48 protein-coding genes and 2 pseudogenes (1 of these 50 only partly in view) are annotated in these 57,671 nt (G+C 69.2%); 35 read left to right on the top strand and 15 right to left on the bottom strand.

The features are described from left to right. The 4 genes in view from hypF to hypE are tightly spaced (at most 31 nt apart) and all read left to right on the top strand, a layout consistent with a single transcriptional unit that may run on beyond the window. A protein-coding gene (hypF, locus tag ACZ4WS_RS29540; RefSeq protein WP_467985152.1) for a carbamoyltransferase HypF crosses the window boundary here: on the top strand, positions 1-2,006 show its 3' portion. 379 nt of this gene lie to the left of the window's left edge; only the last 2,006 of its 2,385 coding nucleotides appear in the window; the start codon falls outside the window, past its left edge; the stop codon is at positions 2,004-2,006. A 31-nt stretch (positions 2,007-2,037) separates the two neighbouring features. Beyond that, positions 2,038-2,340, top strand: coding sequence for a HypC/HybG/HupF family hydrogenase formation chaperone (locus tag ACZ4WS_RS29535; RefSeq protein ID WP_078940167.1), 303 nt, complete (start codon positions 2,038-2,040; stop codon positions 2,338-2,340). Continuing rightward, positions 2,340-3,467: a hydrogenase formation protein HypD gene (gene hypD / locus ACZ4WS_RS29530; protein WP_467985149.1), complete on the top strand. Its 1,128-nt coding sequence runs from the start codon at positions 2,340-2,342 to the stop codon at positions 3,465-3,467. Before ACZ4WS_RS29535 ends, hypD begins: the two co-directional genes overlap by 1 nt. Next, entirely contained in the window at positions 3,460-4,539 is a 1,080-nt protein-coding gene (gene hypE / locus ACZ4WS_RS29525; protein WP_467985147.1) for a hydrogenase expression/formation protein HypE, read from the top strand. The genes hypD and hypE overlap by 8 nt, the downstream gene beginning before the upstream one ends. A gap of 243 nt (positions 4,540-4,782) precedes the next feature. On the opposite strand, the gene ACZ4WS_RS29520 is transcribed toward hypE, so the two are convergent. Together ACZ4WS_RS29520 and ACZ4WS_RS29515 are read right to left on the bottom strand one after the other, a co-directional pair. Further along, positions 4,783-5,685, bottom strand: coding sequence for an SMP-30/gluconolactonase/LRE family protein (locus ACZ4WS_RS29520; RefSeq protein ID WP_467985145.1), 903 nt, complete (start codon positions 5,683-5,685; stop codon positions 4,783-4,785). Beyond that, the gene (locus ACZ4WS_RS29515) at positions 5,682-6,668 is read right to left on the bottom strand and encodes a 3-hydroxyacyl-CoA dehydrogenase NAD-binding domain-containing protein (RefSeq protein ID WP_467985143.1); all 987 of its coding nucleotides are present in this window, start codon (positions 6,666-6,668) and stop codon (positions 5,682-5,684) included. The genes ACZ4WS_RS29520 and ACZ4WS_RS29515 overlap by 4 nt, the downstream gene beginning before the upstream one ends. Positions 6,669-7,401: 733 nt before the next feature. On the opposite strand from ACZ4WS_RS29515, the gene ACZ4WS_RS29510 reads away from it, so the two are divergent. Both ACZ4WS_RS29510 and ACZ4WS_RS29505 read left to right on the top strand, forming a co-directional pair. Then, positions 7,402-7,608 (top strand): hypothetical protein, encoded by a 207-nt coding sequence (locus ACZ4WS_RS29510; RefSeq protein WP_467985141.1) that lies wholly within the window; start codon positions 7,402-7,404, stop codon positions 7,606-7,608. Between the two features lie 222 nt (positions 7,609-7,830). Further along, the gene (locus ACZ4WS_RS29505; RefSeq protein WP_467985139.1) at positions 7,831-9,060 is read left to right on the top strand and encodes a SpoIIE family protein phosphatase; all 1,230 of its coding nucleotides are present in this window, start codon (positions 7,831-7,833) and stop codon (positions 9,058-9,060) included. Between the two features lie 225 nt (positions 9,061-9,285). Here ACZ4WS_RS29505 and ACZ4WS_RS29500 read toward each other — a convergent pair whose 3' ends face one another. Then, positions 9,286-10,713, bottom strand: a complete 1,428-nt coding sequence (locus tag ACZ4WS_RS29500; RefSeq protein WP_467985137.1) for a cytochrome P450 family protein — start codon at positions 10,711-10,713, stop codon at positions 9,286-9,288. 225 nt (positions 10,714-10,938) lie between these two features. Here ACZ4WS_RS29500 and ACZ4WS_RS29495 point away from each other — a divergent pair, with 225 nt between their 5' ends. From ACZ4WS_RS29495 to mdlC, 4 genes are all read left to right on the top strand, one after another. Then, positions 10,939-12,228 (top strand): acyl-CoA dehydrogenase family protein, encoded by a 1,290-nt coding sequence (locus tag ACZ4WS_RS29495; protein WP_467985135.1) that lies wholly within the window; start codon positions 10,939-10,941, stop codon positions 12,226-12,228. Positions 12,229-12,310: 82 nt separating this feature from the next. Beyond that, entirely contained in the window at positions 12,311-13,528 is a 1,218-nt protein-coding gene (locus ACZ4WS_RS29490; protein WP_467985133.1) for a CaiB/BaiF CoA transferase family protein, read from the top strand. A 42-nt stretch (positions 13,529-13,570) separates the two neighbouring features. Then, entirely contained in the window at positions 13,571-14,350 is a 780-nt protein-coding gene (locus ACZ4WS_RS29485) for a crotonase/enoyl-CoA hydratase family protein (RefSeq protein WP_467985132.1), read from the top strand. A gap of 107 nt (positions 14,351-14,457) precedes the next feature. Beyond that, the gene (mdlC, locus tag ACZ4WS_RS29480; RefSeq protein WP_467985130.1) at positions 14,458-16,041 is read left to right on the top strand and encodes a benzoylformate decarboxylase; all 1,584 of its coding nucleotides are present in this window, start codon (positions 14,458-14,460) and stop codon (positions 16,039-16,041) included. A gap of 282 nt (positions 16,042-16,323) precedes the next feature. Here the strand turns inward: mdlC and ACZ4WS_RS29475 are convergent, their stop codons facing one another. After that, the gene (locus tag ACZ4WS_RS29475; RefSeq protein ID WP_467985128.1) at positions 16,324-17,586 is read right to left on the bottom strand and encodes a PucR family transcriptional regulator; all 1,263 of its coding nucleotides are present in this window, start codon (positions 17,584-17,586) and stop codon (positions 16,324-16,326) included. Positions 17,587-17,877: 291 nt separating this feature from the next. On the opposite strand from ACZ4WS_RS29475, the gene ACZ4WS_RS29470 reads away from it, so the two are divergent. The 5 genes from ACZ4WS_RS29470 (at position 17,878) to ACZ4WS_RS29450 (ending at position 25,388) form a co-directional block, all read left to right on the top strand. Next, positions 17,878-20,361 carry a SpoIIE family protein phosphatase gene (locus tag ACZ4WS_RS29470; protein ID WP_467985125.1) on the top strand — a complete coding sequence of 828 codons (2,484 nt, stop codon included), beginning with the start codon at positions 17,878-17,880 and terminating at the stop codon, positions 20,359-20,361. Beyond that, complete coding sequence (locus tag ACZ4WS_RS29465) at positions 20,358-21,854, top strand: long-chain-fatty-acid--CoA ligase (RefSeq protein WP_467985122.1); 1,497 nt, start codon at positions 20,358-20,360, stop codon at positions 21,852-21,854. The genes ACZ4WS_RS29470 and ACZ4WS_RS29465 overlap by 4 nt, the downstream gene beginning before the upstream one ends. 213 nt (positions 21,855-22,067) lie before the next feature. Beyond that, a complete protein-coding gene (locus ACZ4WS_RS29460) occupies positions 22,068-22,703 on the top strand; it encodes a DUF6629 family protein (RefSeq protein ID WP_467985119.1) in 636 nt (211 codons plus the stop codon). A gap of 145 nt (positions 22,704-22,848) precedes the next feature. Then, positions 22,849-23,547: a response regulator gene (locus tag ACZ4WS_RS29455; protein ID WP_467985117.1), complete on the top strand. Its 699-nt coding sequence runs from the start codon at positions 22,849-22,851 to the stop codon at positions 23,545-23,547. Next, positions 23,544-25,388: a sensor histidine kinase gene (locus tag ACZ4WS_RS29450; RefSeq protein WP_467985115.1), complete on the top strand. Its 1,845-nt coding sequence runs from the start codon at positions 23,544-23,546 to the stop codon at positions 25,386-25,388. Before ACZ4WS_RS29455 ends, ACZ4WS_RS29450 begins: the two co-directional genes overlap by 4 nt. Before the next feature lie 211 nt (positions 25,389-25,599). Here the strand turns inward: ACZ4WS_RS29450 and ACZ4WS_RS29445 are convergent, their stop codons facing one another. The 5 genes and pseudogenes from ACZ4WS_RS29445 to ACZ4WS_RS29425 form a co-directional block, all read right to left on the bottom strand. Continuing rightward, positions 25,600-27,501, bottom strand: a complete 1,902-nt coding sequence (locus ACZ4WS_RS29445) for an AMP-dependent synthetase/ligase (RefSeq protein ID WP_467985112.1) — start codon at positions 27,499-27,501, stop codon at positions 25,600-25,602. A 246-nt stretch (positions 27,502-27,747) separates the two neighbouring features. Next, the gene (locus ACZ4WS_RS29440; protein ID WP_467985109.1) at positions 27,748-28,167 is read right to left on the bottom strand and encodes a hypothetical protein; all 420 of its coding nucleotides are present in this window, start codon (positions 28,165-28,167) and stop codon (positions 27,748-27,750) included. Positions 28,168-28,227: 60 nt separating this feature from the next. Then, on the bottom strand, positions 28,228-28,929 hold the full coding sequence (locus ACZ4WS_RS29435) for an alpha/beta fold hydrolase (RefSeq protein ID WP_467985107.1): 702 nt from the start codon (positions 28,927-28,929) through the stop codon (positions 28,228-28,230). Positions 28,930-28,987: 58 nt separating this feature from the next. Beyond that, positions 28,988-29,290 (bottom strand): MerR family transcriptional regulator, encoded by a 303-nt coding sequence (locus ACZ4WS_RS29430; RefSeq protein WP_467985105.1) that lies wholly within the window; start codon positions 29,288-29,290, stop codon positions 28,988-28,990. 171 nt (positions 29,291-29,461) lie between these two features. Continuing rightward, positions 29,462-29,545, bottom strand: a pseudogene (locus ACZ4WS_RS29425) (hypothetical protein); the annotation flags it as partial. Between ACZ4WS_RS29425 and ACZ4WS_RS29420 the strand changes: the two are divergent. The 5 genes from ACZ4WS_RS29420 (at position 29,545) to ACZ4WS_RS29400 (ending at position 34,066) form a co-directional block, all read left to right on the top strand. Beyond that, positions 29,545-30,009 carry an Hsp20/alpha crystallin family protein gene (locus ACZ4WS_RS29420; RefSeq protein ID WP_467985103.1) on the top strand — a complete coding sequence of 155 codons (465 nt, stop codon included), beginning with the start codon at positions 29,545-29,547 and terminating at the stop codon, positions 30,007-30,009. The pseudogene ACZ4WS_RS29425 and the gene ACZ4WS_RS29420 overlap by 1 nt on opposite strands. 323 nt (positions 30,010-30,332) lie before the next feature. Next, entirely contained in the window at positions 30,333-31,736 is a 1,404-nt protein-coding gene (gene sthA / locus ACZ4WS_RS29415) for a Si-specific NAD(P)(+) transhydrogenase (protein ID WP_467985101.1), read from the top strand. A gap of 112 nt (positions 31,737-31,848) precedes the next feature. Beyond that, positions 31,849-32,703 carry a proteasome subunit beta gene (gene prcB / locus ACZ4WS_RS29410; RefSeq protein WP_467985099.1) on the top strand — a complete coding sequence of 285 codons (855 nt, stop codon included), beginning with the start codon at positions 31,849-31,851 and terminating at the stop codon, positions 32,701-32,703. Positions 32,704-32,854: 151 nt separating this feature from the next. Continuing rightward, positions 32,855-33,046: a hypothetical protein gene (locus tag ACZ4WS_RS29405; protein ID WP_467985097.1), complete on the top strand. Its 192-nt coding sequence runs from the start codon at positions 32,855-32,857 to the stop codon at positions 33,044-33,046. 204 nt (positions 33,047-33,250) lie between these two features. Next, positions 33,251-34,066 carry a DUF427 domain-containing protein gene (locus ACZ4WS_RS29400; RefSeq protein ID WP_467985095.1) on the top strand — a complete coding sequence of 272 codons (816 nt, stop codon included), beginning with the start codon at positions 33,251-33,253 and terminating at the stop codon, positions 34,064-34,066. 254 nt (positions 34,067-34,320) lie between these two features. On the opposite strand, the gene ACZ4WS_RS29395 is transcribed toward ACZ4WS_RS29400, so the two are convergent. Beyond that, a complete protein-coding gene (locus ACZ4WS_RS29395; RefSeq protein ID WP_467985093.1) occupies positions 34,321-35,817 on the bottom strand; it encodes a metallophosphoesterase family protein in 1,497 nt (498 codons plus the stop codon). A gap of 224 nt (positions 35,818-36,041) precedes the next feature. Next, positions 36,042-38,087: a SpoIIE family protein phosphatase gene (locus ACZ4WS_RS29390; protein ID WP_467985091.1), complete on the bottom strand. Its 2,046-nt coding sequence runs from the start codon at positions 38,085-38,087 to the stop codon at positions 36,042-36,044. Between the two features lie 272 nt (positions 38,088-38,359). Here ACZ4WS_RS29390 and ACZ4WS_RS29385 point away from each other — a divergent pair, with 272 nt between their 5' ends. Then, positions 38,360-39,340: a TIGR01777 family oxidoreductase gene (locus tag ACZ4WS_RS29385; RefSeq protein WP_467985089.1), complete on the top strand. Its 981-nt coding sequence runs from the start codon at positions 38,360-38,362 to the stop codon at positions 39,338-39,340. Between the two features lie 76 nt (positions 39,341-39,416). Here the strand turns inward: ACZ4WS_RS29385 and ACZ4WS_RS29380 are convergent, their stop codons facing one another. Further along, positions 39,417-39,926: an aldo/keto reductase gene (locus ACZ4WS_RS29380; RefSeq protein ID WP_467985087.1), complete on the bottom strand. Its 510-nt coding sequence runs from the start codon at positions 39,924-39,926 to the stop codon at positions 39,417-39,419. Positions 39,927-39,951: 25 nt separating this feature from the next. Here ACZ4WS_RS29380 and ACZ4WS_RS29375 point away from each other — a divergent pair, with 25 nt between their 5' ends. The 3 genes from ACZ4WS_RS29375 to ACZ4WS_RS29365 all read left to right on the top strand — a co-directional run bounded on the left by ACZ4WS_RS29375 (position 39,952) and on the right by ACZ4WS_RS29365 (position 42,552). Further along, positions 39,952-40,530: a TetR/AcrR family transcriptional regulator gene (locus ACZ4WS_RS29375; protein ID WP_467985085.1), complete on the top strand. Its 579-nt coding sequence runs from the start codon at positions 39,952-39,954 to the stop codon at positions 40,528-40,530. An 84-nt stretch (positions 40,531-40,614) separates the two neighbouring features. After that, positions 40,615-41,472: a DMT family transporter gene (locus ACZ4WS_RS29370; RefSeq protein ID WP_467985083.1), complete on the top strand. Its 858-nt coding sequence runs from the start codon at positions 40,615-40,617 to the stop codon at positions 41,470-41,472. Positions 41,473-41,586: 114 nt separating this feature from the next. Then, positions 41,587-42,552, top strand: coding sequence for an aldo/keto reductase (locus tag ACZ4WS_RS29365; RefSeq protein WP_467985081.1), 966 nt, complete (start codon positions 41,587-41,589; stop codon positions 42,550-42,552). Between the two features lie 151 nt (positions 42,553-42,703). Here ACZ4WS_RS29365 and ACZ4WS_RS29360 read toward each other — a convergent pair whose 3' ends face one another. After that, complete coding sequence (locus ACZ4WS_RS29360) at positions 42,704-45,487, bottom strand: alpha/beta hydrolase (protein ID WP_467985079.1); 2,784 nt, start codon at positions 45,485-45,487, stop codon at positions 42,704-42,706. A 505-nt stretch (positions 45,488-45,992) separates the two neighbouring features. On the opposite strand from ACZ4WS_RS29360, the gene fusA reads away from it, so the two are divergent. The 5 genes and pseudogenes from fusA to ACZ4WS_RS29335 all read left to right on the top strand — a co-directional run bounded on the left by fusA (position 45,993) and on the right by ACZ4WS_RS29335 (position 52,752). After that, positions 45,993-48,092, top strand: coding sequence for an elongation factor G (fusA, locus tag ACZ4WS_RS29355; RefSeq protein WP_467985076.1), 2,100 nt, complete (start codon positions 45,993-45,995; stop codon positions 48,090-48,092). A 14-nt stretch (positions 48,093-48,106) separates the two neighbouring features. Beyond that, positions 48,107-48,451 (top strand): annotated as a pseudogene (locus ACZ4WS_RS29350) (choice-of-anchor P family protein); the annotation flags it as partial. Between the two features lie 443 nt (positions 48,452-48,894). Continuing rightward, a complete protein-coding gene (locus tag ACZ4WS_RS29345; RefSeq protein WP_467985074.1) occupies positions 48,895-49,182 on the top strand; it encodes a hypothetical protein in 288 nt (95 codons plus the stop codon). 104 nt (positions 49,183-49,286) lie between these two features. Then, the gene (locus ACZ4WS_RS29340) at positions 49,287-51,521 is read left to right on the top strand and encodes a tetratricopeptide repeat protein (RefSeq protein WP_467985073.1); all 2,235 of its coding nucleotides are present in this window, start codon (positions 49,287-49,289) and stop codon (positions 51,519-51,521) included. A 208-nt stretch (positions 51,522-51,729) separates the two neighbouring features. Beyond that, on the top strand, positions 51,730-52,752 hold the full coding sequence (locus ACZ4WS_RS29335; protein ID WP_467985071.1) for a threonine aldolase family protein: 1,023 nt from the start codon (positions 51,730-51,732) through the stop codon (positions 52,750-52,752). Between the two features lie 107 nt (positions 52,753-52,859). Here the strand turns inward: ACZ4WS_RS29335 and ACZ4WS_RS29330 are convergent, their stop codons facing one another. Further along, positions 52,860-53,057: a hypothetical protein gene (locus ACZ4WS_RS29330; RefSeq protein ID WP_467985069.1), complete on the bottom strand. Its 198-nt coding sequence runs from the start codon at positions 53,055-53,057 to the stop codon at positions 52,860-52,862. Between the two features lie 523 nt (positions 53,058-53,580). On the opposite strand from ACZ4WS_RS29330, the gene ACZ4WS_RS29325 reads away from it, so the two are divergent. The 4 genes from ACZ4WS_RS29325 to ACZ4WS_RS29310 all read left to right on the top strand — a co-directional run bounded on the left by ACZ4WS_RS29325 (position 53,581) and on the right by ACZ4WS_RS29310 (position 55,480). Further along, complete coding sequence (locus ACZ4WS_RS29325; RefSeq protein WP_467985067.1) at positions 53,581-54,378, top strand: DUF1963 domain-containing protein; 798 nt, start codon at positions 53,581-53,583, stop codon at positions 54,376-54,378. Positions 54,379-54,686: 308 nt separating this feature from the next. Next, positions 54,687-54,968, top strand: a complete 282-nt coding sequence (locus tag ACZ4WS_RS29320) for a hypothetical protein (protein ID WP_467985065.1) — start codon at positions 54,687-54,689, stop codon at positions 54,966-54,968. Positions 54,969-54,982: 14 nt separating this feature from the next. Further along, a complete protein-coding gene (locus tag ACZ4WS_RS29315) occupies positions 54,983-55,246 on the top strand; it encodes a hypothetical protein (protein ID WP_467985064.1) in 264 nt (87 codons plus the stop codon). A gap of 87 nt (positions 55,247-55,333) precedes the next feature. After that, the gene (locus ACZ4WS_RS29310; protein WP_467985062.1) at positions 55,334-55,480 is read left to right on the top strand and encodes a hypothetical protein; all 147 of its coding nucleotides are present in this window, start codon (positions 55,334-55,336) and stop codon (positions 55,478-55,480) included. A 103-nt stretch (positions 55,481-55,583) separates the two neighbouring features. Here the strand turns inward: ACZ4WS_RS29310 and ACZ4WS_RS29305 are convergent, their stop codons facing one another. Continuing rightward, on the bottom strand, positions 55,584-56,018 hold the full coding sequence (locus ACZ4WS_RS29305) for a tautomerase family protein (protein ID WP_467985060.1): 435 nt from the start codon (positions 56,016-56,018) through the stop codon (positions 55,584-55,586). 118 nt (positions 56,019-56,136) lie between these two features. Here ACZ4WS_RS29305 and ACZ4WS_RS29300 point away from each other — a divergent pair, with 118 nt between their 5' ends. Further along, a complete protein-coding gene (locus ACZ4WS_RS29300; RefSeq protein ID WP_467985058.1) occupies positions 56,137-57,018 on the top strand; it encodes a LysR family transcriptional regulator in 882 nt (293 codons plus the stop codon). Between the two features lie 110 nt (positions 57,019-57,128). After that, positions 57,129-57,671 (top strand): AMP-binding protein (locus tag ACZ4WS_RS29295; RefSeq protein WP_467985057.1); only part of this gene is annotated, 543 nt, incomplete at its 3' end.

Genomic DNA, 57,671 nt, shown 5'->3' with positions numbered 1-57,671 from the left:
AGTTGGCCGACCCGGCCGACCGGCGGTACCGCCACCCGTTCGTCAACTGCACACACTGCGGCCCGCGCTTCACGATCGTCACCGGCGTGCCGTACGACCGGGCCAACACCACCATGGCCGGCTTCGCGATGTGCCCCGACTGCGCCCGGGAGTACGCGGATCCGGCCGACCGCCGATTCCACGCGCAGCCGGTCGCCTGCCCGGCCTGCGGGCCGCGTCTGCGGCTGCTCGTCGCCCAGCAGTCAGGGGCCAGGAGTGTCGATGGGGCGGACCCGGTCACGGAGGCGCGCACACTGCTGACGCGGGGCTCGATCCTCGCCGTGAAGGGTCTGGGCGGCTACCACCTGGCCTGCGATGCCACGAACCAGGCGGCGGTCGCCCTCCTGCGCCGCCGGAAGGCGCGCGGGGACAAGCCGTTCGCCGTCATGGCCAGGACCGCGGACGACGTCCGTCATCTCGTCCGGCTGAGCCCCGAGGAGCGGGGCCTGCTCGAAGGCCGGGCCCGGCCGGTCGTACTCGTGAGACGGCGTCCGCACCCGTCTTACGCAGCCGGGGACCCGCTGCCCGCCGAGGCCGTCGCGCCCGGCAGCCCCGACCTCGGCGTGATGCTGCCGTACACGCCCCTGCACCATCTGCTGCTCGGCCTGCCCGGCGACGCGGACGGCCCCCGGCTGCTCGTCATGACCAGCGGCAACGCGTCCGGTGAGCCGATCGTCACCGACGACACCGAGGCGCTGGAGCGGCTCGCGCACCTGGCCGACGCCTGGCTCACGCACGACCGGCCGATCCACGTCCCGTGCGACGACTCCGTGGTCCGCGTCTGCGACGGGGAGCCGCTGGTGATCCGCCGCTCCCGTGGCTACGCCCCGTTGCCGGTATCCCTCCCGCTGCCCGTGCGGCCGGCCCTCGCCGTCGGCGGAGACCTGAAGAACGCCTTCTGTCTGGGGGCGGGCCGTCGCGCCTGGCTGTCGGCGCACATCGGCGACATGGACGACATCGGTACGCAGCGGGCCTTCGAGCGCGCGGCGGCGCAGTTGGAGTCCATCACGGGGGTGCGGCCCGAGACCCTGGTGTCCGACCGGCATCCCGGCTACCGCTCCGTCCGGTGGGCCGACCGGAACGCGGCGTGCCGGCCCGTCGTGCGCGTCCAGCACCATCACGCGCACGTCGCCGCCGCGATGGCCGAGCACGGGCTGGACGGCACCCGGGCGGTGATCGGCGTCGCTTTCGACGGTACGGGCCACGGCGACGACGGCGCCGTGTGGGGCGGGGAGTTCCTGCTCGCCGACTATGACCGCTTCACCCGGTTCGGGCACCTCGCGTACGTCCCGCTGCCCGGTGGCGACGCCGCGGTGCGCCGGCCGTACCGCATGGCGCTGGCCCATCTGCGGGCGGCCGGGATCGGCTGGTCCGACGACCTCGCCTGTACGGCTGCCTGCCCGCCCGACGAACTCCGCCTACTGGAACGGCAGTTGGAGCGCGGCCTGAACTGCGTCCCCACGTCCAGCATGGGCCGGCTCTTCGACGCCGTGTCCTCCCTCGCCGGGGTGTGCCACCGAGCCGGATACGAGGCACAGGCCGCCGTCGAGCTGGAGGGCGCCGCTCTGCACGCACCCGCCGAGGACACCACCGCGTACGCCTTCGCCCTGCACGCGGCGCAGGAGAACGGAGGCGGCGCCGTACGGGCCGATCCGGCACCCGTGCTCGCGGCGATCGTCGGAGACCTGCGCGCGGGCGTCGAGCCGGCCCTCGTCGCGGCTCGCTTCCACCGGAGCGTGACCGGTCTGGTGCACCGGTTCTGCGCGCGGGCGCGAGAGCGGCACGGGCTGGACACGGTCGCCCTGACGGGAGGCGTGTTCGCCAACACGCTGCTCTCCTCGGCCTGTGCCGCAACTCTGCGCGAGGACGGCTTCACGGTCCTGCGGCACCACCTGGTGCCGCCCAACGACGGCGGCCTGGCGCTGGGCCAGCTGATGGTGGCCGCCCGGGCCACTCCCACCGACTGAGCAACGCGCGACCCACAGCGAGGAGAGGCTCATGTGCCTGGCGGTACCCGGCAGAGTGCTGGACATCGAGGAACGGGACGGCACCCGGATGGCCACCGTCGACTTCGGCGGCGTGGTCAAGGAGGTGTGCCTGGAGTATCTGCCCGACCTCGAGGTCGGCGAGTACGCCATCGTCCACGTCGGGTTCGCCCTGCAACGGCTGGACGAGGAGTCGGCGCGGCAGACGCTCGAACTCTTCGCCGAACTCGGCATGTTGCAGGAGGAGTTCGGCGACCCCTGGGAGACGGCGGCGGCGGAGGCGGGCGTGGACCCGGTGGAAGAGGTGCGCAAGTAGTGAAGTACATCGACGAGTTCCAGGACCCGGAGCTGGCGCGTTGGCTCCTCGACGACATCCACGCCACGGTGACCAGGCCGTGGGCCCTGATGGAGGTGTGTGGAGGGCAGACGCACAGCATCATTCGCCACGGCATCGACCAACTCCTGCCGGCGGAGGTCGAACTGATCCACGGGCCGGGCTGCCCTGTGTGCGTGACCCCGCTGGAGGTCATCGACAAGGCTCTGGAGATCGCCTCCCGGCCGGAGGTGATCTTCTGCTCCTTCGGCGACATGCTGCGCGTGCCGGGCACCGGACGGGACCTGTTCCAGGTCCGCGCGGAAGGCGGTGACGTGCGCGTCGTCTACTCGCCGCTCGACGCGCTGCGGATCGCGCGGCAGAACCCGGACCGCGAGGTGGTGTTCTTCGGCATCGGCTTCGAGACGACGGCACCCCCCAACGCCATGACGGTCCATCAGGCCCGGAAGCTGCGCATCCCGAACTTCAGCATGCTGGTGTCCCATGTCCGCGTACCGCCGGCCATCGAGGCGATCATGTCGTCGCCGAGCTGCCGTGTGCAGGGCTTCCTCGCGGCCGGGCACGTCTGCAGCGTGATGGGCGTGGAGGAGTACCCGGAACTGGCGGAACGCTTCCGCGTTCCGATCGTCGTGACGGGCTTCGAGCCACTGGACATCCTCGAAGGTGTGCGCCGGGCCGTCCGTCAGCTGGAACGCGGTGAGCACACCGTCGACAACGCCTACGCCCGGGCCGTTCGCCCGGAGGGCAACCCGGCCGCCCGGGCCATGCTGGAGGACGTCTTCGAGGTCACCGACCGTGCCTGGCGCGGCATCGGGGTGATCCCCGACAGTGGCTGGCGGCTGTCGTCGAAGTACCGCGACCACGACGCCGAGTACCGCTTCGCGGTCAGCGGAATTCAGACGGCCGAACCCGCCGAGTGCCGCAGCGGAGAGGTCCTGCAGGGGCTGCTCAAGCCGCACGAGTGCGAGGCCTTCGGCACCCTGTGCACCCCTCGCACCCCCCTGGGAGCCACCATGGTCTCCAGCGAGGGCGCCTGCGCGGCGTACTACCTCTACCGGCGTCTGGACGTGCCCACCACCACGGCCCGGGAGGCGAGCCCCGTTGTCTGACATCACCGATCTCCCCGTCCCCGCCCTGGACCTCGAAGCGTGGACGTGCCCGGCACCGGTACGCGATCTGCCCCGCGTCGTCATGGGCCACGGCGGCGGTGGAGCCCTTTCCGCCGAGCTGGTCCAGCAGATCTTCGCACCCGCCTTCGGGGGCGAGGTGCTCGCCCAGATGGGTGATGCCGCCGTCCTCTCCCTGGGCGGTGCCCGGCTGGCGTTCTCCACCGACTCCTACGTGGTGCGGCCGCTGTTCTTCCCCGGCGGCAGCATCGGTGACCTGGCGGTCAACGGCACCGTCAACGACCTCGCCATGAGCGGCGCCCGCGCCGCTTACCTCTCCTGCGGATTCATCCTGGAGGAAGGCGTCGAGCTGGACGTGGTCAGGCGGGTGTCCGAGGCGCTGGGTGCGGCCGCGCGTACCGCCGGTGTGGAGGTGGCCACCGGGGACACCAAGGTGGTGGAGGCCGGCCACGGTGACGGGATCTTCATCAACACGGCGGGCATCGGTCTCGTTCCGGCGGGCGTCGATCTGCGTCCGCAGCGGGTCGTCCCCGGCGACGTCGTGATCGTCAGCGGCGCCATCGGTGTCCACGGGGTGGCGGTCATGAGCGTGCGCGAGGGCCTGGAATTCGGAGTGGAGATCAAGAGCGACTGCGCGGCGCTGGGTGGCCTGGTCGACGCCATGCTGGCCGTCACCCCGGATCTGCACGTGCTGCGCGATCCCACCCGAGGTGGCCTGGCGGCCGCGCTCAACGAGATCGCGGAGGCCTCCGGCACCGGGGTGGTCATCCGGGAACGCGACGTCCCGGTCCCGCCGGCCGTGGCCAACGCCTGCGCCATTCTCGGACTGGACCCCATGTACATCGCCAACGAGGGCAAGCTGGTGGCCTTCGTCCCGCGCGAGCACGCCGACGCCGTCCTCGAGGCGATGCGAGCCCATCCTCTGGGCGCGGACTCCGTGATCATCGGTGAGGCCGTCGAGGCGCATCCCGGCATGGTCGTGGCACGGACCGGCCTGGGGGGAACGCGGGTGGTCGATCTGCCGATCGGGGAGCAACTGCCGCGGATCTGCTGACAGGGGCGTCGCTCGTCGAGGAGCGGCCGTCCAGGCGCCGATCTGTCCGCGTCGCCGTACTCCCCGCTTGCCCCGCGAAGGCTGTCTCATGATCCATCCGCATGTGCCGTCATTCAGTGAGGGCCCGAAGGGCCCGTGCATGGGCGGGCAAATATGCGAGAACGGCTCGATATGCCATCGCCGCCCGGTCACGCTGTCCGGCGTGCTGGAGCGCATGCCCCCAGTTGCAGAGGATGACTGCAGCTAGACCCTCGCTCCGGTCAGCACGGCGCGGGCGATGCCGGTGAGGTTGCCCTGCGCGACGAGGATCTCTCTCCGGTTCGATCCGTCGAGACCGGCCGCGTAGACGTTCCCGGCCAGGTCGGTCACGTACATGCTGCCGCCGTCCGGATCGAGGGTGATGCCGATGCCTTCCATCAGGTGGGTCACGAGGATCTCGGGCGTCCGCTGCCCGTCCGGCGGGTGCATCGGCGAGCGGTTCACGCTGTTGCCCCGCGGCGGGTCCCCGCGATCCGTCCAGTACAGCATGCCCTCCACGAGGTCGAGCTCCAGGTCGATCGGCTCCGGCAGCCCCTCGAACAGCACCTCGATGTCGCCGCGTTCGGCCGCTCCCTCCCCGGCGGGCGGGTTGATTCCGGCCCGCAGGATCTTCCCGAGTCCAGCGTCGCTGGGGCCCTTCTGTGACCAGTAGAGGTGTCCGCCGACCGAGTCGACGGCGACTCCCACGCACCACCTGGTCTCGTCGCGGCGGTCGTTCTCTCCCTGTCCCGTCTGCACGAGGGTCTCGACGTGCGAGCCGTCCAGGTCGCAGCGCATCACGCGCATGCCCTCGCGATCGCCCCAGTACAGCTTCCGGCCGGCGGCCTCGAGATACAGCTGCTTCGGCGTGTGCGTGACGCCGCTCGGGACGATCGTCGTTCGGTTGCCTCCGTCCAGGTCCACGCGTTCGATCGAGCCGTCGTTCTCCGGCGGAAGGCCCATGTTCGTCCAGTAGATGTGCCCGGCCACGACATCGACGGCGACCCCGTCAGGGAGCCTGCACCCGGTGACGACGACCTTCTTGTCGGAGCCGTCGGGGTTCACGGAGAACAGGCGACCGCCACTGCTGGCCTCGAGCACGAACAGTCTTTCCTGGCGCTGCGTCACGATCCCTCCTTCGTCTCGGGACCGGCTGCGGCGCTCGGGCCGGACGGGTCGTGCTGGGAGCGCACAGCCAGCAGGGCCGAGAGCATCGCGTCGCGCCGGGCGGCCAGCTCGTCGACCGAGTGGCCGTTCGCCTCTTTCAGGACACCGTTGACGATCGTCTCCTCGAGCTCGGGCGTGAACTCAGGGGTGCCCAGTTCCTGCCAGGACGCCACCATCCGGGGCATGAGGGTGTCCATGAAGTGCTGGATGCCGCCCTCTCCACCGCCGAGATGCCACAGCAGATGGGGGCCCATGACACCCCATCTGAGCCCCGGCCCCCAGGACACCGCGTCGTCGGAGTCCGCCACGTCGAGCACTCCCTCTTGGACCAGGTACACGACCTCGCGGTACAGCGCGGCCTGGATACGGTTGGCGACATGCCCGGGAAGTTCCTTTTTGAGGTGAACCGGCTTCTTGCCGATCGCGGCGTAGAACGACATGACGTCCTGGATCGTCTCCGGAGCGGTCCTCGTCCCGCCGACGACCTCGACCAGCGGGACGATGTGCGGTGGGTTGAAGGGATGACCGATGACGGTCTGTTCCGGACGCCGGCACTCGGCCTGGATGACGCTCATCGTGATGCCCGACGAACTCGACGCGATGATCGCGTCGGGAGGTGAGGCGTCGTCGATGTCGGCGAACAGCTTGACCTTGAGCTCCGGGCGCTCAGGTGCGTTCTCCTGTACGAAATCGGCGTCCGCGACGGCCTGACGCAGGTCCGCGGTGAAGCTCAGGCGCTCGGGCGAGGCTTCGGGCGCGAGCCCGATCGAGGCAGCCGCGTCCCATGCCGCCTCCACGTACGACCGCAGGGCCGTCTCCGCGGTGGGGGAGGGGTCGGTCGCCGTGACGTCGAAGCCGCGGACGAGATAGTGCGTCGCCCAGCTCGCACCGATGGTGCCGGTGCCGACGATCGCCACGTGGTGGACGGGCCTGTGCGATTTCATGGCTGGTCACTGCTCCTGAAACTTTGACAAGGGTTGTGGGGGAGGGGGGCGACTGACGTGACCGGCATCAGCGGCCGTGCCACACGGGGCGCCCTTCTCGGCGAACGCCCGCGCGCCTTCCCGCGCGTCCTCGCTCGCCATCAGCCCGCTCGTGAGCGCTGGTGGACGTCGATGCGTGCGAGGGGTTGTGCGGTGTTCATGGGGCAACCCTCGGCCAGCGGGAATGCCGGCGCATCGGGCTGCGCGCCCAGGATTCGAGCGTTTCCTTGGTATCGCGGTACAGGGCACTTGATCAGCGCTGTTCCCGGTGGAGCACGGCAGCACCGTCGTAGTGGGCCGGCGGCAGCGGATCTGGATCTGGCGTTCGTCCAGCGGGTGGGGGAGCAGGGTCTCGATGCGGCATGGACGTGCCGGCGACTACCGGCTGTGGGGCGTCAACCGCCACCGCAAAGGCACCGCCCGCGGTCTGGCCGCGGCACTGTGCTCCCCTCGGTGACCAATGTTGGGTCCCGGATACGAATGGTGCTGCCTTTCTCGTGTTCTGCGTCTGATGGATCGCCTCACGTCCGCCCATAGCGTGGTGGACAGCACGGAGGATGTGCCCACGGATCTGTGGCACCGGCTACGTGAACACCCGTACTCGCGGAAGCAATGGACGCGTAGCTGGACGCGTTATCGACAAAGAATGTCGCCCCCGTGTCGGCTAGTTGCTCAGTTCTGAAAGGGGAACGTTATGAGTGCACATGTGTCCCGCATCGGTCGTCTGGCAGCCGTCACCTCCGCCGCAGTTGTCCTCGCATGCACCGGTATTGGGGTCGGCACGGCGTCGGCGTCGGAGCAGAGCCACGAAGTCGGCTACTCGGCTCACGGCGGCGGTCACGGCGACGGCGGCGGCTGGGGCCACGGCGACGACGGCGACGGTTGGGGTGACGGCGGCTAATAAGACCAGGGCAGGCGTTCCCGGCCGGGGTTTCCCGGCCGGGAACGCCTGCTGTGTTGCAGGCCGTTGAGGGCCAAGACGACGAAGTGAAGGTCGATTGGCTCGTTAGTACAAACCTCAATCGAGAGGTGGTGTTCTGCGCCCAGTGGCTTTCGTGCCCTGCACGCCTAGCGTCGGGTTCACGGATCCGATCCGATCCCGCAAACTCACAAGGAGCAGGACATGAACGCGACTATGTCCGCGGAAACGCCACAAACGTCATCCCTCGAGATGCCCCACGCCTCCCGGAGCCCGATCGCCCAGCACGCTGTCGACGTGGCAGTCCGCTATCGGCCTGCACGATCGGAGACATCGGGCGACTGGATCGAGCTCATTGCGCTGCCCGAGAATCGCGTGGCCATGGCCGTGGGCAGTGTTGTGGGCTACGGCCCGCGTGCCCGCGCCTGGATCGGCCGGCTGCGCGGCGCAGTCCGCAACCTCTCCTCGAGCGGCCTGCCGCCCGACGAACTCCTGGGCCGCCTCGATCATCTCGCGACCCGGTGGGGCCAGCGCCCTGACGAATGGGCGGGGTCTTTCAGGGGAGCGACATGTCTCTATGCGGTCTACGATCCGGTCTCCCGGCACTGCGCGGTGTCCCGGGCCGGGCATCGGCCGCCCGCCGTGATAAGCACCGATGGCCGGGTGGACTTCCCCGACGTGCCCGCCGGGCCGCCCCTCGGCCTGGGCAGCGGCTCCTTCACCACTGCGGAGTGGGAGGTGCCCGAGGGCAGCCAACTTGTGCTCTACGGCCACGGCCTGATCCAACGCCGAGGAAAGGGCGCCGACGCCGGTTTCGCACTGCTGCGGAGGGTTCTGAGCCGAGCTGCCACCCGGAACGGCGTTGTGGGCCCGGAGGAGACCTGCGCGGCCGTACTCGACGCACTGCTCCCAGTCCGCCCCGGCGGCGCCGTCGCGCTGATGGTCGCCCGCACCCGTGGCATGCGACCTGATCAGGTCGCCGACTGGGATGTGCCCGCCGAGTCGGCGGCGGTGGCGGACCTGCGTGCTGCTGTCACGCGCCAGCTTGCGCATTGGGGTCTGAGTGACCTTGTCTTCACGACCGAACTGATCCTCAGCGAGCTGGTGGGCAACGCTATTCGCTACACCACTGGACCGATCCACCTTCGGCTGCTCTGTGACCACGCCCTTACGTGTGAGGTGTTTGACTCCAGCCCCGCGTTCCCCCGTCTGCGTCAGGCGGCCACCACGGACGAGAGCGGACGCGGTCTGCTTCTTGTCGCCCAGATCGCCGAGCGTTGGGGGACGCGGCATACGCAGGCCGGCAAGGTGATTTGGACCGAGCAGACCCTGCCTCAGACGCCGCCGGCCGGGATGGATGAGCGGCCAGTTGCTACGACGGGGCACCCCTCACAAGGCAGTCGGGCAGGTCATTACGACCCCTGCCCGGTTTGAGGAGGGGGCAAAGAGGGGGACAGCAACCCGCGCGGGGGCTGCGACGGCCTTGTGGTCGGCCCGGCCCCCGTTCGTTTGCCATGCTGCCGACCAGACGCCCCCGGCAACACGACGGGATCGCCCGTTGGTTGGTTGTGCCGGCGCGGACAGTCCCCCTGCTCTTCTCACAGGTGCGCGGATACGCCGTTGCAGACTCCGGCGTATCCGCGTCTCAAGCTGTGGTTCTCACGGACCCTGTCGGAAGCCGATGTTGTCGTGGATGACTGTGCGCGGTGAAACGGGCACTTTCTCCGGATGGTCAAGGTCGAGCGTGGTGAATTCGATCCCGCGACTCCACACCGTTCGCAGGAACTCCTTGACGAACTCCGTGGTCAGTTGCTCTCCGCCGCAGCGCCGGTAGCCGAATCCGAACGGCGCATAACCGGCCGTGTCGCAGACCGGGTACGCGGTGCCGTCGACGACTCCGTACACGGCTCCGAAAGCGCTGTTGGTCATCTCTGCCCGGCGGCCGTCCTTGACGGTGAACGGTGCGGGTGGGAAGGGACATCGCGCAAGCCCGGCTTGGCGGCTTCTCGTCTCGGCGTCGTCGGCGGTCGTCGGCGCTGCCCGGTACCTGTCGGGGTCGAACTCCTCCGGGTTGCGCCAGTGCCGGAGGTCTCGGCTCGCCGAGGGGTGCAGGGTGAGAACACTGCCCGAGCGAGGCTCGGCACCTCGCTCGGTGCTCACGGTCGACAGGCTGCCCCCGTTCGGTGAAACCGTGCGGAAGAGCTCCATCACGTAGCGGTCGAGCGGGGTGAACGCGCCACCGTCCGCCGTGTCCGGGCTGTTCGTCATCGTCCGCTCGAACCACGACCTGACGGCCGGGTCGCCGTGGCCGGCCTCCAGCAGGGCCATGGTCTGGTACAGCGTGTTGCCCCACTGACTGAACGCCAGGAAGTTGTGGAAGCACTCGAAGACGATGTCCTCGCGGCGGAAGTGCTCGCCGCCCTGGCCGTTCTTGAGCCAGTAGTGGACGAAGGTGCCCTCCGAGTCCTGAACGTCGCCGTCGATCACTGCCTGCACCCGGCGGTCGATCCACTCCTTGAGCCGCGGGCGCAGTTCGCGCACCCGCATGATGTTCTCCCGCACGATGTCCTCGGTGGGATACCAGTGGCCGAGGACGGCGGTGAAGCTGGTGCCGATCGTCCGCACCTCGGGTGGGACGGCCTCGCCGGTGACGCCGAGATGGAGGTCCCAGTAGAGGTCGAAGTAGTTCTGGTAGTACTCGTGCATCAGCGGCTTGCCGGCGTTGGTCTCGGCGTAGAGCCGGGCGAGGAAGCCGTGGACCTTGGGGGCGTACTTGGCTGCGTAGAGGTCGGGTGTGGTCGCCGAAGCGTAGATCTTCTTCCGCTCGTTGTCCGGACCTCGCTGGTCGTAGCCCGTGATGAAGACTGTGGTGCCCTCCTTGGCGTCGGGCGCCCACCCGTCGTAGAGCATGCCCCAAAAGTGGGGCGGAGCCGCGTTCTCCTTGCTCAGGGCAAGATCAATCATGGGCAGTGCGGGTCGTTCGCCCACGTACTCGCTGCTCGAGAGGTAGGGCACGACGGCGCGCTCGATGTAGTCCGGGTCGAAGCTCGGGGGAAGCAGTCCGACCCATGCGTCGGGTGTGGTCATGTTCGTTTCCTCTGATCGTGGTGTCGGCTCGGGCAGCCAAGACGGCGCCGCGGCTCTCCCCGAGCCGTGGTGCAAGGCTGACGCGCAGGCACTATCGGGCGAATTGGGTTAGAGGTACCAATTTGTAACCAGATGTTGTGTTCCGCGCCCAATGGCCGTGCCGCTGCTCGCTCCTAGCGTCGTTCTCACCGACGCAATCGGATCCCCGATCGGAAGGAGCGGAACATGAAGGCGACACGCGGCACAGCAGTCGACCCGGGCCAGACCATCCCGAACGACGCTTTCCCGAGCGGCAACGGAAAGTCGTCCGGGGTGGAGCCGCCGGTACTGGGCGGACCGGAGCACTCCGACTACTACCTGCTGGACAACCTGCTCACCGACGAGCAGCGGGACCTTCGGAAGAAGGTCCGCGAGTTCATGGACCGGGAGGTCAGCCCGGTCATCAACCCGTATTGGGAGCGGGCGGAGTTCCCCTTCGAGCTGGTGCCCAAGCTGGCGCAGCTGGACATCGCGGGCTTTCAGATTTCCGGTTACGGCTGCCCGGGGATGAGCAATGTGACGGCCGGCCTGGTGATCCTCGAACTGGCCCGCGGCGATCTGAGCATCTCGACGTTCGCCGGGGTCCACTCCGCCCTGGCCATGATGTCGATCGCACTGCTCGGCTCCGAGGAGCAGAAGCAGCGCTTCCTGCCGCCGATGGCGCGCCTGGAGAAGATCGGAGCCTTCGGTCTGACCGAGCCCGCGCACGGCACGGACGTGGTCAAGCTGGAGACGACCGCGCGCCGGGACGGTGATTCCTACGTCCTCAACGGCTACAAGAGGTGGATCGGCAACGCGACCTTCGCCGACTACGTGATCATCTGGGCCCGTGGGGAGGACGGGCACGTGGGCGGCTACGTGGTGGAAAAGGGCACGCCCGGGTTCGACGCCCAGGTCATCAAGGGTAAGACGGCTCTGCGCTGTGTGCAGAACGCGCAGATCTCCCTCACCGACGTCCGGGTGCCTGCCGAGAACCGGCTGGCGAACGTGAACACCTTCCGCGACACCGAAAAGGTCCTGCTGGCCTCGCGCTTCTGCGTCGCCTGGGAGTCGATCGGCGCCGCTATCGCGGGCTACGAGACGGCTCTGGCCTACGCCAAGCAGCGCAAGCAGTTCGGGATGCCGCTGGCCGCCTTCCAGCTCATCCAGTACCGGCTCTCCCGCATGCTGGCGGACATCACCGACATGCTGTGCATGCAGTTCCGGCTCAGCCAGCTCCTGGACGAGGGCGAGTACTCGATGCCCCGGGTCGCGCTGGCCAAGATGCACCACAGCGAACGCGCACGGGCCATCCTCGCCGACGCCCGCGACATGCTCGGCGGCAACGGGATCCTGCTCGACTACCACGTGGCCCGGCACCTGTGCGACATCGAGGCCATCTCCACCTACGAGGGCACCGACACCGTGCAGGCGCTGATCGTCGGCCGCGACATCACCGGCTACAACGCCTTCGTGCCTGTGGCGCCGAGCCACTGACCCCGGCGTGTATCGCGGCGCCGCGTGACAGCGGGTCAACCCCGGGCGCCGCGTGCGACCCCACTGAGGAAAAGGAGTAGTCATGAGCAACACGCCCCTCCTGGAGGGACTGCACGTCGTCGATCTCGCGAGCTTCATCGCCGGGCCCGCCGCGGCCACCGTCCTCGGTGACTTCGGCGCCGACGTCGTCAAGGTGGAACCCCCGCACGTGGGCGACGCATACCGTTCGCTCAGCCGCATCCCTCCCAACCCCCAAGTCGAAGGGGTCAACTACCCCTGGCAGCTGGACAACCGCAACAAGCGCAGCATCGCGCTCAACCTCAAGTCGCCCGGCGCCCGGCCCGTGCTCGAGAGTCTGGTGCGGTGGGCCGATGTGCTGGTGACCAACTTCCCGCCGCGGACGCGCGAGAAGCTGGGCCTGGAGTACGACGCTCTGGCCTCCCTCAATCCCCGGCTGATCTACGCCGATGTCACCGGCTTCGGCGAGGAAGGTCCGGATGCGCATCTGCCCGGCTTCGACGTGACGGCGTACTGGGCGCGCAGCGGCCTGATGGACCTCACACGCCAAAGGGACGTGCCGCCGGCCATGAACGCGTTCGGATCGGGCGATCACTGCACGGCGATCACGCTGTTCGCCGGCATCATGACCGCGCTGTACCGGCGGGAGAAGACCGGCCAGGGCTCACGCGTCACAGCCTCGCTGCTCGCCGAAGGCGCCTGGGCGGCGAGCATGTGGCTGCAAGCCGTACTGGTCGGGGCGAAGCCTCCCCGCCCCATCGACCGGTCCGACCCGCCCAACGCGCTCGGGAACATGTACCGCACGGCAGACGACCGCTGGATCGTCCTCGTCTTCGTCAACGAGGACAAGCAGGTCCCGCCCTTCCTCAGGGCCATCGGGCATCCCGAGGCAGCGGAGAACCCGCGCTACGCCGACACCCCGAGCCGCCGCGCTCACGCCGCCGAGATCGTCGCCCTGCTGGACACGACGTTCGCGACTCGCTCCCTGGCCGAGTGGCGCGAGGTGCTCGACACCGCGGGCCTCACGTACGGCGTCGTCCAGACGCTCGAAGAGTGCGCCCAGGACCCTCAGCTCCTCGCCAACCGGGTGTTCGTACCGATCGACGACGGCAGCGACGAGCCGCACCTGACCATCGACAGTCCCGTCCGGCTGGACCAGGAACAGAAGGTCCGTCCGGGCCCGGCCCCCGACCTGGGCGAACACACCGAGTCCGTGCTCCGCGACCTCGGCTTCGACGCCGCCGGAATCAAGGAGCTGCGCAAGGTCGAAGCCATCGACTGAAGCCACAGCTCAGCAGCGCGACAGAAGAAGGGAAACACCATCATGACCACGGCCACGGACACGCCGACCGTACGGACTGAGGAAATCGACGGCATTTTCGTGATCACGATCGACCGGCCGGAGGCCCGCAACGCCATCGACGGGGCCACCGCCCGGGCCCTTGCCGCCGCCGTCGACCGCCTCGAGTCCCGCGACGACCTCAGGGTCGGCATCATCAGCGGGGCCAACGGTGTCTTCAGCGCGGGCATGGACCTCAAGGCCTTCGCCGCCGGAGACAGGCCCATCGTCGACGGACGGGGCTTCGCCGGCATCACACGCGCCCAGATCAAGACCCCGCTCATCGCCGCCGTCGAGGGTTATGCGCTGGGCGGTGGAACCGAGATGGCGCTCGCCTGCGACATGATCGTGGCCGCGCGGAACGCCACCTTCGGCCAGACCGAGGTCCACTACGGCATCGTGCCGCCCGAAGGAGGCATGGTGCGCCTGCCCGAGCGCATCCCGCGCAACATCGCCCTGGAGCTTCTGCTCACCGGCGAGCCTCTGCCCGCCGAGCGCGCCGAGCGATTCGGCCTGGTCAACTACCTCACGGAACCGGGCCAGGCCCTGAAGCGGGCCCTGGAACTGGCCACCAGCATCGCGCACAACGCGCCCCTGGCCGTGGCAGCCGTCAAACGCGTTGTCAACGAGCGGCGAGCGTTCAGCGACCAGGACGCCTTCGCCGAGCAGGACCGGATCGTCGCACCGGTTCTAGCGTCCCACGACGCGCAGGAGGGCGCCCACGCCTTCGCGGAAATGCGCCCACCGCACTGGCAGGGCCGCTGACACCAGCCCCGCCCGACAGATGCCGGCGGGCCCCCGCCCAGGCACAGCCACCTCCGCACCGCAAGAAAGGGCGCCCAACGATGACTGAGCAATCCACCGTCCGTAGCGTGACCTACGATCTGCTGCGGACCCTGAAACTCACCACGGTCTTCGGTAATCCCGGCTCCACCGAGCAGCCGTTTCTGCAGGATTTCCCCGAGGACTTCACCTATGTCCTGGCGCTGCAGGAGGCGTCCGTCATTGCGATGGCCGACACCTTCGCCCAGGTCACCCGCCGTCCCGCACTGGTCAACGTGCACTCTTCGGCCGGGCTGGGCAACGCGGTGGGCAACCTGGTGGCGGCCTACCACGGAAACACGCCCCTGATCATCACCTCGGGACAGCAGTATCGGGCACTGGTGATCGGGGAGCCGTATCTCGGCAACCGGGAGGCCACCACACTGCCGAAGCCGTGGGTGAAATGGTCCTACGAGCCGGCCCGCGCCGAAGACGTACCAGAAGCCTTCATGCGGGCCTACGCGGAGGCGCTGCAGCCGCCGGCGGGACCGGTCTACCTGTCGATTCCCATGGACGACTGGAAGCGGCCCCTGTCCGGATTCACCCGGATCCGGACCGTCAGCGACCGCGTCGCCCCCGACGCCCAGCGCCTGCGGCTGTTCGCCGATCGCATCTCCGCCAGCCGTCGTCCCGCGCTGGTCTTCGGGCCGGAGGTCGACCGCAGCGGCGGCTGGGACGCGGCCGTCGCCCTGGCGGAAAAGCTGCGCGCGGCCGTCTACGGCGCCCCGCTCCTGGACCGCGCCTCCTTCCCCGAGGACCACCCCTTCTTCCGCGGCCCACTCGGCATGTCGGTGAAGACCATCAGCGACCGGCTGAGCGGGCACGACCTGGTGGTCGTGATCGGCGCGGAGGTGTTCCGCTACTACCCCTACGTGCCCGGCGACTACCTGCCCGACGGCACCGAACTGCTGCAGATCACCGGTAATCCGGGGGTTGCTGCGGCGGCGCGTGTGGGCGACAGCCTCCTGGGCGATCCCAAGTTGGCGATCGAGCTGCTCCTGGACATGGTCGCTGAGGGATCCGCACGCGCCATGCCCGAGCCGATGGCGCGGCCCCGCGAGCTGCCGCAGGCGCCGAACAGCCCGCTCACCCCGCCGGAGGTCTACGCCACCCTCAGCAGGGTCATGCCGCCCGACGCGGTCTTCGTCAACGAGTCGACCTCCACGATGGCGCAGCAGATCGAGTGGCTCCCCACCACCCGGACCGGATCGTTCTTCGCCACGGCCAGCGGAGGCATCGGATGGGGCACCCCGGCGGCGGTGGGGGTCGCGCTGGGCGACCGGGACAGGGGCGTTGACCGGCCGGTGGTCGGCTTGATCGGTGACGGTTCCTTCCAGTACTCCGTGCAGGCCATCTGGACGGCGGCCCAGCACAACCTCCCGATCGTGTACGTGGTCATGCGCAACCGCGAGTACTCCATCCTCAAGTCGTTCGCGGTGCTGGAGGAAACGCCGGGCGTTCCGGGACTCGACCTGCCCGGGCTCGACATCGCCTCCGTGGCCCGCGGTTTCGGATGCCGAGCCGTCGACGTGGAGACCACCGAGGACCTGGAGCGGGAGTTCAAGGCGGCCCTGTCCGCCAGCACCACCACGGTCATCGTTGTGCTCACGGAGCCCCAGAAAGCCATGTTGTAGGGCACGAGCCCGCACGATCCGATCGTGACGCCTTCAACTCGGTCTTCCAGGGCGCGGTGCGTCTGTCCCACCGCCGTCGCCGGAAGGCCGGGCGAGGGCGGTGGGATCGGCTGCGTGCTCTCCGGATCCGTGGGCGAGCCGGTCACGGGCCTTGCCGTCTCCGATGCCTTCCGGCCGTATGGTCGGCTATGCCAAAGCCCATCGAACGAGCTGGGCCCCGGCCGTTCGCGTGGCCGGCCCGTTGCCCGCCCACATCGCCAGTGACGGCATCACCGATGCATTTCATGCGAGGCTGACGCGAAGGAGCGTCGAGCCGAGGTACTCAACGGCGAGCAGTGCGACTTCCAGATCGGTGTGCTCTTGCTGGACGGGGTATCCAAGGATTTCCTCGGCTTTCCGAATGCGGTACTGCACGGTGTTCTTGTGGAGAATTTGAGCGCTGGCGGTGGCGGTGTAACTGCAGCCGGTGCCCAGGAATATCTGCACGGTCTCCCGAAGCCGTGCGCTGTTCTCGTCATCGACGGCCAACGGACCCAGGACGCCCCACACCCACGCGCGCATGTCGCCGACGTTCGTAGCCATCAAGGCGATGGGACCGACATGGGAGAAGTTTGTGAACTGGGGGGCTGGATTGGCCACTGCCGCAAGTTCCTGCGTGCGCACTGCTTGCCGATGCGTGGAGCGGAATCCCTCGATGCCGTACCCCACGCATCCAGCACACACGTGCACGGAAGGATCGCTGCGCTCGACCGCATTCGAAAGCTGCTTCCAGGAGACGTCGTTGCGCGAGCCGAACGGCAGCCAAGCCCAGGACAAGACTGCGTCTCGGGGGACGAACAGCGGCCTGGCGGGGCAGTCGAGCTCCCGGCCGATCTCATTGGTGATCCGGTCGAGTCGAGCAAGTTCCTCACCCCCACCCGTCAGTGTGGGCAACCAGGCCACCAGCCCGAGGTGATGCTGCTGGAGCCGGTAACCAAGGGCTGGTTCAGCCCAGTTGAGGTCGACGTCCTTCTCGGTGAGGAGGTCTCGCACGCGCGCGGCGCGCGCGGCGGTCTGGCTGAGCAGCCAGTGATCGCGTTCCTGTTGGTAGACCAGGATGACATGCTCGGTTACCCGGTCGATGTAACCGAAGCTCACCTGCAGCATGCGCCGGTTGGTCGCTGTCGCGAGATCCTCGTCGGCGTCCTGTCGGTTGAGTTCGTCCAGACACCACTGCAGAAAACGCCAGTGGCCGATCCTGTAGGCCCTGACCATCGCGCTGAGGGAGATACCCCTCTGAGCCAGCCTCCTGGCGTACTCAAGAGCAGCCGCAGGCCCCTCGATCTTGTCCAGAGGCATGTCGTTCTCGAAAACGTGCAGCAACGTGGCGACATTTTCCGCGACGCTCGCCTGCAGGATTTTAATGACGGTTGCGTCGCCCCTGAGCTCCGGGATCTCGGCAATAACGTACTCCCCTACGTCGCGGCTGACCTCTGGGAGGTGTGACCCTACGTTCCCCGCGACCACGGACAGTTGTTTTGCGGCCTCTGGATGCTCCGCAGCCATACCTCAACCGTACAGGGTGGTCCGTCACCTATCCGATTCCTCGGGGCGCGATGGGCCGCACTCCGGCGAGCCTGCGCGAATACCGCCGACGGATTGGTTCAGCGGCACCAATTCCAACCCGAAGGTCGTACTGCGCGCCCAGTGGTTGTCGTGCGGTCCACGCCTAGCCTCTGGTTACTGACGGGACCCTCCGGCGCGCGAACTGGGGGGATCGACCCGCCTTCAAGCCGTTCTTCGAAAACGTCCTAGGGGTGATCGGCGTTGACCAATATTGTCCGAGGCGCTGGAGAGGTGCCCGACTCTGCGATTGCGATGATCGACGGCGACGGCACGGTGGTCGGTTGGACGAACACCGCGCAGCGGCTTGTCGGTTACTCGGCCCGGGAGGTGGTGGGCCGGCCCGCCTCGTTCGTGCTGCCCTTTCTCCAGAACGCACTGCACGTATGGGCGGCCAGCGAGCAGCGCCGCGCCCGGGGCGGCTGGTCCGGCACAGCGACGATCCATCACCGCGACGGCCACACACTCCATGTAAGCCTGCGTGTCTCGCTGTTGTGGGGGCGCGACGGAGCAGTCCACTGGCTCGTCTCCGGCACCAATATCGCCGCGCTTTCCGCGGTGGAGACCGCCGGATCGGTGCGGGAGTCGCTTCTCACCCGCACACCGATCGGCATCGTCGTGCGTGATGTGGAACTGCGCTGCGCCTGGGTCAACGACGTCAGCGAACTTCAGGACGGCGTCCCTCGTGACAAGCGGCTCGGACGGCGCCTCCCGGACTCGCTGCCCGGCCTCGAATCCGAGGCGCTCGAATCGGTGATGCGCCAGGTGCTGAGCAGCGGCCTGACCGCGGTCCATGAATACCGGGCATGGCCGCCGGCGGATCAGCGCCGAGAGCACGCCTTCGTGGCCTCCTTCTTCTGCCTGCGCGACGCCGATGGCCGGCCACTGGGGGTGTGCTCCATGAGCGTGGATGTCACCGGCAACCAGCGGGCCCGCGAGCGGCTCGCCATCCTCAGCGAGGCCAGCACCCGGATAGGCAGCACCCTGGACGTGATGCAGACCAGCCAGGAACTGGCCGACCTCGCCGTGCCCCTCCTGGCTGACTACGCCGTCGTCGACCTGGCGGAGTGCGTCCCGCTCGGTGACGAACCCGCCCCCCGCATCAGCCCGACAGGGCAGCGCAGTCCGGCCTTTCGCCGCGCCGGCCTGGCCTCGATCCACCCGGGGACTCCCGAGTCGCCGTGGGCACGCGGCGAGCCGATCTTCGTCCCGCCGACCTCACCCTGGATCAGTGTGCTCTCCTCCGGCGCCTCTCACCTGCAACCCATCCTGGACACCTCTCCTGGCACATGGGTCGACATCGACCCCGCGCGGGCGCAGTCCATTCGTGAAAACGGCATGCACTCCATGATGCTTGTCCCCATCCGCGCGAGGCACACCACGCTGGGTGTAGCCGTGTTCGTCCGCACCGAGGAACCGATGCCGTTCCAGGAGGATGACCTGCTCCTCGCCGAGGAACTGGTCACCCGGGCCGCACTGTCCCTGGACAACGCTCGCCAATACACCCGCGAGCACACAGCGGCCCTCGCTCTTCAACGCCATCTGCTTCCGCACGGCTTGAGGGACAGCGCGGCGATGGAGGCGGCCTCGCGCTACCTGCCGGCCGACGCGGACAACGGCGTCGGTGGCGACTGGTTCGATGTGATCCCGCTGTCCGGCGCCCGGGTGGCGCTTGTTGTCGGGGATGTGGTCGGGCATGGCATCAACGCCGCAGCGGCCATGGGAAGGTTCCGAACGGCCGTGCGCACGCTGGCGGACATGGACTTGGCCCCCGACGAGTTGCTGTCCCACCTCGATGACATGGTCCGGCGGCAGGCAGAGGAGGACGACGACGGGGAGGGAAGCCCCATGGTCACCGGTGCCACCTGTCTGTACGCCGTCTACGACCCGGTCACCCGGCGGTGCACGATGGCACGGGCCGGGCACCCCCCGCCCGCTGTCGTCGACCCGCAGGGCAAGGTCACGTTCCCCGACCTCCCTACCGGAGCCCCACTCGGCGTCGGCTCGGTCCCCTTCGAAGCCGTGGAGATGGAAGTGCCCGAGGGGACCCTGTTCGCCCTCTACACCGACGGCCTGGTCGAGACCCGCGACCGGGACATCGACATCGGAATCCGGCAACTGGGCGCCACCCTGGCAGCCCAACCCCGTCGGCCCCTGGACGACCTCTGCTCCTCAGTGATCGAGGCACTGCCGACCCAGTCACCAACCGACGACGTCACCCTGCTCCTGGCCCGGACCCGTGCTTTGAATCCGTGCCAGACCGTGTCCTGGGACCTGCCCCGGGACCCGGCCGTCGTCAGCAGTGGCCGCAGCTCGGTGGCCCGGCAACTGACCCGGTGGGGGTTGGAGAGCCTGATCACAGACACGGAGCTGATCGCCAGCGAGCTGGTCACCAACGCGATCCGCCACGGCGCCGGCCCCGTGGCCCTGCGTCTGATCAAGCACCGCCTGCTGACCTGCGAAGTATCCGACGCCAGCAGGTCCTTCCCACGCCTTTGTCACACCCGCAGCACCGACGAGTACGGCCGCGGCATCCTCCTCGTCTCCCAGCTGTCGCGTAGCTGGGGCTGCCGCTGGACAACGGGCGGCAAGGTCGTCTGGGCGGAACAAGATCTGCCCCAACCGGTCGAGGGCAAGAGCGACGTCGGCATCCCTCCCGACCCCGCTGGGGCTGCGTGGCAGAAAGACCCAGAAAGTCGAGGAGAGGAGCAGACATGAATCTCGCATCCCACATGGTGAGCAGCGCCCGGACTCATCCGGATCGCGCCGCGCTCCGTCTCGGGGACGCTGCCGTGTCCTATCGCACGCTCGACCAGGGCAGCGCCCGCCTGGCCGGACTGCTCCACGATCGTGGCGTGAAGCCCGGGGACCGAGTGGCGATCATGCTGCCCAACGTGCCGGAGTTCGCTCTCGCGTACTTCGGCGTACTCCGGGCCGGCGGCATCGTCGTTCCGATGAACCCGTTGCTCAAGTCCCGTGAGGTCGCCTACTACCTCGGCAACTCAGGTGCCCGGCTCCTGTTCGCCTGGCACGCTTTCGCCGACGAGGCACGGACCGGTGCGCAGCAGGCCGAGGCCGAGGCGGTCGTCGTCAGTCCCGGCTCATTCGACGAGCTGCTGGTGTCCGCCCCACCCGTCGAGGACCTGACCGACCGTCACGATGACGACACCGCAGTGATTCTCTACACCTCGGGGACGACCGGTCAGCCGAAGGGCGCGGAACTGACCCACGCCAACCTCACCCGCAACTGCGACATCGTGGCCACCGAGCTGTTCCAGCTCACCGCCGACGACGTGATCTTCGGTGGGCTGCCACTGTTCCACGCGTTCGGACAGACCTGCACTCTCAACGCCGCCGTCGCCTCCGGCGCGTGTCTCACGCTGCTGCCGCGCTTCGACGCCGGGAAGGCACTGGGAACCCTCGGCGAGCACGGGGTGACCGTCTTCGCCGGGGTGCCGACGGTGTTCAGCAGGCTCTTGCGGCAGCCCGACCGAGACGCCTACCCCGTCCCTCGGCTGCGCGTGTCCCTCTCCGGCGGCGCGGCGATGCCAGTTCAGGTGCTGCACGACTTCCAGGCCGCGTTCGACTGCGTCGTGCTCGAAGGATATGGACTGTCGGAGACCTCGCCCGTCGCCTCGTTCAACACCCTGCGGGCCGGACCCAGGCCCGGTTCGGTCGGCACCCCGATCCGGGGCGTCGAGATGCGGGTGGTCGACAACGGCACGGAGGTACCGCACGGGGAAACCGGCGAGATCGCGATCCGCGGGCACAACGTGATGAAGCGGTATTGGCAACGCCCCGAGGAGACCGCCGCCGCGATCCGGGACGGTTGGTTCTACACCGGCGACATCGGCCGGGTCGACCAGGACGGATACTTCTGGATCGTCGGACGGAAGAAGGACGTGATCATTCGGGGCGGGTACAACGTGTACCCCCGCGAAGTCGAGGATGTGCTGTACGAGCATCCGGCCGTCGCCGACGCCGCGGTCATCGGCCTCCGCAACCCCGATCTCGGTGAGGAGGTCGGGGCGGTGGTCGTTCTCAAGCCGGGCGCCCGAACGACAGCCGAGGAACTGCGTGAGTACGTCAAGCGTCAGGTCGCCGCCTACAAGTATCCGCGGAAGGTATGGATCGTGGACGCGCTGCCGAAGGGACCGACCGGCAAGATCCTCAAGCGGGAGATCGTCCCGCCGCCCGAGCCGGGCAGGTGATGAGGCGACTGGCCCGGGACGGGTCTGCGATCTGTCCGACGCTCAGTGCAGCGGCGGACCCAGCGGCGAACCGCCCCCGCGCCACAGCGACACCAGGCCGACCCCGCTGCCCAGCGCCTCGAACGCCCAGCGATTGGTCATCGCCCAGCTCGGCGCCGTAGCGTTGTGCACTGTAAAGGCGGAATCACGTGATGGCGGACCCATGGTGACGCGATGTGTTGGAGTGCGACGGCCGATCTGGCTGCCGGTGCCGGTATCGCCGCTGTCGGAGTCGCCTGTGTGACACAGGTGCGCAGAGCGGGCGATCTCCCGCTGGCCGCGCTTCCGTTGCTCCTCGGAGCTCACCAGATCGTCGAGTCCGTGGTGTGGGACTCCGGCGGGGGTACGGGCCCCGCCACCGTCGTCTGGTCCGTCATCGCCCTTCCGCTGCTGGCGGTGTGGGTGCCGGTGGGCGTGCTGTGCGCGGCGCCGCGGCACGTCCGGCGCCGGTTGATGGTCCCTCTCGCGTCCGGTCTCGCCACCGCCGCCGGGCTGTCGTACGCCCTCGCCACCCGTCCCGTCACGGCGGAGATCCGCGACCACACCGTCGGCTATGTCATCGACCTGTCCCACGCGGAACTGCTCATCGCGGGCTACCTCCTCGCCACTGTCGGCGCCCTGCTGCTCTCCGGCGACCGCGGACTGCTGCTGCTCGGCGTCCTGGTCGCCATAGGCGCGGTGATCTGCTGGGCGCTGTGGCAACTGGAGTTCGTCTCCACGTGGTGCGCCTTCGCGGCGGTGTGTTCGGTGGCTCTGTTCGGGTGGGTGCGCCGACGACGGCCCGGCCCGGGTCGGGCGCAGTCAGGATGACCTTGTCGTCACACCGCCTCGTCGCGGGGGTTCTCGACGCCGTCCCGGTTCGCGAGCCTCGCAGGCAGATGTGAGAAAGGTGTCAGGGTGTGGGAACCCCCTCTCACCGGCCCTTTCTCCGGTCCTCTGCGCTTAGCATCGGCCCGTGTGCGCATATGTGCTGGTCGCGGAGGATGACGAGATGCAGGCGGAGCTGATACGCCGCTCCCTGCTGAAGGAGGGACACACCGCCACCGTGGTCCATGACGGCGGGGCCGCGCTCGATGAGGCGCGGCGCCACCGGCCGGACCTCGTCGTCCTGGACCTGATGCTTCCGGTGGTCGACGGCTTGGGCGTGTGCCGGGTGCTGCGCCAGGACGACGACATCCCCGTCCTCATGCTCACCGCCCGCTCCGCGGAGGACGACGTACTGCTCGGCCTGGAGCTCGGCGCGGACGACTACATGACCAAGCCGTACAGCCCGCGCGAGCTGATGGCCCGCATCCGCACCGTCCTGCGGCGCAGCGGACGCGCCGTCTCCGAACGGCGTGACGATCCGGTCGTACGGGCCGCGGGGATCGCGGTGGATCCGGTACGGCACGAGGTGTCCTGCGACGGCTCGCCCGTGGAGTGCACTCCGGCCGAGTACGAGATCCTGCTGGCCATGGTCGCCGAACCCGAGCGGGTGTTCTCCCGTCGGCAGTTGCTGCACCACACCCGCGGCATCGACCGCGCCTCGACCGAGCGCGCCATCGACGTGCACATCATGAACCTGCGCAGGAAGATCGAGGCGGACCCGCGCAGACCGGTCCGCCTGCTGACGGTCTTCGGCGTGGGATACAAGCTCAGAGGCGAGCGCGCGTGAGCCGTGGCATACCCCTGCGCAAGAGCCTCCTGGTACGGCTGCTGATCACATCGGTGCTGATCGCCCTGTGTTCCGTGGCGGCGACCGCCTGGCTGGCGATGCAGACCACCACCCGCGCCCTCCAGGAAGAACAGGGCCAGGTGCTCGCCGACGACATGGACATCCTGCGGCAGCTCAGCGGATACGCCGCGACCCATCCCGACTGGTCCGGCGTCACGCAGACCCTGCGCAAGCTGTCGGACAAGAGCGGACGGCGCATCGCGCTGACGACCGCGGACCGCACGACGATCGCCGACTCCGCGGCGCGCGGGACCGCTCTGCCGCCCCGCGCAGCCGCCACCGTCGACCCGCTGCACACCGACACCTTCACGGAGCCCGGAGCGCAGCTCAGCGGCATCGATCCGCGCGCGGTCGGCCCGTACCGGCTGACGTCCACCGAGCGCCTGCGGGTGGCCAAGCTGGCGACGGTGCGCCGGTTGTGCTTCGCGCGCAACGCCATCGACACCGTCATCACGCGCATGCCGAGCGGCCGTTCGGTGCTCACGAACACGGACGGAAGCGTGGAGTTCGGCTATCTGCCCACGGAGTGCGCCGACGGGAAACTCAACGCCCCCACCCCGACCGAGGAGAAGGCCCTGGCCGCGCTGACGAAGCGCGCCGACGCGTGCCTGGCCGGCCAGGATGTGCACCTCGCCCCGCCCGCCTACGTCACGGTCGACTTCACGGCCACGGCCATGAAGCTCAGGTACGCGGTGGAAAGGCCCCTCAGCGGTAAGCGCGACGAGGCCGAAGCGACGACGAACAAGTGCATCGACAGCGCACGTCGTGCACAGCTCGCCCCCTATGTCGCCCCGGCCGCCGAGCTGTTCCTGGGCACGGGAGACAGCGCCGTTCCGCGCTTCGACATGTCCGCGGCCAACAAGGCCAAGGTCGTGGGCGTCGCCGGTCTCGTCCTCGCCCTCACCGTGGCCGTGACCGCGCTGGTCGCCACCAGGCTCGTACGCCCCCTGCGCGCGCTGACGCAGGCGGCTCAGCAGCCGCTGGACCAGCACGTACGGGTTCCCGTCACCACCCAGGACGAGACCGGTATCCTGGCCGTGGCGTTCAACGAACTGACCGAGCGCCGCGAACGCATGGAGGCCCAGCGCAAGGCGATGGTCAGCGACATCGCCCATGAACTGCGCACCCCGCTCACCAACATCCGGGGCTGGCTGGAGGTGACCCGCGACGGCGTCGTCGACCCGGACCCCGAGCTGCTCGCCTCCCTGCACGAGGAGGCGGTGGTCCTCCAGCGCGTCATCGACGACCTCCAGGACCTCGCGGCCGCCGACGCGGGCACCCTGAGGCTGCACCGCGAGGCGATCCGCGCCGACGAACTTCTCGAACAGGTCGCGGCGGCGCACCGCGGCGGCGCACAGGCGTCGGGCCTGCGCCTGCGCACGACGGTGGACGGCACGCCGTGGCTCGACGCGGACCCGGTGCGGATGCGGCAGGCGCTCGGAAATCTGGTGTCCAACGCGACGCGCCACACTCCGCCCGGTGGCACGATCACCCTCTCCGCCCGCCGCGAGGACGGTCAGGTCGTCTTCGATGTGGCCGACACCGGCAGCGGCATCGCCCCGGAGGACCTGCCCAGCGTCTTCGACCGCTTCTGGCGGGCCGAGAAGTCCCGCAGCCGACGCACCGGCGGCAGTGGTCTCGGCCTTGCCATCGTCCGCCAACTCGTCGCCGCCCACGGCGGAACCGTCACGGTGACCAGTGAACTCGGCACCGGCTCGGTCTTCACCCTGTGGCTTCCCGCAGCCATGGAGCCCGCCCGTCCCGCCGCCGGGGCCGACTGACGTGTGACCGGCGCATTCCCGGGGACGGTGGTGGCTCCAGTACCAGGATCAGCGGTCCTGGTCACAGGAGGGATCTGGTTGCGGCGGCTTCCGGGGCGCAAGGTGGGCCCATGAACACCATCAAGCAGCCGGAAGTCAGGAGCCGCGTGACGCCTCTGAGGTCCCTTCTGGGAGGCACGTACGTCCCGCGCCGCGACGGAGCCCGAGCGGTTCACCGGAATACGTTGTCCGAGTCCTCCCAGATCGACGGCTCAGTCAGCATGTACTCCCGTGGAACGCGCGAAGACGTCTGATACATCGCCTCGATCTCGGCCGCGAAACGCCGTGCGATGGCGTCCCGGCGCAGTTTCATCGAGGGCGTCAGCAGTCCGTTGGCCAGATCGAAGGACTCCGGGAGGACGCGGAAGACCCGGATGGATTCCGAGCGCGACACCGTGCTGTTGGCCGCGGCGACCGCGCGTCTGACCTCCTCCCGCAGTTCGTTCTCCTCGCGCGCGTCCCGGGCCGGCGTTTCACCCTTGGCCCGGGACGCGCGCCAGTGCGCGACGAATTCGGGATCCAGAGTGATCAGGGCTCCTACACACGGCCGGTTGTCCCCCACCACGACGGCTTGATGAATGAGCGGATGGACCCGCAGACGCTCTTCGAGAGCCGCGGGGGCCACACTCTTTCCGCTACTCGTGATGATGATGTCCTTCTTGCGCCCGGTGATGGTCAGATATCCCTCGGCGTCGACACGGCCGATGTCCCCCGTCGCCAGCCAACCGTTCTGGAACGTGGCCTCGGTGGCCGGAGCGTCGTTGATGTATCCCTGGAACACCGAGGGCCCCCACACCAGAATCTCCCCGTCGTCGGCCACATGAATGTCCGTGCCCGGCATGGGGCGGCCGACGGTCCCGAACTTCTCACGCCCGATGGGCTGGACCGTAATTCCTCCGCTTGTCTCCGTGAGCCCGTAACCGTCGTGCACGAAGATGCCGATTCCCGCGTAGAAGAGGGCGAGTTCACGGTTGAGGGGCGAGCCGCCCGACACCGCGCCGCAGACTCTTCCGCCCAGTGCGGCGCGGAGCTTTCTGTAGACCGCTTTTTCGTAGAGGGAGTGCTGCAGTCGCAAGTCGAAGCCGGGACCGGGGCCGGTGCCCAGCCGGTGGCGTTCGGCGGCGACGGCGAAGTCCTGCGCGGTGCGGACGGCCCGCTCGAACAGTGCGCCACGGCCCGTCTGCTGGGCCGTGCGCAGAAAATTCTTGTAGATCTTCTCGAAGACGAACGGAACGGCGTACAGATAAGTGGGGCGGAAGGACTGGAGGGCCGCGGAGAGCGCCTCCTGGCGCAGATCGGGTTCGTGCGCCATCAGGATGCCGCCGCGCAGACAGAGCCCCTGGATCATGAGCCCGTACACGTGGGAGAAGGGCAGGAAGGCGAGGATCGCAGGCTGCTCGCCGGGCGGAGCCGTCGTGTGTCTGTAGCCCGCGAGCATGGTGTCGCAGGGGCTCGCCAGGCTGCGATGCGCCAGGGCGCAGCCCTTGGGATGTCCCGTCGTGCCGGAGGTGTAGGCGATCACCGCGGTCGAGTCGGGCAGCACGATCCGGCGGAGCGAATCGACCGCTGTCGCCGGAATCGCCCGGCCTCGCTGGACCAGCTGCGACAGCGCTCCGGTGTCCAACTGCCAGACGTGGCGCAGGAACGGCAGCGCGGCACACGCCGAGCCGACCGTCATGACACCCTGTTCGTCCTCGACCACCACGGCGACGCAGTGCGCGTCCTGGAGGATCCACGCGACCTGCTCGTGGGACGACGTCGGGTAGATCGGAACGACTTCCCCGCCCACCGACCACAGCGCGTAGCTGAGCACGGTCCACTCGTAGCGCGTACGCGCCATGATGGCGACGCGGTCGCCGGGCCGGATGCCGGATGAGACGAGCCCTCTGGCCAGGTCGACCACCTCGCCCCACAACTCGGCGGCGGTGACCGGCGTCCAGGCCGTGGAGGAGGCGTCGGTGCGGCGCGCGATCTGCGGAAGGCCGGGGTTGTCGCGTGCCGCTTGGTAGAGGCTGTCGGCGAGTCCCCCCTGCATCAGTGCTGTGGCCGGTGGAGGAAAATCGGACTGGTGCATTCGCCGCTCCGGAATTCTCCTCGACGTGGCCCCACCCAGAGTCGCCGGTGCCGAGGATTCCCGAATCTAGCCCACACCGGCGATGCCCGTGCCGGGATTCGCCGACCGGCCCGCCGCCCGATGAGCGTGGCGATCCGACCCGGCTGTGTCGTCAGGGCACAGCCGGTGCCGGCGAGAGTCGCGAGCACCACGGCGGCGACGGCCACCCACCACTGACAACGAGTCAGGGAACAGCACAGGATGTGATCAAGGCAGACTGGATCCGGCCAGGTCATCTGCCAGTTCGGTCCGCCAGCGGACCGACATCCGCTCGTGGAGGATCGTCGCGGCCGCGACGGGCACCGGCAGCTGTATGAACTGCCGCAGCGCACGGGCCGCGTTGTCCCGCACCGCCCAGGCACTGGAGTCGTCCTGGGACACCGGCCCGCCGTCACCCCGCCACGAGGGCTGCACCATCTGCCGGGCCGCCCACGCTTCGGCGGCAAGGGTGCGCATGCGCAGGTCCAGAGGCAGATCGGGATGGAAGGTGACGCCGAGCATGCGCTCGGCGTCACCGATCGCTGCCTCGGACGCCGGCGGGCGCAGCCGTGCGTGGCTGATGGGGGTGTGCCGGGCCAGCCAGGCATCGATGCGCGCCCATGAGTCCTCAACGGTGGGAATGCTCATGGCCGGACCCTACGGCCCGGCACTGACAGGGACCTTGGGCCGTGAGCTCAGGGCTGGACTTCAGGACCCCACGGCCGACTGGTGCAGAATCCGGGCCAGCTCGCGCGGCCGGGAGAACATCGGCCAGTGGCCGGTGTCCAGCTCGACCAGCTGCCAGTGCTCGCTCTTGAGCAGCTCGGCCACGGTGTCGTTCGGCTCGTCGCCGTCGAGCAGGCACTTGATGTAGGTCGCCGGAACGTCGCCGAGCGGGCTGGCCAGCACGGCCGGCTCGGTCAACGTCGCGCCCGGGTGCGGTGTCGAGCCGCCGACTATCCGCGCGATCTGTTCGCTGGTGAGCCCCTGGCCCTCGCAGTCGGCCGCCGTCAGCGGGGCCCAGAAGCCGTCGTGCTCGGCAAGTGACGCCTCGAACGCGGCCTGGCCCTGCCACCAGCCCGAGGCGAACGACCCGCCGTCGACCGGAACTTCGGAGTCGATGAAGACCACGTGGGCCAGCCGGTCGCCGATCCGCCCGGCGGCCTGACCGACCGGGATGCCCGAGTAGCTGTGTCCGACCAGGACGACGTCGCGCAGATCGAGACGTTCGACCTCGCCGACGATGTCCTGGACGTGAGTCTGCTGCCCTGCCTGAACGTGCGGCTTCTCGGCGAGCCCGGACAGCGTCACAGGGTGGACGCCATGCCCGGCCGCACGCAGCTCGGGCACCACCTCGTCCCACGCCCACGATCCCAGCCACGCGCCTGCCACGAGTACGAATTCCGTCATGCCGGAGAAAGTATCGGAGTGGTCTGACAATCAGCCGAGAAGCCCACGGTCGTCCGGCTCAGGGGGCACGGTGTGCCCGCTCGTGGGCGAGTTCCGCCTCGAGCGTGACGATGCGCGCCCGCAGTTCCAGCACGCGCCGGACACCCGGCAGGGTCAGCCCCTCGCTGATCAGGGCGCACACTTCGGCGACCTGATCGATCTGCCGGCGGCTGTAGCGGCGCTGATGCCCCTGGGATCGCGCCGGGCGGACCACGTCCTGCTGGTCGAGACGGCGCAGAAATGCCTGCTCGACGCTGAGTATGTCCGCCACCTGCCCGATGGTGAACATCGGCGCATGCGGATCGTCGATCGGGAGTGTCATCGAGGTGCTCCACCTCCACGGAAACCTGTACTGCGAGTTTCAGCTTATCTCGAACGCGTAGGTGGGGGGAGAGCGGCGGGGAGCGCCGGTCCTGATGGCGGCTGGAGTCGGGCGGCTGACGGCCCAAAAAATCTTGAAAGGAAACTTGCAACTCGACTCGTAAGTTTTCTACTATGGAGATGCAAGGACAGTGCAACGGCGCACCGAGAGGTGTCGCCGACGGACAACGGCGATGAGAGGAAGGAGTGCCAGCCATGACGCTGCTGGAGAGGCTGAACCTGGACCCGTTCTTCACCGACTTCGACCGGCTCACCCGTCGGCTGTTCGACGAGGTGGACAGCACCCGCTCCACGGGCACCTCGATGCCGATGGACGTCCTGCGTCGGGACGGCGACCTGGTCATCCGGCTCGACCTGCCCGGCGTGCGACCGGAAGACCTCGACGTCACCCTCGACGGGCGCACGCTGACCATCGAGGCGACGCGTCAGGCCGACCATCAGGACGGCGACACGGTCTACGTGCAGAGCCGGGTCCGCGGCACCCTGCGCCGACAGCTCACTCTGCCGGACGACCTCGACGTCGACCGGGTCGACGCGAGCTACGACAACGGTGTCCTTACGCTGAGGCTCCCGATGATGGAGAACGCCAAGCCCCGCAAGATCGAAATCCAGCGGAGCGAGGCGGCGGAGGCCAAGCAGCTCACCACCGGCGCCGAGTGACGCATCCCGTCAGGGCCGGACGCTCCCGCGAGGGCGTCCGGCCTTCGCGATACCCGGTTTCCTGATCTCTCTCGGGCAGCCGGGCCACGTGGGAGGGGTGCAGAGCAGCCGGGCCATGGAGTAGGGGCAGCCGGGCCACGGAGGAGGCGCAGGGGCAGCCGGGCCACGGCTTGTCCGTCAGTCGGGTGCTCGGCAGGCCAGTGGCGGAGCAACCGCCGCCCCCTCGCCGACTCGAGAACGGACGTGGCGCCCTGGGGGATTGGCGCGCCCAGTCACCGGTTCACCCTTTCGAGGGAGGGCTTCGGGCTGACAGACTCCGGAGGGTGCCCGACTTCGACATGCTTGTCATCGGATCCGGCCCTGGCGGCCAGAAAGCCGCCATCGCCGCGGCCAAACTCGGCCGCAGGGTCGCCGTCGTAGACCGCCCCGACATGGTCGGCGGGGTCTCCATACACACCGGAACCATCCCCTCCAAGACGCTGCGCGAGGCGGTCCTGTACCTCACCGGCCTCACCCAGCGCGATCTGTACGGCCAGAGCTACCGCCTCAAGGACGACATCACCGTCGCCGATCTGACCGCGCGAACCGAGCACGTGGTCAGCCGTGAGGTGGACGTCATCCGCAGCCAGCTGTCCCGCAACCACGTCTCTCTCTTCGCCGGCACCGGCCGCTTCCTGGACGACCACACCATCGCCCTGCGAGAAGTGACCGGTCGCGAACGGGAGTTGAGCGCCGAGCACATCGTCATCGCCACCGGCACCCGGCCGGCGCGGCCCGCGAGCGTCGAGTTCGACGGGCGGACGATCATGGATTCCGACAACGTCCTCAACCTGGAACAGGTGCCGCGCTCGATGGTGATCGTCGGCGCCGGTGTGATCGGCATGGAGTACGCCTCCATGTTCGCCGCCCTCGGCAGCAAGATCACGGTGGTCGAGAAGCGGCCGGGGATGCTCGACTTCTGCGACGTCGAGGTGATCGAGTCGCTGAAGTACCACCTGCGGGATCTGGCCGTCACCTTCCGGTTCGGGGAGACCGTCGCCGCGGTCGAACGCCATCCCCGGGGCACGCTCACCATCCTGGAGAGCGGCAAGAAGATCCCCGCGGACGCCGTGATGTACTCGGCGGGCCGGCAGGGGCTCACCGACGAACTCGACCTGGACAAGGCGGGCTTGTCCGCGGACCGGCGCGGTCGGATCACCGTGGACGAGCACTACCGCACCGAGGTGCCGCACATCTACGCTGTCGGCGACGTCATCGGCTTCCCCGCGCTGGCCGCGACCTCGATGGAGCAGGGCCGTACGGCGGCGTACCACGCCTGCGGCGAGCCGGTGCACCGGATGCACGACCTCCAGCCGATCGGCATCTACACCATCCCGGAGATCAGCTTCATCGGGCGGACCGAGGACCAACTCACCGAGGACTGTGTGCCGTTCGAGGTCGGCATCTCCCGCTATCGCGAACTGGCCCGGGGCCAGATCATCGGCGACTCGCACGGCATGCTCAAGCTGCTGGTCTCGCCCGACGACCGCAAACTGCTCGGCGTGCACTGCTTCGGCACCGGCGCCACCGAACTCATCCACATCGGGCAGTCCGTCATGGGCTGCGGCGGCACGGTCGACTACCTCGTCGACGCGGTGTTCAACTACCCGACGCTCGCCGAGTCCTACAAGGTCGCCGCCCTCGACGCGACCAACAAGATCCGGCAGATCGACCGGCTGAGGGACTGATCAAGACCCCGTCTCCGCTGGTCAACCATGACTCACCCGGAACGGAGGCGTTTCCCGTCTGCCTGCCGTTGGTAGGGGGCGGTTGTGCGCGTAGGGCTGAGAGAGGAGAGGCATGACGCAGAGTGAATCCGGCGGCCGGTTAGGGGACGAATTCCTTGCTCCAGGGAGTTCGTCCTTTACTGAGTTCCTGGCAGCTCACCGTCCGGCCATGCTGCGCGGAAGCCAACTTCTCCCAGAGGGAGTTGAGGCCGCTGCTGACCGGTTTCCGCACGGAACCACGGTACTGGCTCTCACCTACCGTGACGGCGTGATGATCGCCGGCGACCGGCGGGCCACGATGGGAAATCTCATCGCGCAGCGCGACTTGGAGAAGGTGCATCCCACGGACGACTACACCGCGGTGGCCTTCGCGGGCACGGTGGGAGTCGCGTTGGACATGGTGAAGCTCTATCAGGTCGAGCTGACGCACTTCGAGAAGATAGAGGGCATCCCGATGACCCTCAGGGCGAAGGCGACCCGGCTGGCCGACATGATCCGGCAGAACCTGAGCCAAGCCATGCAGGGCCTCGCCGTGGTGCCGCTGCTGGTCGGCTACGACGTCAAGGCCCCCGACGGCGAGAACGGACGCATCTTCAGTTTCGACGTCACCGGGGGCCCCTACGAGAAGACGGACTTCCACGCCGAGGGCTCCGGCTCCCCATACGCCCGGGGTGCGTTGAAGAAGCTGTTCCACCAGGGCATGTCCCGACGCGAGGCGGCCCTCGCCGCGCTCCAGGCCCTCTACGACGCGGCGGACGACGACTCGGCCACTGGTGGTCCGGACATCAGTCGCCGGATCTTCCCCATCGTGTCGGTCATCACGGAGGAGGGCTTCGAGCGACTGCCCGAGTCGGAGACGGAGGAAATGAGCCGTCAGATGGTCGAACAGCGCCGGAACCAGCCGGATGGGCCGACCGCCGCTCTGTGAGCAGTGATGGGGACAGCGACGGTGCCGGCGGGGAGCGAGGCTCGCCCTGCACAACCTGCTTCGTGCATCACCGTGTTACGCCTACTGATGCCTTGCGAACATCGAGTGCCGAGTCGCGGACACCGCCCTGGTCCGCAACCACGTCGACGCCGTGATCACGGAGGCCGGAACCCAGGCCGTAGCGGCGGCAGTATCCGCCGTCGTGGAGACCATCAACGCGACCGTCTCGCACGCGCGCCGCGTGGTCGTGCAGACGGTCCCCGTCCGTGATGCCCTGCCGGTCCTCGCCGTCCTCGTCGCGTCCTTGGCCGCGGCGGACACGCCCGAGGCCGACTGCCCGTAGACGTGCCGGAAACGACGGTCAGCCGCCTGCCCGACCCGGCGACTCAGTTGCTCCGCCGTGTTCGTCCCTCCGAGCCTCGACACAGTCGTAACGTCGACGAGTACCTGCGGGTGTTCGGTCGCCCAGAGCAGGTTCGCGGCAGGGCGCAGAACAGCGCCTACGTCGCCGAGGTCACCGCGTGAGCAAGCCGAAGGAGAGCCGGTCATGAGCACGTTTCTCACCGCGCAGGGCGTCCGGACGACGCCGGAAGGAATCCTGTGGGAGCCCAGCGAACGCTGGGTACGCGGCCGCAAGGGCGACGTCACCGTCGTCGACAGCAGGCGTCCCGTGCTGGTGTGGGAGCCCGGACTGCCGGTTCCGCTGTACGCCTTCCCTCGCGAAGAGGTCCGTGAAGACCTGCTCCGCCCGGCGAAGAACCCGCCGACGGGCGCCCACGCCGGATCGCGGATCTTCTACGACCTCGAAGTCGGCGGCGACCTGCTGGAGAACGCGGCTTGGACGTTCCCCGCCGACGACTTGGCCGGGCACATCGCCTTCGAGTGGTTCCGGCGTAGCGGCAGGGGAATCGACCACTGGTACGAGGAGGAGGAAGAGATCTTCATCCACCCTCGTGACCCGCACAAGCGGGTGGACGCCCTGCCGAGCAGCCGCCACGTCCGGGTCGAGATCGACGGCACGGTGGTCGCCGACACCCGGCGTCCGGTGCTGCTCTTCGAGACCGGCCTGCCGGTCCGGTACTACATCCCGCGCGAGGACGTCCGGCTCGACCTGCTTGTCCCCACCGACCACAGCACCGGATGCCCGTACAAGGGCACCGCGGAGTATTGGTCGTGGCAGGGGGAAGCCGACGTCCCTACGAACGTCGTCTGGAGCTACCGGAATCCCTTGCCGGCGGTGGCCGCCGTCGAAGGGCTCCTCGCCTTCTACAACGAAGCGGTCGACATCTCCGTGGACGGCGAACGCGTGGACCGCCCCGTCACGCTGTTCACCCACACACTCTCGACGCGACCGTCCACGTGACGGGGCCGGGCTGTCGCAGGCAGCGGCCCGCAGCGCCACGGGGGTCGGCGGCCTCCTCATCACCCACAACAGGGGGGTGGTCGCCGACCGGGCTTCGCGGCGCTGCTCATCAGCCACGCGGCTGATCGCCGCGCTGCCCGTCTCCGACCCGGTCCGGCAGGCACGCCATCAGGACCGGCCCGTCGACGAAGGAGTGGCAAGCCCATGACCATCGCCGTCGCCTCCCTGACGGGACCCGGCGTCTGCGCTGCGCGTCAGGGCAAGGGGATGGTCACCTCGTCCTCGACGGGTGGGTCGAGTTCCTGCTCTCGGTTGCCGGTGGCGGAGAAGCAGCGCAGACGGATCGAGGTCGGGGTGACGTCCAGGCGCAGAAAGGACTTGAAGAAGGGCGGGCTGTAGGTCGCCGAGCCCGGAGAGAAGAGCTGGGTGTAGGCCTTGCGCACCGGGAGGCGGAAGCGTGACCTGCGGTCGGGGCGGCTGCCGGCGCCCAGCAGGCTCGCGACCAGGCGAGTGCGCAGGGTGACTTGAGCGGGCGTGCCCGGGGTGCGTGTCAGAGGAATGCCGAGGCGCTCCGCGATGATGGCCATGGCCTGGGCTTCGGTGAGGGCGAAGAAGCGCCGCATGCGCAGGCGGCGTCCGTAGAGTCTGCTGTAGAAGGCCAGCGAGTCGCCGCGCAGCGGATAGCAGCGGAAGTCGTCCTCGGTGACGTCGGCGATGGAGACGCGCGGGATGGTGTGGGTCGCGTGCATGAACGCACCGCCGCCGCCGGCGACGACGTACTGGATGGTGCGGCCGTTCACCCGCACCGGGTAGCGCTGGTAGTTGTGGATGTCGCCCCCTATGGCGGCGACGTAGTGATGCTCGGGATCACGCACGATGTCGTCGACGGTGCCACCCCCTTCGATGGGGCAGGGATGGTGTTCGGCATCCACGTACAAGGGAGAGCCGGTGACGAGGATCTTGGGGATGTCGCCCTTGGACACCTCGCGCAACCACCGGCCTTGCTCGGCGTCGATGGTCCCCAGCAGACCCGTATCGATGCCTACGATGCGCACGGGTCCGGCATCGATGGCCCAGTACGGGCCGGGCTGGACGGCCTGTTGGGCGAGAGCTGAGCGCAACTGCCGTGCGCCGGCAAGGCGTTGCTCATCGGGGGCGCGCGGTGTGTGCCACAGCAGCGACCGCAGCCAGGCCCGCGTCAGCCGGCGCGGCGGGGCCTGCGGTGCGAGGGGCGGGGCAGCGCAGAACTCGCGCATGAAGCCGTGGAGGTCTTCGTACCAGTCGTGGTTGCCGGGTATCGCATATATGGGTGCCTGGTAGTCCTTGTACGGGCGACAGAACTTCGTGCCGTAGTCGTCGGCGCTGCCGACCGGATAGACCACATCACTGGCGAGGACGGCGAACTTCGTCCCCTGACTGACCTTCAGAAAGCCTGGGACCACGGAGTATTGCGGGGCGTCTCCCTCGCCGGTGTCTCCGATGACCATGAAGGAGAAGTGGTCCGGATCGTCGCGCCGGATCACCGCGTCGGTCACGCCGGCGGCTGTCCGCTGCTCCACCCAGCGGCTGCGGGTGCGCCCCGTGGGGTCTCCGAACCACGAGGCCAGCACGCCGTTGCGCGCGGGCCACAGCGTCTTCGGGTTGAGCCACGAGAGCTTCTCCACCCGGTCCGGCATCAGTTGTGTGTAGTGGCCCGGTTCTGGAGCACCCCATCCGGCGCCCTCGGCGGTGTCGCGTGAAGAGTCAGACATCGGTGAACCGTAACAACGATCTTCCGGAGGGCGAGAGGGGGGCCTGTTCGTCGGGGACAACTGACTTTGACTGGTTGAGAGTTGGTCGCGTCGGAGGTACTCCTTCGGCCGACATGCCAGTCAATGCCTGTGTCCTGCACGCCGCCCATCCGTTGTCGTCGACACCGGACTCGGCCTGCCCGACCGGAACTTCCAGGAGGCCTGACCCTGGCCTCGGCGACCGTTCAGGCGCGCGTGCGGACCAGCAACAGCGCGACGTCGTCGTCCGGTTCGGGTCGCAGTGTGCCGAGCAGCATGTCGCTGGTCCGCTCCAAGGAGTACTGCGTGTTCTGGAGGAGCCGCTTCATGGTTTCCAGGCCGGTGTCGAGGGGCTGGGTGCGGCTCTCGACCAGCCCATCGGTGTACAGGGCGAGCAAGGAGCCCGGAGGCAGTTCCTGCTCCATGGTGCCGAAGGGCACGCCGCCGACCCCGAGGGGTACGCCGCCGGGCACGTCGAGGAAGTCCGCACTGCCGTCGGGGCGGATCATGACGGGCGGGAGGTGACCGGCGCTGGACAGCTCGCAGGTTTCCCGACGGGGGTCGCATACGGCGTAGACGCAGGTGGCGATCGTGTCACCCAGTGAGCCCGTGATGTCGTCGAGGTGGCCCAACAGCTCGGCGGGAGGCGGATCGAGACGGGCGAGAGCGCGGGTGGCGGTGCTCAACTGCCCCATGATCGCGGCTGCTTGGACGCCCTTGCCCATCACGTCGCCGACGATCAGACCGGTCCGCCCGCGGCTCAGGGGCAGCACGTCGTACCAGTCCCCGCCGACCTCGCTCAACGCCGGAAGGTAACGGGCGGCGATGTCGAGGCCCTCGTGCTCCACGGGTGTGGGGGGCAGCAGGCTGCGCTGAAGCGTCAGGGCCGCGGTGCGCTCGCGTCCGTACAGCCGGGCGTTGTCGACGCAGATCGCCGCGCGCGCGGCGAGTTCCGAGGCGAGGATGCGGTCCTGTTCGTCGAACGAGCGCGAGTTGATGGTGCGGTACAGGCTGAGCGTGCCCAGCACTTCGCCCCGGGCCACCAAGGGGACGGCCAGGTACGAATGGACGCCCGCCGCGCGGAGGGTCTGGGCGGCGTGGGAGTCCCGCGCGATACGTCGCATCATGCCGGAGTCCACGCGTTCCACCAGGATCGGCCTGGCTTCTCGGACACACTGGGTGATGATCCGCGTCGAGCTGTAGGTGGCCAGTTCGCCCACCGGGTCGGCGGCGTGAATGGCGTCCGTGAGGTAACCGGCCGCGACGGCCAGGGCCCTGAACTCGGCATGGGCCTCCCCGGTGACCGCGGTGGTGGTGCCGTGCGCGACCACCGCCTCCAGTACGTCGACGGCCGCCAGGTCCGCCAGCTGCGGTACCGCCACGTCGGCCAGTTCTCGGGCGGTCTGCTGAAGATCCAGTGTGGTGCCGATGCGCGCGCCGGCGTCCGCGATCGCGGACAGGCGCTCACGCGCCTGGGAGACTTCGGCCGCGGCGTGCTGCCGCTCGGAGACGTCGATGACGGCCATCGCCAGCCCGAGCACGCGCCCGTCGGAGTCCTCGATGCGGTGGTACGACTCGGAGTACGCGCGGTCCTCGGCGTCCGCCGCCGTGCGGCCGACGGTCTGCTGGTCCAGCAGAGGCTTGCCGCTGGCCAGGACGAGGCGCATGCGCGACTCGATGGCCTCCACGTCCAAATTCGGCAGTACCTCCCCGACGCGGTGTCCCAGAACCGCTTCCTCGGGCAGACCGTTGATCCGCTCCAGAGCCGGATTGACCCCCACCCACCGCAGATCGTTGTCGAAGACCGCGATGCCCACCGGTGTCTGATTGACCAGGCTGTGCGACAGGGCCAGATCCCGCTCCACGCGCCGCACTGTCGTGGCGTCCGTCGCCAGGCCCAGCAGATGGGCCTGCCCGTCTCTGTCCCGCAGCCGCATTGTGCGGAACTCCACCGGGCGTTCCGTACCGTCCCGGTGCTGGAGGGGGAAGACTCCCGCCCATCTGGCTCCCGACCGTACCTGCGCGAACAGCTCGCGGGCCCGCAGCCGGTTGTCGGGCGATACCAGGAGCTCGTCGGCGCCGTGGCCCAGCGCCTCCTCCGCCCGATATCCGAGGAGCTGTTCGGCCTCCGGACTCCACAACACGATGCGCCCGTCGGCGTCGAGTACCACGGCCGCGACCTGCAACAGGTCCAGCAGCCCTCCCGGCGCCGCGGTGACCCCGTCGTCGTCCGCGCTTGTATACCCCTGCATACCAGCCGCTCCTTCCGGCGCGGCACCGGCACCGCCAAGATCCGCCCTGCGGGTTCTCCGATTACGTCACAACGCACTCCGGAGGGCAACACCTGCACCGCGGCCGGCTGACGAACCGCAGGTGGCGGGCCCGGTGGCGGCGCACGCCGCATTCCGCACACCCGCCGTACGGGTGACGCGCCGGGCCTTCGGTAAACCGCGTCGGTTCCTCTCGATTTTGAACGTGTTCAATTTTCTGGGTTAGGATCGTCTTACACGCCAAGGGGGCCCCGATGAAGATAGTGATACCCGGAGGAACCGGGCAGGTTGGCGCGATCCTGAACCGTGCGCTGACCACCGCAGGCCATGAAATCGTGGTCCTGACCAGGAACCCGGTGGGTGAGCGAGACGTCCGCTGGGACGGTGAGAGTCTGGGTGCCTGGGCCGAGGTGATCGACGGCAGCGACGTGGTGATCAACCTGGCCGGGCGCAGCGTCAGCTGCCGCTACACCCCGGCCAACCTGCAGGCCATGATGGATTCGCGCGTACGTTCCGCGCGGGTCGTGGGTGAGGCGATCGCGGCGGCCGCACGGCCTCCCCGGGTGTGGCTGCAGATGAGCACTGCCACCGTCTACGCCCACCGCTTCGACACACCCAACGACGAGTCGACCGGTGTGATCGGCGGAGCTGAACCCGGTGCCCCGGGTTACTGGGCGTACAGCGTCGAGATCGCCAAAGCCTGGGAGCGGGCGCAGGAACAAGCCGATACTCCGCACACTCGCAAGGTCGCCCTGCGCTCTGCCATGGTGATGAGCCCCGATCGCGGCGGCGTCTTCGACGTGTTGCTGTGGCTGGCGCGTCTCGGCCTGGGCGGCCCGGTCGCGGGCGGCGCGCAGTATGTGTCCTGGATCCACGACCGCGACTTCGTCCGCGCGGTCGAATTCCTGGCCGAACGGGACGACTTCGCCGGACCGGTGAACCTCGCCGCTCCCGTTCCGCTGCCGCAGCGCACGTTCATGCGCGCGCTGCGCGGCGCGTGGGGTGTCCCGGCGGGACTGCCCGCCACGAAGTGGATGGCGGAGCTCGGCGCGTTCGCGCTGCGCTCGGACACCGAACTCCTGTTGAAAAGCCGCCGCGTCGTCCCCGGCCGCCTCCTCGAAGCAGGCTTCGCCTTCGAACATGCCCAGTGGCCGGAGGCCGCCGACGACCTGGTGCGGCGCGTGCGCGGCGGCCGTGGTCCTGCCGACAGAGCCGTCGGTTCCCGCACGTCGTAGAGGGGCTCGCTGCTGCGCCTACTCGCCGCGGCAGACGCACACGGGGACACGACACCAACGGGAAAGAGGCAGAGCCTCAGCCGACCACGGCGAGCTGATCCAGTGCCGAGACCGCCTCCGGGGGCAGCCGGACGCTTCCCGCCGCGACGTTCTCGGCGAGATGAGAGGCGTTGGACGTTCCAGGGATCAGGAGCGTGCCGTCGTAACGCGCCAGGAGCCAGGCGAGTGCCACCTGGGCCGGAGTGGCGGCGAGGTCGTCGGCGATGGCGATGACGGTACGGCTGTCGGTCGCCTTCGGCAGGCCCGGGAACGCCGATCCGAGCGGGAAGTACGGCACCCACGCGATGCCGTGCTCGCGGCACAGGTCGAGCAGTGGTTCGGCGGAACGGTCGAGGACGCTGTAGGCGTTCTGAACGCATACGACGCCGAGCCGATGCGGGCGACGGTGCGCCCCGCCAGCTTCGCAGTCCCACCGGGCGCGGGCGCGGACGGATCTGTCGGCGCATTGATTGCCGTCATGAGTGCGTGCTCCTGTCGTGGCATAGTGACATCCGGCAATGCGGAGGGTCCTCCGCTTCTCCAGCACAGGAAACCGGAGGGACCTCCGTATAGTGTCGAGCCAGGACAGGCCCAAACGGCTGCGCGCCGACGCGGAGCGCAACCGCGTACGTCTCCTCGATGCCGCGCGTGCCGCCTTCGCGTCCGGGCAGGCGGCCGTGACGCTGGAGCAGATCGCACGGGACGCGGACGTCGGGATCGGCACGCTCTACCGGCACTTCCCCACCCGTGAGGCCCTGGTCGAGGCGCTGTACCGCGAGGAGCTGGCCCTCCTGTGCGCCGGCGCCGAACAGCTCCTCGCGACGCAGGCACCCGACCGTGCCCTGCGCAGCTGGATGGACCGATTCGCCGACTACGCGACAGCCAAGCGAGAGATGGCCGACGCGCTGCGGGCGGTCTTCGCGTCCGGTGCCGTGACGGTGTCCCAGGCGCGCGAACAGCTCAGCTCCGCGGTGCAGACGATTCTCGATGCCGGCGCGGCTGTCGGGACGTTGCGCGCCGATGTCCGCGCCGACGACATCATCGCCACCGTCGTCGGCATGTTCACCGCCACCTCATTGGCCGGCGGACGCGAGCAGCTGGGACGCATGCTCGACCTGCTCATGGACGCCGTCCGGCGCCCGAGTCCATGAGCGGGCGCGGCGTGCGCTGAGAGCGGAGCAGCGGAGCAGCGGTCCGAGGAGGCCCCGCGTCCCGTCGCGGGGCATGGTGGAAGAATGATCGTGCTGGCCGTGCTGTTCGCTGTCATGGGGGCCGCCAGTAATGCGGTGGGTACCGCTTTCCAGCGCAAGGCGGCGTCCACCGTCGCGCGCGGCGGCGGACTGCGGCTGATGCTCGAACTGGCTCACCGGCCGTCCTGGCTGATCGGAATCGCCGGAGTCGTCGGGGCAGCGCTCTTCCAGGCCTTGGCCCTCGTGAACGGGCCGCTGGCCCTGGTGCAACCCCTGTTCATCCTGGAACTGCCGTTCGCCCTGCTGGTCGCCATCCCGCTGCTGCACCGGCGCCTGCCGCGCGCCGGCTGGTGGGCCGTCGCCGGTGTCGTCGCCGGCCTCGCCCTCCTCCTCGGCGCTGCCGCTCCCTCAGGAGCGCGCGACCACGCGACGATGGCGCGGTGGATCCCGGTGCTGGTGCTGTGCCTGGGGGCGATGGCCGGGGCGGTCGCCGTGGCCCGCCCGGGGCGCCCGCCGCTGTTCCGGGCCGCGGTGCTGGGCTCGGCGTCGGCCATCAGTAACGCCCTGACCGCCGCACTCCTGAAATCGGCCATGGGCACTCTCGCCGACCATGGCTTCGACGCGTTCCTCGGCGCCTGGCAGACCTACGGATTCGCACTGACCGGCGTCACCGCCATTCTGTTGCTGGAGAACGCCTTGCAGGCCGGCTCCCTGGCGGCCTCACAGCCCGCCCTGACCATCGGCGACGCGACGGTCAGTCTGCTGCTGGGCATCACCCTGTTCGAGGAGACCATCCGCACCGGCTGGTGGCTGCTCCCCGAGGCGATCGGCACCGGGCTGATCCTGTGGGGCGTGATCCGGCTGACCCATGTGGTGCCCCACATTCGCGAAGTGGCGCACTAGCCGGGCGGCGACGAAACCCAGCTGCCCCCGGCGCCCAAGTCGCCTATGGTCAACGTGATTTCCGGTGACAGCCTTGGCTCGGCCAGGGCGAGGGCCACGGTGTGGAGGGTGATAGTGCGCTACCGAGAGCTGGGACGCAGCGGGTTGTCGGTGTCCGAGATCGGTTACGGTGCCTGGGGCATCGGTGAGTCCAGCTGGGTGGGTGCCACGGAGGAGGGATCCGTACGCGCCCTGCACCGGGCCATCGACCTTGGTGTCACCTTCATCGACACCGCCCGCGGCTACGGCGAGAGCGAGCGGATCGTCGGCCGGGTCGTGCGCGAGCGGGCCCGCGACGAGGTGCGCGTCGCGACCAAAGTACCGCCGAAGAACAGGCGTTGGTCGGGGCTCGACGGACTGGACCCGGCGCAGTCGTTCCCGGGCGAGCACATTCGCGACAGCCTGGAGACCAGTCTGCGCGCCAGCGGCCTCGACCACTTCGACGTACTGCAGTTCCATGTCTGGAGCGATGACTGGGTCGGCCGCGGCGACTGGCTGGAGACGATCGCCGAGCTGAAGCAGGAGGGAAAGATCCGCCTGTTCGGCGTCTCCATCAACGACCACGAGCCCGACAACGCACTCGCACTCGTCCGCAGCGGTGCCGTGGACAGCGTGCAGGTCATCTACAACATCTTCGACCAGGCGCCCGCGGACACGCTGCTGCCCGCCTGCGCGGAGCACGGCGTCGGCGTCATCGTGCGGGTGGCGCTGGACGAGGGCGGCCTCACCGGACGGATCACCGCCGACACGACGTTTCCCGAGGGCGACTGGCGCAACCACTACTTCCGCGGCGACCGCCCGGCCCAGGTGGAACAGCGGGTTGCCGCAATCGTCGCCGACCTCGGCATCGCCCTCGACGAGGTCGCCGAGACCGCGCTGCGGTTCGTGTTGAGTTCCCCGGCGGTCTCCACCGTCATCCCCGGCATGCGCAGCGTACGCAATGTCGAGCGCAACACGGCCCTGAGCGACGGCCGTCCGCTCACCGCCGACCAACTCGCCGTGCTGGCCAAGCACAGGTGGCAGCGCAACTTCTACGGCTGATCCGTGGCCTCCGTCGCTGGGGCCGGGGCTGGGGCGGTACGTGGTGCACGCCCCCCGGCGTACGGCCCGATGCCCCCGAGCCGCACGCCGCCCCGGGCCCGTCGCTCGGGCCCCGGTCGTGCGTACGGTTGGCGCTCGGTTGGCAGGCGGCCTACGAGGCGTCGCGCACCCGTCCGGTCAACACCGGTCCGTTGTGCGGCTCACCGGAGTCGTCGTAGACCGTCATCTGGATACGGACCGACTCCTCCGTCTCCCCCAGCGCGTCCGCGACGGTGGGGATGGTCACCTCGGCGCTCGACTGTCCGGCGGGGACCGTGGCGAAGAGGGAGAGGCTTTCCACCGTGGACAGCGGCCGTGACGGCTGCGGCGACTCGCCGGAGTTCTCCGTCAGCCAGCGCGGGTCGACGTCCGTGGTGGACAGTTCGGTGCCGCTGGTGACAGGCAGGACGCTGAAGTAGGCCTGGATGTCCGTGTCGGCCACCTCGGAGAGGGTCAATCGCCAGGTCAGACTCTGGCCCTCGGTGACCCGGTCGGCGACCGGCGTCGCCTTGATGGTGGGCGCCGGGTCGTCGTTCTGTACGGTGACGCCGCCGCGGTGGGCGCCGACCACCGCGCCGTGGACCGCTTTCACGAAGACGTCGTGCGACACGTCGTAGCCGAAACGGGTGTTGCCGCGCACCTCGACCGGCACGTCGATGCTCTGGCTGCCGGGCCGTACCGTCACCTCGCGCACCGTGGCCTGGTCCGAGGCCGGATCGGCGACGAACAGCCGCACGGTGCCGCTGCCGTGCCCGGAGACCCGCACCGGCACGCGGTAGGTCCGCACTCCGGAGTCCCCCTCCTTGACCGTCAGCCGGCCGATGTCGACGCGCGCCAGTGCGGCGGGCCGGACGGCCGGCGTGCCGGGGCGCCAGCCCCAGGCGTCCATCAGCCATGCCCGTCCGGAAGGACTGCGCGGGACGAGTTCCAGTGCCGTCACCTGATGCAGGTCAACTCCGGCGTGGGTGGCGGCGGTCAGGGGCACGCGGACCTCCCGCCCCCAGTAGGAGGCGGTGCGCTCGGTTCCGGGCAGGCCGTCGAGGTGGACGCGGCCCAGGGACGCCCGGCGGCCGGAAGAGTCGGCGACAGAGACGTCGAACTGGGTGTCCTTGCTGTTGGGCGGCACGATCACCCGCAGTGCCAGGGCCTCGGCTCCGGCGACCGAGACCGCCCGCGCCGGACGGACGCGCACCGCGGAACCGGGAGCCGTCCAGCGCAGCGCCACGGCGTGCCGGCCCGCCTCCTTCGAGGTCTCCCACTGGGCGAAGTGCGGCGAGACACCGTTCGTCTCGGAGCCCAGGCAGGCGGCCGTCGCGTCGGTGTCCACCTCCGCGCACAACCGGCCGCCGTCCACGGTGACCGCGCCGTCCGGCAGAAACGCCGGCGTCCGGCGCGCGCCGACCGCGTGCGTGAGCACCCGCGCGGGATCGGCCGACGGCGCGCGTCGGTTCGAGCCGTCCAGCAGCGGACGTACCCGGTCGTCACCCGCGACGAACAGCCGCGCCGCGGCGGCGATGTACGTCGCCCCGGCGGCATGCTGCTGACGTGCCGTCAGCCTGGTCGCGGTACCCGGGGAGCACACCCGGTCCGGCTGGTCTCCGGCCCAGAAGTCGTCCTCGGCGGGTGCCTGGGCCTGTCCGGGCGTCCACTCGCTGTTGAAGAAGTTGTGGTTGGCGCCGACCACGTAGACCGCGCTGTGCAGGGCGGTGCCGCTGCTGACACCGCGCGTGCCGTCCACGTACATCTCGCCCTGCAGGTCGGACACGTCGCCGTCACAGCCCGGCAGGATCGTCATCGACGGTACGTCGGGGGTCGGGTTCTGCCCGAAGATGGTGGGGCCTATGAGGACGGTGCCGCGGATGTGCCAGCGCACCGGGCCCCGGTAGCCGTCCTGGTCGGCCGGCGGCGGGTACAGGCTGTCCATGGCGGCCCGGTTCACACCCTCACCGCCTCGCGAGTGGCCGACCAGCAGGACCTTCGACAGATCGGCCGGTGCCGAGGCCCGTACGATCGCGGGCGCCGAGGCCCAGTGCGCCGTCCAGTCCGCCCACCGGGACAGGTGCTGCCGTACCAGTGACGATCGGGCCTGTGCCCCGCCGTCATCGGCGGCGTAGTCCTGACCGTTGATGCCATTGGCGGAAATGGACACGGTCACGTATCCCTGCGAGGCCAGCAGTTTCTGGTCGCGCAGATAACCCCGGTAGCTGGGGATCGGCTTCGAACCCGCGGGACAGGGCCAGTCGCCGCTGACGTCACCATGGGCCGTGAAGCAGGTGGAGTGGCGGCCGTGCAGGAACAGCGCCAACGGGTGGCGTCCGTGGGTCGCGGTGGGCGCCACCACCACCGCGCGCATCTCCACGGGTGCGGAAAACCCGGGCAGCCGCACCGGTCTGAGTGAGTACTCGCCGGTGACGGTCCGATAGGTGCCCGGCTTGCCGGGGGCAACCGCGTTGGCCGGCAGTCGGGTTGGCTGCTGCGCCGCGAGTCCCGGTCGTTGGTTGGGCCGCTTCTCATCGGCTCCCGCCGCGTCCAAACGGCGTCCACCGGCCCGTGCCTGAAGGTTCGTCAGCTCCCCGAGCCGTGCACCGCGCAGCGGGAGCCGGAACGTGCGGCCGTCCGGTGTGCCCTCCGGACGGCCGAGGAACCGGTCCCCGGCGTAGAACGCGACCCCGGAGTCGCTCATGGGCACCGGATCGTCCGAGCGCCAGACCAGTTGCCGCGCAGCCCCCTTACCGGTGATCTGCCAGCCCGCAGGAAGCTGTCCGTCGGAATGCGCCGGCGACGTGGACAGTGCGGAACCGGCTGCCGTCTGCTGGGCATGGGCCAATCCTGGCGATCCTGCGACCACCGCGAGTAAGGCCGCAGCGGTGACCCCTATGCGCCGGACTCGGATCAAAACTCTTCTCCTCTTGGTCGGCAAGCTCCCCCAGCGCCCCGGAGATCCCGGAGCACTCCCCGTCCCACGAGGACGGAAGCCGAAGCCATGGGGTTGCCTGACGTCACACGCCTCTCGCCGAGAGCTGGTCGCGGCAGAAAAATCCGGTGCCCCACCCGCGCGAAGTTCCCTACACTCACCACGCATCGCGCGCCGCAACAGCACCGCGGCACGCGTCGAGACGAGTGAGGGGAGCCGGGCCGTGCGTCACCGCATCGCTGCCGTCGTTCCCTCGTCTCGGTACGACGTGATCCTCGTGTCCTCCTGTGCCCGGTGCCGGCTGCGCGGCCGGCACCGGATGTCCGCGACGAACACCTGACCTCTGCCTGCCCGTTGTGGAGCCGGCCGGACGCGCACGTCTCGATGAGACGCACCGCGTACGAGGTCTCATCAGCGGCCTGACCCCAGGCCCTTTCGTCCGGCAATAGCGCCGCCCTGATTCGGATCACCTGAAAGGCCATGGGCCGTGCGTACCGACCTGCACCGTCAACTCACCAGTCCGCTCACCGCCGTTCGCAACCTGGGCATCCTCGCCCACGTCGACGCCGGCAAGACCACCGTCACCGAGCGGATCCTGTACGTCACCGGGACCACCCACAAGCGTGGCGAGGTCCACGACGGCACGACCGTCACCGACTTCGACCCCCAGGAACGCGATCGCGGGATCACCATCTTCGCCGCGGCGGTGAGCTGTGCCTGGGCCGGTCACCGGATCAATCTGATCGACACCCCGGGCCACGTCGACTTCTCCGACGAGGTGGAGCGCTCCCTGAGGGTGCTCGACGGCGCGATCGCGGTGTTCGACGCCGTGGCGGGTGTCGAGCCGCAGAGCGAGTCGGTGTGGCGGCGGGCCGACCGGCACGGCGTGCCACGGATCGCCTTCGTCAACAAGATGGATCGCGCCGGTGCCGACCTCGACACGGCGGTCGAGTCCATCCGGGAGCGGCTGCATCCGGCACCGCTGGTCGTCCAGTTGCCGATCGGCACGGAGGACGGCTTCACCGGGGTGGTGGACCTGCTGCGCATGCGCTCGCTGGTCTGGGCGGCGGGCCGGGACACCGTCGAAGAGGGCCCGGTGCCGGACGCCCTGCGGGAAGAGGCGCACCGGCGCCGAAGGCTGCTGGAGGAGGCGGTGGCGGAACTCCACCCGGACGCGCTGGAGGAGTTCTGCGCGCAGTCCACGGTCTCCGAGGGGACCCTGGCCTCCGCGCTGCGCGACCTGACCCGTACCGGTGAGGGCGTGGTGGTGCTGTGCGGCTCGGCCTACCGCAACCGCGGGATCGAGCCGCTGCTCGAGGCCGTCGTGGCCTACCTGCCCTCACCGCTGGACGTGCCGGCCGTACGCGGCACCGAGGGCGGCGTGTCGCAGGAGCGGGTCGCCGACCCAGCGGCACCGTTCGCGGCGCTGGTGTTCAAGGTGAACGCGACCGCCACGGGGCGGCTGACGTATCTGCGTGTGTATTCCGGAACAGTCCACAAGGGAGAGGCGGTGTGGGACGTGGGCGCGCGGCGCACCGAGCGGATCGGCCGGATCCTGCGGGTCCGGGCCGACCGGTACGCGGAGCTGGACCGGGCGGCGGCCGGGGACATCGTCGCGGTGGTCGGGCCGAAGTCCGCCCGCGCCGGGGCGACCCTGTGCGCGCCCACGGCTCCCTTGCTCCTCGAACCGCCGGCCGTCGCCGACCCGGTCGTCTCCGTGGCGGTCGAGGCGCGCAGGAGCATCGACACCGACCGCTTGGTGTCGGCACTGACGCGGTTGGCCGAGGAGGATCCGTCGCTGGTCGTGCGGACCGACCCCGAGACGGGCCAGACGGTGCTGTCGGGCTTGGGCGAATTGCATCTGGAGGTGGCGGTCGAGAAGATCCGGCGCGCCCACGAGCTGGATGTCGCCGTCGGCCGGCCGAAGGTGGCCTACCGGGAGACGGTCGCCCGCGGGGTGTCGGGACTGGTGTACCGGCATGTCAAGCAGGACGGAGGGGCCGGTCAGTACGCCCATGTCGTCCTCGACGTCGAGCCGTTGGAGTCCTCCTCGGACACCGCCGGTGGCAGCGCGACGGGTTTCGAGTTCCGCTCAGCCGTCGTCGGTGGCCGGGTGCCGCAGGAGTACGTCCGTGCGGTGGAGGCCGGTTGCCGGGACGCTCTCGCCGAGGGACCGCTCGGCGGTCACCAGGTGACCGGGCTGCGCGTCACCCTGACCGATGGAGCCACCCATCCGAAGGACTCCTCGGAGATGGCGTTCCGGACGGCCGGCCGACTCGCGCTCCGCGAGGCACTGCGCGCCGCCCTGATGGTGCTGCTGGAACCGGTGGTCGAAGTCACCGTCACCGTGCCCGACGCTGCCGTGGGCGGGGTCCTCGGCGACCTGGCGGCACGACGCGGCCGGGTCTCGGGCTCGACCGCACGAGCAGGCGCTGCCGTGATCACGGCGACCGTGCCGCTGGCCGAACTGTTCGGCTACGCGACGCGGTTGCGCAGCCGGACTCAGGGCCGCGGAGTCTTCACCACCCGGCCCACCGGCTACGCCCCGGCACCGCCCAGGGCGACCGACGCGACACCGTCCCGGTAGCGCGAACGACGGCCTCGCCCCAGTGGGCGGGGCCGTCCCCCACGGTCGTACGCGCCGGTAAGGTCACCGCGTCGTCGACCGTGGCAACAGGAGTTCCGGTTACCGTGTCGGGCGATCCGAATACGCGGATCCCACTCGTCGGAGGTGGCCGACTCATCGTGACAGACCAACTGCCCGCGACCGGCGCCGATGCCGGCCTACAGGCCAACGGCGCCCACCTCGTCCTCCCCACCGGCGGCGGTGAGGACGTCGTCCTGGCCGCGACGGCCACCGCGATGCACAACTGCGTCGACGAGCGCAGAGTACGAACGCGTGACGACGTCAGCGCACTCGTCAGAGCCGCCAAGCGGCATCTCTGAAGCACTTGACGGCCGCAGAAGTCACGCGCAGACGAGGCTGCGCCACAACCGCACCGGATCGAGCAGGGAACAGCGGGGAATCACGGGGAAAGCAGCCGAGCCCGACGAGGACACGGCCCGGCCGTTCGCCCAGGTCAGCGCCCGAGTTGGCCACAAGTGATCGCAGCTTGCCAAGCTGAGAGTGTGCGTCTGCAACTGTCGGCGGAGCCAGGGGTGTTGCTTCTTGCGTTTTCCGTTTACAGGATGTGGTCTGTTTCCACGCCGGGTTGTGGGTACCGGCTACGTCGGCCAGGACAACGGGGTTGGGTATGAGTGCGGAGATCGTTCAAGTAGTTGGGCAGGCGGGTCCGTATCTGACGGCTGCTCTGGGGGCGTATGGCGCGGGGGTGGTGACCCGGGCCGAGAACGCTGCGGTGGATGCGACGGCGAATGTTGGGCGCCGGATGTTGCAGGCGGTGTGGCGGCGTCGGGATGAGCAGGGCCGGGCCGAGCTGGAGGCGGCCGTGCAGGATGCGGCTGGGGAACCGGACGACGAGGACGCAGCGGCGGCGTTGCGCCAGCAGATCAAGCGGGCGCTGCGCGAGGACGGGGAGTTGCTGCGGGAGCTGGCCGGGCTGCTGCCCGCCCCCGGGAGTGGGCCGGTGACGGTGACGGCCTCCGGTGAGCGGTCGATCGCAGCGCAGACGATCGGCACCGCCGTCACCGGGGACAACATCACGCTCCGGCCATGAGTGACAGAGATCCCGCCGCGGTGGGAGGGGTGGAGGCATCGGGCCCGCGGTCGGTGGCGGCCGGCGGCAGCATTGACGTAGCGATCACGGGGGATGGTGCCCGGGTGGTGGTGCTGCCGCCGGAGGCGGTGCGCTGGGCACAAGAGGTGAACGCGCCGCAGGGTGCGACGAACCTGCCGGGGTCGGCGTCCGGGGTGTTCGTCGGCCGGGGCCAGGAGCTGACGCGGTTGCGGGAACTGCTTGCCCGGGAGGGCGAGGCCGCAGTGACCCAGGCCTCGTCCGCGTCGCGGACGCAGGCGATCCATGGGTTGGGCGGGATCGGCAAGAGCACGCTGGCACTGCACTACGCCCACGCGTACCGGCGCTCCTACACGCTGGTGTGGTGGATCACCGCCGAGTCCACCGACCGGATCGTCACCAGTCTCGCCGTCCTGGCCTTGCGGTTGTGCCCGCAGTGGGCCGCGAGTGTGGGCGTGGAAGAGCGTGCGGCGTGGGCGATCCTGTGGCTGCAGTGGCACCCGGGCTGGTTGCTCATCTTCGACAACGTCGAGGACCCGGGTGACCTGCGACACTTCCTCGGTGCCCTGCCGGACGGCCATCATCTGGCCACCAGCCGCAGGGCGACCGGCTGGCACACCGTCGCGCCGACGATGACTCTGGGCCTGTTGGCCCCCGGCCCCTCCGCAGACTTGCTGTGCGCCCTCGCTTTCGGGCCGGGACGGTCACCCGATCCGCAGCAGCGCCGCCAGGCCGAAGCCCTGGCCGAGGAACTGGGCTATCTGCCGCTGGCCTTGGAGCAGGTGGGTGCCTACCTGTATCAGACCGGCACTGATCTGGGCACGTACCGCCAGTTGCTCGGGCGCGTATTCGACAGGGCGGCTGACGGCATCGATCCGGAACGCACGGTCGCCCGCATCTGGGGTCACACTTTCACCGCTGTCGAAGACCGCGACCCACTGGCTGTCACCCTGCTATACACGATGGCCTGGCTGGCCCCCGACGACATCCCGCGCTCTCTGCTCGCACCCCTGGCCCTCGATCCGATCGCCCTGGGCGATGCGCTGGGGGTCCTGCACGCGTATAACGTGATCTCCTTCACCGCCGACCGCCAGGGAGTAAGCGTGCACCGCCTGGTGCAGGCCGTCCTACGCGCGCGCACCGCCGAAGAGAACACCCACCCTCTGGGGCGGCAGGAGGCCGAGCAGGTCATACGACAGGCATGTCCCGACGAGGACAACACCACCGGGGAGCAGGCCGCGCAGTGGGGACGACTGATCCCCCACGTCTTCGCCCTGGCCGAATCCACACCACCCAGCAGCCCCGCCTCCACACAGACTGCTGCCACCTACCAACGTGCCGCCAAGCACCTGCGCCAGCAGGGCCGTGTCGCTCACACCATCCCCTTGCGCACAGCTGTCCTCGCGCAGCGCGAGCAGGTGCTGGGTGATACCCATCCCGACACTTTGAGCAGCCGCAACAACCTCGCCGTCGCCTATGACTCGGCGGGGGATCTGGGGCGGGCGATCCCGCTGTACGAGGCCACCCTCGCGCAGCGCGAGCAGGTGCTTGGTGACACCCATTCCGACACCCTGCTCAGTCGCAACAACCTCGCTTATGCCTACAGGGCGGCGGGGGATCTGGGGCGGGCGATCCCGCTGTTCGAGGTCACCCTCGCGCAGCGCGAGCAGGTGCTTGGTGACACTCATCCCGACACCCTGCGCAGTCGCAACAACCTTGCCGGCTCCTATGCCTCGGCGGGGGATCTGGGGCGGGCGATCCCGCTGTTCGAGGTCACCCTCGCCCAATGTGAGCAGGTGCTGGGCGACTCCCACCCCGACACCCTGAACACGCGCAACAACCTCGCCGTCGCCTATGACTTGGCGGAGGATCTGGGGCGAGCGATCCCGTTGCACGAGGCCACCCTCGCCCAGCGCGAGCAGGTGCTGGGCGACACCCACCCCGACACCCTGCGAAGCCGCGGTAACCTCGCCCGCGCATACCAGGCGGCGGGGGATCTGGGGCGGGCGATCGCGTTGTACGAGGTCACCCTCGCGCAGCGTGAGCAGGTGCTTGGTGACACTCATCCCGACACCCTGCTCAGTCGCAACAACCTCGCTTATGCCTACAGGGCGGCGGGGGATCTGGGGCGGGCGATCGCGTTGTACGAGGCCACCCTCGCGCAGCGCGAGCAGGTGTTGGGCGACTCCCACCCCGACACCCTGAACACGCGCAACAACCTTGCCTACGCTCGCCGTGCTGCCCAAGCCATGCAGCAGTCAAGTACAGCAACCGGCCCCGCCCAGCAGCGCCCATCAGGGGCTTCGGAGCGACCGGTATGACCCTCCCCGACCCATCCACATAGAGCTATGGATCAGAAGGTCACCGCTCAGCACATCGCAGATCGGCGCGTGCCACAGCCGTGCCAGATGGAGGGGTAAGCCACGGTCAACAGCGGGATCTGACAGGCGCATCCGTGCCCGCCCGGCTCGACCAGAGAAGTCGCAGGTCACCGGCCAGGAGCCCCATCCTCTCTCCGAAGAAGGCGATATGAGCAGTCCAGCACCGATCGACCTGCGATCCGACACCGTGACCCGCCCCGATACGGCCATGCGCGCCGCCATGGCGGCGGCCGAAGTCGGGGACGACGTCCTCGACGGCGACCCCACCATGCGGACGCTGGAAGAACGAGCAGCCGAACTCCTGGGTGTCGAAGCCTCTTTGTGGGTGCCGAGCGGCTCGATGGGAAACCTCGTCGCACTCTTCATCCACCTGCAACGAGGTGACCGTTTCCTCGCTCCCGAGCTCGCACATGTGCTGGAGAGCGAGGTCGGTACGGCATCGTGGCTCGCCGGAGGCATGCCGCGACCGCTGCCGTGGGCCGCAGGACCGGGCCGGATCACAGCACAGGCCATCCGCGCCGCGGTGTCGGGCGGCAGCTCGTACTTCGCCTTGCGCAACCGGCTGCTGTGCCTGGAGAACACTCACAACGCAGCCGGTGGCACGGTCACACCCCCCGAGGAACACGCCGAACTGGTCGCCGCAGCAAGGGAGTCAGGACTTCTCGTCCACCTGGACGGCGCCCGGATCTGGAACGCCGCCGTGGCCCTGAAAACCACCCCGGCTGAGCTCATCCGCGGCGTCGACACCGTCCAGGCATGCCTGAGCAAGGGACTGGGCGCACCGGTGGGTTCGGTCGTCGGCGGGACAGCCGACTTCGTCCGCGAGGCCCGGCGCGTCCGCAAGATGCTCGGCGGCGGAGTGCGTCAAGGCGGCGTGCTCGCGGCCGCCGGGCTCGTAGCACTGGAACGGATCGACCGGCTCGAGGAGGACCACGACAACGCCAAGCTGCTTTCCGGCGGACTGTGCGAACTCGGCTGGGACGCGGCGGCACCCCAGACGAACATCGTCATGGTCCAAGTCCCGGATGCCGCACGGGCAGTCGAGATGCTCGGACGAGCAGGCGTCCTCGGCGTGCAGTTGGGCGGCCGACTACGCCTGATCACCCACCGAGACGTCTCACGAGCCGACGTACAGCAAGCTCTCGACCGGATCGCCGCGCTGTCTGCCTGAGGAGGAGCGACAACTGCCGGGCAGTAGGCAACGGGTCTGCTCACGGCGGGGCTTGGCGCGGGCTGCCTGGAGACAGCCGATGGCGGGTGCCGGACACTGGGGCCGTGCTACGCGAGCCGCATCTGTCCGCCGGTGCCGTCCTCGCCCTCGAGGTGCACGACAACGGGACGCGGCCTGCCGCCGCGTCCCGGCCAGGAGGACGGAGTGGGCCTGGCCTCCATGCGCCGCCGCGCCGAGTAACTCGGCGGGACCTTCCGGATCACGAGCAACGCACCGTCGTAGAGGGAGTAGTGACCGCGCAGCATCTCGCGGAGCCGATGCCTGCTGACGCGTGCGGCCGCTGTACGGGGGCTGGAGCCGGGGCCGGGGCCGGGATCGGATATTCAGGCGGCAGCTCGAGACTCCGCCGTCGACGACCAAGTACGACCCGGTACGACCGCCGTCGGCGCCCGCCTGGGGCGAGGGTCCCGGGCGGGCTGGGCACAGTTCCTGTGATCCTCGGGACGCGGTGTGCATCGGACGGGCCGGGGCAGCGCCGCGCACTTGGTGGATGGCCGCGTGCTCGGTTGCCGGGACGGTGGCGTTCTTCAGGACCGCTGCGCTGGGTGGGGTTGCAGGATCGCCACGCTCCCCGGAGTCGATCGTCTCGAAGACGGCGCGTACTTCGTCGTAGTCGTCGGCGCCACAAGTCTGGAGTGGGAGATCACCGGCGCGGTGCTCTGTCCGAACGGTTCGTTCTCACCATCTCCGGCCTGCTTGGCCGCGGCCAGCGCCGCCGACGACAACCCTGACTCCTCGTCGGCAAACGGAAGTTGAAAAGATCCCGGAATGGAATTCGACGAACCCGCCGACATGCGCCGAGTATGCGCCGAACGGCTCGGCGAGAGGGCAGGGCGGCAGTTCGCGGCCATGGCCCGACGCGGCTTCCGTCTGGACCCTCTGCCGGACGACGCCCAGGCCACCGGCCGATGCCGGCTCGGCGGCCCCGCTCTGCTCGAACCGGGCACCCTCTGGCCTGAACTCGGCGGCTCCCCGCTGTCCCTGCACGCCGTACTCGACACCGGCGCCCTCGCCTCCTGGCTCGGGGACGAACTGCCCACGCGGCCGGGCCTGCTCAACTTCTTCTATCTCGATCCGGACGTACCGTACGAGGAGTACCGGAAGCTGGACACGTCCGGACCCGACGTGTGCCGCGTGATTCCCGCCGATCCTGCACGGGCGGTCGAGACAGCCGCACCCGAACCAGCGAGGAGCTATCCGGCCACACCCGTCCACGCGGCCGAGGTGACCATGCTCCCGGACTGCTGGGATGTCGAGGACGGCGACGTCGAGTTCGACTCGGACGAGCACTGGGGCGCGACGTCGCTCATCCTCAACGAGATGGGCGACCTCGACGGGAACACCGCCGGAAGCCACTGCGCCTTCGGCTGGCCCGACACCTCGTACGCGTCCAAGGTGACCTACCGCGAAGCCGACGGTCCCGAAATTCATCTGCTCCAGCTCGCACAGGACGCGGAGCTCGGATGGGGCTGGGGCGACGCCGGAACGATGTACTTCACGATTCCGGCGAAGGCGTTCGAGGCGGGAGACTTCAGCAAGGCCGAGGCGGACATGCGCTGCTGCTGAGCCCGTACTTGACCGAGCACATCAACCGGTGCGGCGAGTTCTCCACACACGAGCGCGCGGTGCAGTCGGCGCGCTCCAGGAAGGTGACGTCCGGGCCGTCTTGGTGGCCGGCCGGCGACCACCCCATGTTCAGACGGCGTGTCCCTACGGATCCGGGAACTACGCCCGCGAGGTCCGGGACATGGGCCTCATGCCCATCAAGTGCCGTGAAGGGCAATGTCGTTGACGCAAGTCGGGGGACAGCAACCGCCGCTCATTCGGGCGGCGGTTGCTGAGCGTTCACCACCAAGAACCGAGGAGAAGCTTTTATGGCTGTGGCCAATGCAGTGGAACTGTCCGGATACATCACGGCGATGGCGGCGTCGGCCCGGGTGGCCCAGGCCGTCCTGTCGGCGGGCACCGATCCGATGACGGTGCGGGAGTTCAAGTTCAAGGTCAACATCAGCGCCGACTTCAACATCAACAGCCAGACCGACGTCGGCCTGAACATCTGGGTTCTGTCGATCAAGGAGAAGCTCACAGTCGACTACAAAAGCCACTGGGGCCTGGACGTCGACTGCACCATTGTCCCGACCTTCGAGACGGTCTGAGCGGGGCGCGTGCGGTGGCCTCGGAATTCCTTCCGCTCGACCAGGTGATTGAGGTCGTGCAGAACGCGGTGCTGTCGGCGGGTGCCCGTCTCGACCGGCGACCGGGTGGCACTCCGCTCGTGCTGGGGGAGTGTTCCGCCGCGCTCTCACTGGAACTGCGCACGGACGGGCCGAAGGCGCTGGCACGGTTTCCGTCCATCGAGGAAAGGGTCCCACCCGAGTACGTGTCGCAGATCCGGCTCACCTTCCGTGCCGGACTGCGCCTCGAAGACGGCTGACGGAAACAGAAGGCGGGAATGACAGTGCAGACACTCCTTGTGGGATTGCGGGGGCCAGGCGGATTCCTGCGCGCCGACAGCGTTCCCTTGAGTGACAGTGATGCCCAACAGCAATTGGCGGCTGTGGCCGACGCCAAGAAGGCGGGCCCCGACACGATGCTGGAGCTTCCGTGGCTGGTTGTCGCGTCCGGGGATGTCGTCTTCGGACGTCTGCTCCCGGCTGTCGCGCTCTGATCCCGTACACCGGAGGCGCCGCATCACCGGGATGTCGGCGTCTCCGGTGCACTGATGGGGATATACGACGGTGCCGCGGCGGGCCTGAGCCCAGCCCAGCCGTTCAGCGGGCGGCCGAGGCAGCAGGCACGACCCCAGCCCCGGCCTCGGCCTCGGCCCGGCGGTAGTAATCCAATTGGGTCACTCCGCTGTAGCCGTAGCTCTCGGGGTGCAGTTCGTGCAGTGCGACGCCGCACCGGGGGAGCGGGCCGAGGGTGCCCGACAGCAACTCACCGGCCTTCGCGATGAAGGCGGCCTTTTCCTCGGCGCTGTTCGTGCCCACGGTGATGCTGGCCTCGACGTGCGCATCGAGGCCGCCGGTCAGGGGCCGCCCGTCGATGTAGTAGCGGTCGGCCGGAACCAGGTTGATGTGGACGATGGTCCGCGCGCTGGACTTGTGCAGGACCGAGACCGCCAGCCGGGTCAGCCCCTCGGCAAGGGTGCGCTGGACGTCGGTCGGCAGGTCGGGGTCGGTGACGGTAACCCGGAAGTACGGCATGGCTCCCCTAGGTACGCATATGGCGTGTGCCCGCCGGGGTTGGCGGCACGGATCAAGCGTCACCGACCTGGCACCATAGATCCAACGCATACGTGTCATAGCTATATGAGGCCGGTGCATGACCCTGAATCTGCCCCAGCTGCGGGCCTTCCTCGCCGTCGTCGATGCGGGCGGCTTCAGCGCGGCCGCCGCCGAACTGGGCATGAGTCAGTCCGCGGTGTCGCGCGCCGTCGCTTCCCTGGAACGCGAACTCACCGCCCCGCTGCTGGTGCGTGCCGTCCCGGTACGGACCACGGCGCTCGGGGAGCGGGTCCTGCCGCACGCCCGTATCGCGCTGTCGGCGGCCCGGTCCGTGGAGCGGATCGCGGCTGATGCCACCGAGACCATGACCGGCACCGTGCGGCTGGCCGCCACACCGACGGTCTGCCAGGGGCTGATCCCTGGTCTGCTCCGCCATTGGAGTGAAGAGCAACCGCGGGTCACCGTACGGGTCTTCGAGGGCGACAGCAGCGAAGTGGCGGCCTGGCTGGAAAACGGGACGGCCGATGCCGCCGTCCTGATCGACCCGCCGTCCGGCCCCGGCATTCAGCTCGCCATGGACGGCTACCGGGCCTTGCTGCCCCTGGACCACCCCCTGGCGGGCGAGCCCCTCATCGACATCCGCGACCTGGAGGACGACCCGTTCCTGATATCACCCAACGGCTGCGAAGCCCGCATCCACGCGATCTACGGCCTGGCCGGGCTGCGCTTCACCCCCGCTCACCGGGTACGAGACCTGGCGACCCTGATCAGCATGGTGCAAGCCGGTATCGGCGTGACCGTTCTGTCCGAGGTGTCCCGCTCCCTGATCCCCTCTGACCTGGTCCTGCTGCCGCTGAAGCCTCAGACCTCACGCCGCCTCGTCCTCACCGGACCAAGCGCCTTCCCCTGGCACCCGGCAGTCCGCACACTCGCGGAGTCGGCCGCCGCCCATCTCTCCCGACTGCGCACCGAACCGTAGCGGCCCACCACCAGCTGCCGCCCCAGCCGGTTGTGAGCCGCGCGGGGTTGTCGGGCCACTCGAGCCCGTGGCCGGATAGAAGCCACACATTGTCCAAGCTCCCGGAGGCCATGATGATCGTCCCGTTCGGGGTCCGTGATTTTCTGGACCGCGCCACGACCGTGTACGCCGACCGGATCGGCATCGTCGACGAACCGGACCAGCCGGCCGAACCCTGGGAAGGGCTGACCTACCGGCGGGTCGGCGAGCGGGCGCGGGCCCAGGCCGCCGGACTCGACGCGCTCGGCGTGCCGCACGGCGCGCGCGTGGCGGTGGTCTCACCCAACAGCGCGCGGCTGCTCACCTCGTTCTTCGGCGTCAGCGGCCACGGCCGGGTCCTCGTACCGGTCAACTTCCGCTTGACGGCCGACGAGGTGAGCTACATCGTCGACCACTCGGCGGCGAGCGTGCTCCTCGTCGACCCCGAATTGACGGACCGCCTCGCGCAGGTCAACTGCAAGCACCGCTTCACGCTGGGGGCCGCCGCGGATGCGGAGCTGTACCGGGGGGGGGGGGGGGGAGAACAATGGGCCGAGGACGAAAAAGAAAACACGAACCCCAACCACACCACCAACACAAATGCCCGCCCCAAAAGAAAGCGAATTACCCCACCA

It is taken from the genome of Streptomyces sp. NPDC029292 (assembly GCF_055569295.1).
This window is presented reverse-complemented; position numbering and strand designations above follow the sequence as displayed.

Excerpts from the sequence above, each read along its gene's own strand:
- ACZ4WS_RS29485 (WP_467985132.1), top strand. The coding sequence starts at position 13,571 with ATGACCACGGCCACGGACACGCCGACCGTACGGACTGAGGAAATCGAC.
- ACZ4WS_RS29395 (WP_467985093.1), bottom strand. The coding sequence starts at position 35,817 with ATGTCTGACTCTTCACGCGACACCGCCGAGGGCGCCGGATGGGGTGCT.
- ACZ4WS_RS29335 (WP_467985071.1), top strand. The coding sequence starts at position 51,730 with ATGAGCAGTCCAGCACCGATCGACCTGCGATCCGACACCGTGACCCGC.
- ACZ4WS_RS29430 (WP_467985105.1), bottom strand. The coding sequence starts at position 29,290 with ATGACACTCCCGATCGACGATCCGCATGCGCCGATGTTCACCATCGGG.
- ACZ4WS_RS29500 (WP_467985137.1), bottom strand. The coding sequence starts at position 10,713 with ATGACCACACCCGACGCATGGGTCGGACTGCTTCCCCCGAGCTTCGAC.
- ACZ4WS_RS29465 (WP_467985122.1), top strand. The coding sequence starts at position 20,358 with ATGAATCTCGCATCCCACATGGTGAGCAGCGCCCGGACTCATCCGGAT.
- ACZ4WS_RS29435 (WP_467985107.1), bottom strand. The coding sequence starts at position 28,929 with ATGACGGAATTCGTACTCGTGGCAGGCGCGTGGCTGGGATCGTGGGCG.
- ACZ4WS_RS29505 (WP_467985139.1), top strand. The coding sequence starts at position 7,831 with ATGAACGCGACTATGTCCGCGGAAACGCCACAAACGTCATCCCTCGAG.
- ACZ4WS_RS29420 (WP_467985103.1), top strand. The coding sequence starts at position 29,545 with ATGACGCTGCTGGAGAGGCTGAACCTGGACCCGTTCTTCACCGACTTC.
- ACZ4WS_RS29305 (WP_467985060.1), bottom strand. The coding sequence starts at position 56,018 with ATGCCGTACTTCCGGGTTACCGTCACCGACCCCGACCTGCCGACCGAC.
- ACZ4WS_RS29330 (WP_467985069.1), bottom strand. The coding sequence starts at position 53,057 with ATGCTGCGCGGTCACTACTCCCTCTACGACGGTGCGTTGCTCGTGATC.
- ACZ4WS_RS29445 (WP_467985112.1), bottom strand. The coding sequence starts at position 27,501 with ATGCACCAGTCCGATTTTCCTCCACCGGCCACAGCACTGATGCAGGGG.
- ACZ4WS_RS29510 (WP_467985141.1), top strand. The coding sequence starts at position 7,402 with ATGAGTGCACATGTGTCCCGCATCGGTCGTCTGGCAGCCGTCACCTCC.
- ACZ4WS_RS29535 (WP_078940167.1), top strand. The coding sequence starts at position 2,038 with ATGTGCCTGGCGGTACCCGGCAGAGTGCTGGACATCGAGGAACGGGAC.
- prcB (WP_467985099.1), top strand. The coding sequence starts at position 31,849 with ATGACGCAGAGTGAATCCGGCGGCCGGTTAGGGGACGAATTCCTTGCT.
- ACZ4WS_RS29325 (WP_467985067.1), top strand. The coding sequence starts at position 53,581 with ATGGAATTCGACGAACCCGCCGACATGCGCCGAGTATGCGCCGAACGG.
- ACZ4WS_RS29300 (WP_467985058.1), top strand. The coding sequence starts at position 56,137 with ATGACCCTGAATCTGCCCCAGCTGCGGGCCTTCCTCGCCGTCGTCGAT.
- ACZ4WS_RS29495 (WP_467985135.1), top strand. The coding sequence starts at position 10,939 with ATGAAGGCGACACGCGGCACAGCAGTCGACCCGGGCCAGACCATCCCG.
- ACZ4WS_RS29440 (WP_467985109.1), bottom strand. The coding sequence starts at position 28,167 with ATGAGCATTCCCACCGTTGAGGACTCATGGGCGCGCATCGATGCCTGG.
- ACZ4WS_RS29390 (WP_467985091.1), bottom strand. The coding sequence starts at position 38,087 with ATGCAGGGGTATACAAGCGCGGACGACGACGGGGTCACCGCGGCGCCG.
- ACZ4WS_RS29515 (WP_467985143.1), bottom strand. The coding sequence starts at position 6,668 with ATGAAATCGCACAGGCCCGTCCACCACGTGGCGATCGTCGGCACCGGC.
- ACZ4WS_RS29460 (WP_467985119.1), top strand. The coding sequence starts at position 22,068 with ATGTGTTGGAGTGCGACGGCCGATCTGGCTGCCGGTGCCGGTATCGCC.
- ACZ4WS_RS29345 (WP_467985074.1), top strand. The coding sequence starts at position 48,895 with ATGTTGCAGGCGGTGTGGCGGCGTCGGGATGAGCAGGGCCGGGCCGAG.
- ACZ4WS_RS29400 (WP_467985095.1), top strand. The coding sequence starts at position 33,251 with ATGAGCACGTTTCTCACCGCGCAGGGCGTCCGGACGACGCCGGAAGGA.
- ACZ4WS_RS29370 (WP_467985083.1), top strand. The coding sequence starts at position 40,615 with ATGATCGTGCTGGCCGTGCTGTTCGCTGTCATGGGGGCCGCCAGTAAT.
- ACZ4WS_RS29320 (WP_467985065.1), top strand. The coding sequence starts at position 54,687 with ATGGCTGTGGCCAATGCAGTGGAACTGTCCGGATACATCACGGCGATG.
- ACZ4WS_RS29490 (WP_467985133.1), top strand. The coding sequence starts at position 12,311 with ATGAGCAACACGCCCCTCCTGGAGGGACTGCACGTCGTCGATCTCGCG.
- ACZ4WS_RS29475 (WP_467985128.1), bottom strand. The coding sequence starts at position 17,586 with ATGGCTGCGGAGCATCCAGAGGCCGCAAAACAACTGTCCGTGGTCGCG.
- ACZ4WS_RS29385 (WP_467985089.1), top strand. The coding sequence starts at position 38,360 with ATGAAGATAGTGATACCCGGAGGAACCGGGCAGGTTGGCGCGATCCTG.